The 57,671-nt window shown below is 42.4% G+C and carries 46 protein-coding genes, 10 tRNA genes, 6 rRNA genes and 1 other annotated feature (1 of these 63 cut by a window edge); all 62 genes read left to right on the top strand.

The features are described from left to right. Window positions 1-282, top strand: the 3' portion of a protein-coding gene (gene pth / locus AC3ANL_RS26410) for an aminoacyl-tRNA hydrolase (protein WP_488329844.1). It extends 279 nt beyond the left edge of the window; the window shows 282 of its 561 coding nt (coding positions 280-561); its start codon lies off the left edge, out of view; the stop codon is at window positions 280-282. A 149-nt stretch (window positions 283-431) separates the two neighbouring features. Further along, window positions 432-662 (top strand): anti-sigma-F factor Fin, encoded by a 231-nt coding sequence (gene fin / locus AC3ANL_RS26405; RefSeq protein WP_488327207.1) that lies wholly within the window; start codon window positions 432-434, stop codon window positions 660-662. Window positions 663-827: 165 nt separating this feature from the next. Next, window positions 828-4,364: a transcription-repair coupling factor gene (gene mfd / locus AC3ANL_RS26400; protein WP_488327206.1), complete on the top strand. Its 3,537-nt coding sequence runs from the start codon at window positions 828-830 to the stop codon at window positions 4,362-4,364. A 185-nt stretch (window positions 4,365-4,549) separates the two neighbouring features. Beyond that, entirely contained in the window at window positions 4,550-5,086 is a 537-nt protein-coding gene (spoVT, locus tag AC3ANL_RS26395; RefSeq protein ID WP_007084190.1) for a stage V sporulation protein T, read from the top strand. 155 nt (window positions 5,087-5,241) lie between these two features. Then, on the top strand, window positions 5,242-6,867 hold the full coding sequence (locus tag AC3ANL_RS26390) for a putative polysaccharide biosynthesis protein (RefSeq protein ID WP_488327205.1): 1,626 nt from the start codon (window positions 5,242-5,244) through the stop codon (window positions 6,865-6,867). 4 nt (window positions 6,868-6,871) lie between these two features. Further along, entirely contained in the window at window positions 6,872-8,344 is a 1,473-nt protein-coding gene (yabN, locus tag AC3ANL_RS26385) for a bifunctional methyltransferase/pyrophosphohydrolase YabN (protein WP_488327204.1), read from the top strand. Between the two features lie 18 nt (window positions 8,345-8,362). Beyond that, on the top strand, window positions 8,363-8,635 hold the full coding sequence (locus AC3ANL_RS26380) for an RNA-binding S4 domain-containing protein (protein WP_488327203.1): 273 nt from the start codon (window positions 8,363-8,365) through the stop codon (window positions 8,633-8,635). A gap of 78 nt (window positions 8,636-8,713) precedes the next feature. Continuing rightward, window positions 8,714-9,016 carry a sporulation protein YabP gene (gene yabP, locus AC3ANL_RS26375; protein WP_488327202.1) on the top strand — a complete coding sequence of 101 codons (303 nt, stop codon included), beginning with the start codon at window positions 8,714-8,716 and terminating at the stop codon, window positions 9,014-9,016. Then, window positions 9,013-9,645: a spore cortex biosynthesis protein YabQ gene (gene yabQ / locus AC3ANL_RS26370; RefSeq protein ID WP_488327201.1), complete on the top strand. Its 633-nt coding sequence runs from the start codon at window positions 9,013-9,015 to the stop codon at window positions 9,643-9,645. Before yabP ends, yabQ begins: the two co-directional genes overlap by 4 nt. Window positions 9,646-9,659: 14 nt before the next feature. Then, window positions 9,660-10,043 carry an FtsB family cell division protein gene (locus AC3ANL_RS26365; protein WP_488327200.1) on the top strand — a complete coding sequence of 128 codons (384 nt, stop codon included), beginning with the start codon at window positions 9,660-9,662 and terminating at the stop codon, window positions 10,041-10,043. Between the two features lie 95 nt (window positions 10,044-10,138). After that, entirely contained in the window at window positions 10,139-10,582 is a 444-nt protein-coding gene (locus AC3ANL_RS26360; protein WP_488327199.1) for a S1 domain-containing RNA-binding protein, read from the top strand. 305 nt (window positions 10,583-10,887) lie between these two features. Beyond that, window positions 10,888-13,362: a stage II sporulation protein E gene (spoIIE, locus tag AC3ANL_RS26355; RefSeq protein WP_488327198.1), complete on the top strand. Its 2,475-nt coding sequence runs from the start codon at window positions 10,888-10,890 to the stop codon at window positions 13,360-13,362. A 93-nt stretch (window positions 13,363-13,455) separates the two neighbouring features. Continuing rightward, entirely contained in the window at window positions 13,456-14,193 is a 738-nt protein-coding gene (locus AC3ANL_RS26350; RefSeq protein ID WP_488327197.1) for a VWA domain-containing protein, read from the top strand. Next, window positions 14,162-15,178 carry a protein kinase domain-containing protein gene (locus tag AC3ANL_RS26345; RefSeq protein ID WP_488329843.1) on the top strand — a complete coding sequence of 339 codons (1,017 nt, stop codon included), beginning with the start codon at window positions 14,162-14,164 and terminating at the stop codon, window positions 15,176-15,178. The genes AC3ANL_RS26350 and AC3ANL_RS26345 overlap by 32 nt, the downstream gene beginning before the upstream one ends. Window positions 15,179-15,377: 199 nt before the next feature. Then, complete coding sequence (gene tilS / locus AC3ANL_RS26340) at window positions 15,378-16,763, top strand: tRNA lysidine(34) synthetase TilS (protein WP_488327196.1); 1,386 nt, start codon at window positions 15,378-15,380, stop codon at window positions 16,761-16,763. A gap of 26 nt (window positions 16,764-16,789) precedes the next feature. Then, window positions 16,790-17,329 carry a hypoxanthine phosphoribosyltransferase gene (gene hpt / locus AC3ANL_RS26335; protein WP_488329842.1) on the top strand — a complete coding sequence of 180 codons (540 nt, stop codon included), beginning with the start codon at window positions 16,790-16,792 and terminating at the stop codon, window positions 17,327-17,329. A 144-nt stretch (window positions 17,330-17,473) separates the two neighbouring features. After that, window positions 17,474-19,435, top strand: a complete 1,962-nt coding sequence (ftsH, locus tag AC3ANL_RS26330; RefSeq protein WP_488327195.1) for an ATP-dependent zinc metalloprotease FtsH — start codon at window positions 17,474-17,476, stop codon at window positions 19,433-19,435. Window positions 19,436-19,612: 177 nt separating this feature from the next. Beyond that, window positions 19,613-20,380, top strand: a complete 768-nt coding sequence (locus tag AC3ANL_RS26325; protein WP_488327194.1) for a type III pantothenate kinase — start codon at window positions 19,613-19,615, stop codon at window positions 20,378-20,380. A gap of 33 nt (window positions 20,381-20,413) precedes the next feature. Further along, window positions 20,414-21,292 carry an Hsp33 family molecular chaperone HslO gene (gene hslO / locus AC3ANL_RS26320; protein ID WP_488327193.1) on the top strand — a complete coding sequence of 293 codons (879 nt, stop codon included), beginning with the start codon at window positions 20,414-20,416 and terminating at the stop codon, window positions 21,290-21,292. Between the two features lie 107 nt (window positions 21,293-21,399). Then, the gene (locus AC3ANL_RS26315) at window positions 21,400-22,296 is read left to right on the top strand and encodes a peptidyl-prolyl cis-trans isomerase (RefSeq protein WP_488327192.1); all 897 of its coding nucleotides are present in this window, start codon (window positions 21,400-21,402) and stop codon (window positions 22,294-22,296) included. Window positions 22,297-22,478: 182 nt separating this feature from the next. After that, on the top strand, window positions 22,479-23,408 hold the full coding sequence (gene cysK, locus AC3ANL_RS26310; protein ID WP_488327191.1) for a cysteine synthase A: 930 nt from the start codon (window positions 22,479-22,481) through the stop codon (window positions 23,406-23,408). Between the two features lie 125 nt (window positions 23,409-23,533). Further along, window positions 23,534-24,376, top strand: coding sequence for a dihydropteroate synthase (gene folP / locus AC3ANL_RS26305; RefSeq protein WP_488327190.1), 843 nt, complete (start codon window positions 23,534-23,536; stop codon window positions 24,374-24,376). Further along, window positions 24,369-24,728, top strand: coding sequence for a dihydroneopterin aldolase (folB, locus tag AC3ANL_RS26300; RefSeq protein ID WP_488327189.1), 360 nt, complete (start codon window positions 24,369-24,371; stop codon window positions 24,726-24,728). Before folP ends, folB begins: the two co-directional genes overlap by 8 nt. 2 nt (window positions 24,729-24,730) lie before the next feature. After that, window positions 24,731-25,258 (top strand): 2-amino-4-hydroxy-6-hydroxymethyldihydropteridine diphosphokinase, encoded by a 528-nt coding sequence (folK, locus tag AC3ANL_RS26295; protein ID WP_488327188.1) that lies wholly within the window; start codon window positions 24,731-24,733, stop codon window positions 25,256-25,258. Next, window positions 25,210-25,416, top strand: coding sequence for a helix-turn-helix domain-containing protein (locus tag AC3ANL_RS26290; protein ID WP_488327187.1), 207 nt, complete (start codon window positions 25,210-25,212; stop codon window positions 25,414-25,416). Before folK ends, AC3ANL_RS26290 begins: the two co-directional genes overlap by 49 nt. Before the next feature lie 91 nt (window positions 25,417-25,507). After that, a complete protein-coding gene (dusB, locus tag AC3ANL_RS26285; RefSeq protein WP_488327186.1) occupies window positions 25,508-26,509 on the top strand; it encodes a tRNA dihydrouridine synthase DusB in 1,002 nt (333 codons plus the stop codon). A 196-nt stretch (window positions 26,510-26,705) separates the two neighbouring features. Then, on the top strand, window positions 26,706-28,190 hold the full coding sequence (gene lysS / locus AC3ANL_RS26280; protein ID WP_488327185.1) for a lysine--tRNA ligase: 1,485 nt from the start codon (window positions 26,706-26,708) through the stop codon (window positions 28,188-28,190). A gap of 349 nt (window positions 28,191-28,539) precedes the next feature. Further along, window positions 28,540-30,089 (top strand): 16S ribosomal RNA (locus AC3ANL_RS26275). Between the two features lie 197 nt (window positions 30,090-30,286). Further along, window positions 30,287-33,222, top strand: a 23S ribosomal RNA gene (locus tag AC3ANL_RS26270). A gap of 77 nt (window positions 33,223-33,299) precedes the next feature. Then, window positions 33,300-33,416, top strand: a 5S ribosomal RNA gene (rrf, locus tag AC3ANL_RS26265). 10 nt (window positions 33,417-33,426) lie between these two features. Then, window positions 33,427-33,502: transfer RNA gene (locus tag AC3ANL_RS26260), tRNA-Val, on the top strand. Between the two features lie 20 nt (window positions 33,503-33,522). Next, a tRNA-Thr gene (locus AC3ANL_RS26255) sits at window positions 33,523-33,598 on the top strand. A gap of 48 nt (window positions 33,599-33,646) precedes the next feature. Continuing rightward, a tRNA-Lys gene (locus AC3ANL_RS26250) sits at window positions 33,647-33,719 on the top strand. A gap of 180 nt (window positions 33,720-33,899) precedes the next feature. Continuing rightward, a tRNA-Lys gene (locus tag AC3ANL_RS26245) sits at window positions 33,900-33,975 on the top strand. A gap of 12 nt (window positions 33,976-33,987) precedes the next feature. Then, window positions 33,988-34,072, top strand: a tRNA-Leu gene (locus AC3ANL_RS26240). Window positions 34,073-34,106: 34 nt separating this feature from the next. Continuing rightward, a tRNA-Gly gene (locus AC3ANL_RS26235) sits at window positions 34,107-34,178 on the top strand. A 10-nt stretch (window positions 34,179-34,188) separates the two neighbouring features. Beyond that, window positions 34,189-34,277: transfer RNA gene (locus AC3ANL_RS26230), tRNA-Leu, on the top strand. 17 nt (window positions 34,278-34,294) lie between these two features. After that, a tRNA-Arg gene (locus AC3ANL_RS26225) sits at window positions 34,295-34,368 on the top strand. Window positions 34,369-34,373: 5 nt separating this feature from the next. Beyond that, window positions 34,374-34,450 (top strand) — tRNA-Pro (locus AC3ANL_RS26220). 18 nt (window positions 34,451-34,468) lie between these two features. After that, a tRNA-Ala gene (locus AC3ANL_RS26215) sits at window positions 34,469-34,544 on the top strand. Between the two features lie 162 nt (window positions 34,545-34,706). Further along, a 16S ribosomal RNA gene (locus AC3ANL_RS26210) occupies window positions 34,707-36,256 on the top strand. 197 nt (window positions 36,257-36,453) lie between these two features. After that, window positions 36,454-39,389: ribosomal RNA gene (locus AC3ANL_RS26205) — 23S ribosomal RNA — on the top strand. A gap of 76 nt (window positions 39,390-39,465) precedes the next feature. After that, a 5S ribosomal RNA gene (rrf, locus tag AC3ANL_RS26200) occupies window positions 39,466-39,582 on the top strand. The 16S, 23S and 5S rRNA genes sit together here with 10 tRNA genes alongside, the layout of an rRNA operon. Window positions 39,583-39,965: 383 nt before the next feature. Further along, window positions 39,966-40,427 carry a CtsR family transcriptional regulator gene (locus tag AC3ANL_RS26195; RefSeq protein ID WP_488327184.1) on the top strand — a complete coding sequence of 154 codons (462 nt, stop codon included), beginning with the start codon at window positions 39,966-39,968 and terminating at the stop codon, window positions 40,425-40,427. Between the two features lie 25 nt (window positions 40,428-40,452). Beyond that, the gene (gene mcsA / locus AC3ANL_RS26190; protein ID WP_488327183.1) at window positions 40,453-41,001 is read left to right on the top strand and encodes a protein-arginine kinase activator protein McsA; all 549 of its coding nucleotides are present in this window, start codon (window positions 40,453-40,455) and stop codon (window positions 40,999-41,001) included. A 1-nt stretch (window position 41,002) separates the two neighbouring features. Next, window positions 41,003-42,073 carry a protein-arginine kinase McsB gene (gene mcsB, locus AC3ANL_RS26185; protein WP_488327182.1) on the top strand — a complete coding sequence of 357 codons (1,071 nt, stop codon included), beginning with the start codon at window positions 41,003-41,005 and terminating at the stop codon, window positions 42,071-42,073. A 17-nt stretch (window positions 42,074-42,090) separates the two neighbouring features. Then, complete coding sequence (gene clpC / locus AC3ANL_RS26180) at window positions 42,091-44,538, top strand: ATP-dependent protease ATP-binding subunit ClpC (RefSeq protein WP_488327181.1); 2,448 nt, start codon at window positions 42,091-42,093, stop codon at window positions 44,536-44,538. Between the two features lie 114 nt (window positions 44,539-44,652). Then, window positions 44,653-46,035, top strand: a complete 1,383-nt coding sequence (gene radA, locus AC3ANL_RS26175; RefSeq protein WP_488327180.1) for a DNA repair protein RadA — start codon at window positions 44,653-44,655, stop codon at window positions 46,033-46,035. Between the two features lie 3 nt (window positions 46,036-46,038). After that, complete coding sequence (gene disA / locus AC3ANL_RS26170; RefSeq protein ID WP_488327179.1) at window positions 46,039-47,112, top strand: DNA integrity scanning diadenylate cyclase DisA; 1,074 nt, start codon at window positions 46,039-46,041, stop codon at window positions 47,110-47,112. 204 nt (window positions 47,113-47,316) lie between these two features. Then, window positions 47,317-48,405 (top strand): PIN/TRAM domain-containing protein, encoded by a 1,089-nt coding sequence (locus tag AC3ANL_RS26165; protein ID WP_488327178.1) that lies wholly within the window; start codon window positions 47,317-47,319, stop codon window positions 48,403-48,405. A 95-nt stretch (window positions 48,406-48,500) separates the two neighbouring features. Beyond that, on the top strand, window positions 48,501-49,193 hold the full coding sequence (gene ispD / locus AC3ANL_RS26160) for a 2-C-methyl-D-erythritol 4-phosphate cytidylyltransferase (RefSeq protein ID WP_488327177.1): 693 nt from the start codon (window positions 48,501-48,503) through the stop codon (window positions 49,191-49,193). Beyond that, window positions 49,193-49,669 (top strand): 2-C-methyl-D-erythritol 2,4-cyclodiphosphate synthase, encoded by a 477-nt coding sequence (gene ispF / locus AC3ANL_RS26155; RefSeq protein ID WP_488327176.1) that lies wholly within the window; start codon window positions 49,193-49,195, stop codon window positions 49,667-49,669. Before ispD ends, ispF begins: the two co-directional genes overlap by 1 nt. A gap of 250 nt (window positions 49,670-49,919) precedes the next feature. Beyond that, a complete protein-coding gene (gltX, locus tag AC3ANL_RS26150; RefSeq protein WP_488327175.1) occupies window positions 49,920-51,395 on the top strand; it encodes a glutamate--tRNA ligase in 1,476 nt (491 codons plus the stop codon). Window positions 51,396-51,483: 88 nt separating this feature from the next. Next, window positions 51,484-51,747: a binding site (T-box leader), on the top strand. Window positions 51,748-51,848: 101 nt separating this feature from the next. Then, window positions 51,849-52,523 carry a serine O-acetyltransferase gene (gene cysE / locus AC3ANL_RS26145; RefSeq protein WP_488327174.1) on the top strand — a complete coding sequence of 225 codons (675 nt, stop codon included), beginning with the start codon at window positions 51,849-51,851 and terminating at the stop codon, window positions 52,521-52,523. Then, on the top strand, window positions 52,504-53,901 hold the full coding sequence (gene cysS, locus AC3ANL_RS26140; RefSeq protein ID WP_488327173.1) for a cysteine--tRNA ligase: 1,398 nt from the start codon (window positions 52,504-52,506) through the stop codon (window positions 53,899-53,901). Before cysE ends, cysS begins: the two co-directional genes overlap by 20 nt. Before the next feature lie 3 nt (window positions 53,902-53,904). Continuing rightward, window positions 53,905-54,330 carry a Mini-ribonuclease 3 gene (locus AC3ANL_RS26135; protein WP_488327172.1) on the top strand — a complete coding sequence of 142 codons (426 nt, stop codon included), beginning with the start codon at window positions 53,905-53,907 and terminating at the stop codon, window positions 54,328-54,330. Continuing rightward, window positions 54,327-55,070 carry a 23S rRNA (guanosine(2251)-2'-O)-methyltransferase RlmB gene (gene rlmB, locus AC3ANL_RS26130; RefSeq protein WP_488327171.1) on the top strand — a complete coding sequence of 248 codons (744 nt, stop codon included), beginning with the start codon at window positions 54,327-54,329 and terminating at the stop codon, window positions 55,068-55,070. Before AC3ANL_RS26135 ends, rlmB begins: the two co-directional genes overlap by 4 nt. A gap of 3 nt (window positions 55,071-55,073) precedes the next feature. Next, window positions 55,074-55,583 carry an NYN domain-containing protein gene (locus AC3ANL_RS26125; RefSeq protein ID WP_488327170.1) on the top strand — a complete coding sequence of 170 codons (510 nt, stop codon included), beginning with the start codon at window positions 55,074-55,076 and terminating at the stop codon, window positions 55,581-55,583. Window positions 55,584-55,653: 70 nt separating this feature from the next. Next, window positions 55,654-56,304: an RNA polymerase sporulation sigma factor SigH gene (gene sigH, locus AC3ANL_RS26120; protein WP_488327169.1), complete on the top strand. Its 651-nt coding sequence runs from the start codon at window positions 55,654-55,656 to the stop codon at window positions 56,302-56,304. A 118-nt stretch (window positions 56,305-56,422) separates the two neighbouring features. Beyond that, complete coding sequence (gene rpmG / locus AC3ANL_RS26115) at window positions 56,423-56,569, top strand: 50S ribosomal protein L33 (RefSeq protein WP_488327168.1); 147 nt, start codon at window positions 56,423-56,425, stop codon at window positions 56,567-56,569. Window positions 56,570-56,620: 51 nt separating this feature from the next. Next, a complete protein-coding gene (gene secE / locus AC3ANL_RS26110; protein ID WP_488327167.1) occupies window positions 56,621-56,803 on the top strand; it encodes a preprotein translocase subunit SecE in 183 nt (60 codons plus the stop codon). A 118-nt stretch (window positions 56,804-56,921) separates the two neighbouring features. Then, window positions 56,922-57,455 (top strand): transcription termination/antitermination protein NusG, encoded by a 534-nt coding sequence (gene nusG / locus AC3ANL_RS26105; protein ID WP_488327166.1) that lies wholly within the window; start codon window positions 56,922-56,924, stop codon window positions 57,453-57,455. The last annotated feature ends 216 nt before the right edge of the window (window positions 57,456-57,671 follow it).

The raw sequence follows: 57,671 nt of genomic DNA, 5'->3' as shown, positions 1-57,671 counted from the left end.
GATTTGCCCGTAGGTAAAATAAGGCTTCGTCAAAAAGGGAGCCCCGGAGGCCATAATGGCATTAAGTCGACAGTCGCCCATCTGGGGACGCAGCAGTTTAACCGGATTCGAATCGGTATTGATCGTCCAACACCAGGGATGAGCGTACCTGATTATGTCCTTGGCCGGTTTCGTCCGGAGGAAAGGCCGCTTACCGAGGAGGCTGTTAAGAAAAGTGCTGATGCTTGCGCTACTTGGCTAACCAAGCCTTTCCTGCAGGTGATGAATGAATATAATCAGTAATTGTTCATGATACACGCACGGCTTTCATACAATAGAGCAATACCGAAAAAAGGTAGATTGAGTGATGACAAAACAGATGGAGCTAATTGAATAAGTTCCTCCTATCAGGTTAATACTACTAATGAATCCTAGATTAGGGAGGGACAGACATGGCCATCCATTACCATTGTCGTCATTGTGGTACAAACCTTGGTTCAATTAATAGTACATCGATACACTCAGAGACCCTTGGCCTTCATAAATTAACTGATCACGAAAGACAGGAAATGGTTGCGTACGATTCAACCGGTGATATTCATATCACAGCCATTTGTGAAGATTGTCAGGAGGCATTAGAGCGGAACCCAGATTACCATCAATATGATTTTCTTATTCACTAACCGGCTTTGGACTGAAACTCCAAAGCGTTTTTCTATTTATAATTTTCTTTTTTACCCAGAGGGCTCCATTTTCGCAAGCACGGTCGCCAATAAACTGAATTGCCTACCCAATGGGCTATACTATAAAAATGCTATTCATTTTAATATAGGAAGGGAGGAGAAACCTTGAATGGTTTAAAGTCATTATTCCTAAAACAGGAAGATGTGCACTCCATTATTGCAGGGGTGGAAGAAGGATTGAAGGAACAGTTGATTGCAGGCTTGTCAGGATCGTCTCGGACTGTAGTAACTGCGTCCATTTATGAACAGATGAAAAGACCGATCATGCTTATTACCTCCAATCTATTACAAGCACAAAAACTCTATGATGATATTGTCAATCTATTAAGTGAGAAGGAAGTTTTTCTTTTTCCAGCAAATGAGTTAATTGCTGCAGAGCTAGGGGTTGCCAGCCCAGAATTAAAGGCACAACGAATCGAGGCCTTAAATCACTGGAGTAAGCATAGTCAAGGGATCTTAATTGTTCCAATTGCGGGGTTAAAGAAAATCGTCCCACCTAAGTCGCTATGGAAACAATATCAGCTTTCGTTAAAATTAGGGGAAGATATCAATATAGATCAGCTGTTAACCACCTTTGTCAAGATGGGCTATGTTCGCGCTGAAATGGTTACAACTCCAGGGGAATTTAGTGTAAGAGGCGGGATCATTGATATTTATCCGCTTACAGAGGCCGATCCACTTAGAATTGAATTATTTGACACAGAAATTGACTCTATTCGCTATTTCTCTCTTGATGATCAACGTTCTAAGGAAAAGATTAAGAAGATATTAATTGGACCGGCAACGGAAATTCTGCTTGAAGATGAAGATTATAGCAGGATGGCAGAGAAGCTGGAACAAGGATTAGCAAGCAGTCTAAGAAAATTAAAAGATGACAAAGCCAAAATGCAGCTCAGTCAAAACATTAGCCATGAGCTAGAACAATTGAAGAATGGTCATAAACCAGACCAAATATATAAGTACTTATCGTTAGCTTACGACAGGCCTCATAGTTTACTAGACTATCTTCCGAGTGATGGCCTTGTATTTATTGATGAAATTAGCAGGGTGCAAGAAATGAATGACTCCCTCATGAAAGAAGAAGCAGAATGGTATACAAGTTTACTGGGTGAAGGGCAAATTATCCATGATTTACATATCTCCCATGACTTTCAGGTCCTGTTGCAAAAAAAATCATTTCCACTTCTGTATATGTCTCTATTTTTACGCCATGTAGCGAATACGAGTCCGCAAAATATCATCAATGTTGCCTGTAAGCAGATGCAAAATTTCCATGGACAGATGCACCTGTTAAAGGCAGAGATTGATCGCTGGAAAAAAGGGAATTATTCCATTTTATTTTTAGGTCCGGATGAAGAGCGAGTAAAGAAATTAGAACGTGTGCTGGAAGACTATGAAATTGATGGCAGTATCGTAAAGGGTGATCAGCAGCTTTTACCAGGAAAGGTTCAAATTATGAAGGGAAACCTTCATGCCGGTTTTGAACTTTCCATTCAAAAAATTGCTGTCATCACCGAGGAAGAATTATTTAATAAGCGTGTTAAAAAATCGACAAGCCGGCAAAAATTATCCAATGCAGAACGAATCAAAAGTTACTCCGAGCTTAAGATTGGTGATTATGTTGTTCATGTTAATCACGGGATTGGAAAGTATTTAGGCATAGAGACACTGGTTATTAATGGCATTCATAAAGATTATCTGCACATTCGTTATCAAGGGACAGATAAATTGTATGTCCCAGTGGAACAAATCGATCTTGTCATGAAATATGTCGGGTCTGAAGGAAAAGAGCCTAAGATCTACAAACTCGGCGGCACCGATTGGAAGAAAGTAAAGAAAAAGGTCGAATCCTCGGTTCAGGATATTGCCGACGATTTAATCAAGTTATATGCAGAACGAGAGGCCGCTGTGGGTTATGCCTTTTCGCCGGATGGGGATATGCAAAGGGAATTTGAAACCTCCTTTGCTTACCAAGAAACCGATGATCAGCTTCGCTCCATCCATGAAATTAAAAAGGATATGGAAAGAGCACGACCAATGGACCGCCTGCTATGTGGTGATGTAGGGTATGGAAAGACAGAGGTTGCGATTCGAGCTGCCTTCAAGGCAATTGCAGATGGAAAACAGGTTGCTTTTCTTGTGCCAACCACCATTTTGGCGCAACAGCATTTTGAAACATTAAGGGAGCGTTTTCAGGACTATCCTATTAATATTGGCTTGTTAAGCCGGTTCCGATCCAAAAAACAGCAAACCGAGACCATTAAAGGCTTAAAAGCTGGGTCAGTTGATATTGTTGTCGGAACTCATCGGTTACTATCGAAGGATATCGTCTATCGTGATCTAGGATTGTTGATCGTGGATGAAGAGCAAAGATTTGGTGTAACCCATAAAGAGAAGATCAAGAAGTTGAAAACAAATGTGGACGTGTTAACATTGACGGCGACACCGATCCCAAGAACCTTGCATATGTCGATGTTGGGTGTTCGCGATTTATCGGTTATTGAAACACCGCCGGAAAATCGCTTCCCTGTGCAAACCTATGTCATGGAGTACAACGGTTCATTGGTGCGTGAGGCAATTGAGCGCGAGCTTGCCCGCGACGGACAAGTCTACTTTTTATATAACAGAGTGGAAGATATTGAGCGCAAAGCCGAAGAAATATCGATGCTTGTTCCAGATGCCCGGGTCACCTATGCCCATGGACAAATGACTGAAAATGAGTTGGAGTCGGTCATGATCAGTTTCCTGGCTGGAGAGTTTGATGTCCTTGTCAGTACCACCATTATTGAAACAGGTGTCGATATCCCAAATGTGAACACGTTAATAGTGTTTGATGCGGATAGAATGGGCCTCTCCCAGCTTTATCAGCTGCGTGGCCGCGTGGGCAGATCGAATCGGGTTGCCTATGCCTATTTCACGTACCGAAAGGATAAGGTGCTGACAGAGGTCGCAGAAAAACGGCTCCAAGCCATTAAGGAATTTACGGAATTAGGATCTGGCTTTAAAATCGCGATGCGTGACTTAACGATTCGAGGCGCCGGAAATTTATTAGGTGCCCAGCAGCATGGGTTCATTGACTCCGTAGGGTTTGATCTCTATTCGCAAATGCTGAAAGAGGCAATTGAAGAGCGGAAGGGCGACCTTGGAGCAGAAATAAAGAAAACCGTTGAAATTGACCTTGAAATTGATGCCTATATCCCGGATACCTATATTAAGGATGGCCATCAAAAGATAGAGATGTATAAGCGGTTTAGAGGAGCAGAGAACCTCGAGGATATTGAAGAACTTAAAGCAGAAATGATCGATCGCTTTGGTGAATATCCAGAAGAGGTTGATTATCTTTTCCAAATTGCTGAAATGAAGGTATATGCTCTTTTAAATGGGGTTGAGCAAATTAAGCAAGTCAAGCAGGAGGTCACTATTTTAATTAATGAGCCAGTTACGAATACCCTTGACGGAAGTAAGATTTTTCAGATCGGTAATAAGTTTGGCCGCAATGTAAACCCTGGCATGGAGGGGTCAAAACTTAAGATTGTCATTAAGATAAAAGAGTATGGAACCGCCCAATGGCTTCAAGTGGTTGGGGAAATGGTTAGAGGAATTCCTTTAGCCAAACGAGCCAAGGGAAAAGCTGTTAAATAGCATGTTGGGGTCACGGTTGCTTAAATATTTTTCAACCATAATTGGGACATTCACCCTAAATGTGAAAAATTAATGTCCAATATGAATAGAACTTTCCAGATGAAAGATACTAATTTCAAAGCTGGTGATGATTAACATCATTACCATGTTAGTAAAATCATCAGATGAAAGTGAGGCAACATTGGATGAAAGCAACTGGAATAGTTCGTCGAATCGATGATTTGGGTCGTGTTGTTATCCCTAAAGAAATACGCAGAACTTTGCGGATCCGCGAAGGGGATCCTTTAGAGATTTTTGTGGATCGTGACGGGGAAGTCATTTTAAAAAAATATTCACCAATCAGCGAATTAAGCGATTTTGCCAAAGAATATGCAGAAGCCCTATTTGATAGCCTCGGTAACCCTGTTTTAATTTGTGATCGAGATACGTATATCGCCCTCGCTGGCGGGTCTAAAAAAGATTATTTAAATAAAAATATTAGTGATTTAGTGGAAAAAACGATGGAAGAACGTAACTCAGTTCTACATACTCAGCAAGGTGACATTGCTTTAGCTGATGGAAATGATGAAACCGTCTCTTCTTATACGATTGGACCCATTATTGCTAATGGTGATCCAATTGGAGCCGTCATTATCTTCTCGAGAGAAGGTACACTGGGAGAAGTCGAACAGAAGGCGGTTGAAACTGCAGCCGGGTTCCTGGCTAGACAGATGGAGTCATAGTAAGACTTTTGCGTATTATTAAAAAAGACAGCCCACGCTGTCTTTTTTATTTGCTAAAAGGGGGGAAGCACTGCAAAAATGTAGCTTTCTCACCACTTTAGTATGCTATAATACCTTGATGTTTTTCTTTATTTAGGCAGGTGAAAAGTGAAAAAATGCAAAAGTCCATGAATCAATCAAAAGTATTGTTTAAAGGCGCCTTTATCTTAACCATTGCGGCCATTTTAACAAAAATATTAAGTGCCTTTTATCGAATCCCCTTTCAAAATATTGTGGGTGATATTGGCTTTTACATATATCAGCAAATCTATCCGTTTTACGGTATGGCAATGGTCCTTTCTACGACAGGCTTTCCCGTTGTGATTTCAAAGCTTTATGCGGAACAGAAGGAGAAGGGTGAAGACGAAAAATCCCGCTTACTTCTGTTCGTTGCGTTTCTTTTTTTACAGATATTTGGCATTATTTGTTTTCTTATTCTATATGTTGGTGCAGAAGGCATAGCCAATTGGATGGATGATCCACATTTAGCTGTGTTATTAAGGGTGGTTTCGATTGTTTTTTTAACCTTTCCGATTGGTTCCTTGTTAAGAGGGTATTTTCAAGGTATTGGCGATATGGTTCCTACTGCTATTTCACAAGTGGGAGAACAAACGATCCGAGTGATAACAATTCTTTTTTTGTCCTATCTTTTTATGCAAAAGGGCTATTCTCTTTATCTTGTCGGTAGCGGGGCAATGTTCGGCTCCATTACGGGAAGTATAGTTTCCGGCATTATTTTGTTTATGTTCTTATGGATTCGTAAAGAATGGAAAGGAATCATGCTCATTCGCGGCATGTTTCATAGCTACAGAGTGGAAATTGGAGTTATCTGGAAGGCACTCTTGCTTCAAGGATTAATGATTTGTTTAAGCGGGATGCTGATGATCTTTATTCAATTAGCCGATTCCCTGAATTTATATTCTCTACTGGTAGCTGCCGGTATGGAGCATGATAGCGCTAAAAGTGTAAAAGGAATTTTTGACCGAGGTCAGCCATTAATTCAGTTAGGGACAGTCGCGGCAACATCCATGTCGTTAACCCTTGTCCCGCTCATTAGCCGAGTACGCTTAGCGGATAAACCTGCTGAGCTTCGTGATAAAATTCAATTAGCCCTAAAGGTTAGTCTTGTGATCGGTTTGGGTGCGTCAGCAGGTCTATGGGCCATTATCGAGCCAACCAATACGATGTTGTTTGAGAATGGATTGGGTTCCTCTGTTTTGGGTGTTCTTAGTTTTGTCATTCTCTTTACTTCGATTATTTCAACAATTATCGCGATTATGCAGGGAATGGGCAGCGTCCTGTATCCCGCGATTGCCGTTTTGCTTGCTTTCCCGCTTAAATATATGTTCAATGTTATGCTTATTCCGGTATTTGGCATCATGGGGGCCGCACTTTCTTCCCTGCTTTCCTTAGTTCTCGTAACAGGTGTCCTATGGATTCGATTTAGAAAAATGACGGCAGGGTCGCTTGTCACGTTCGGATTTTTAAAAACCGTTTTAACAGCAACAGGTGCGATGGTGCTTTTTTTAAAAGGCTATGTATACATAAGTACGTTTTTGATCGATTTACTTGGACTGGGACGACTAGGTGCCGCATTGCAATCTTTAAGTGCTGTTATTCTTGGGGGCTTGCTGTTTTTACTGATTATTATTCGCGGAAGAGTGTTCCTTCAAGAAGAATTGGCCCTATTTCCGTTTGGAAGTAAACTAATTTATCTTTTAGCAAAAAAGGATAGGAGTTGACGAAATGGTAAAGGAAATTGAAATTGTTGGATTAGGGGCAGGAGATTTAGAACAGCTGCCGGTTGGGGTATATAAGAAATTACTGCAAGGCAAAGGAAGCCTATTTTTGCGAACAAAGGAACATCCAGTTGTGGCCGATTTAGAAACAGAGGGACTAACCTATGTCTCCTTTGATTCCGTATACGAAAAACATGATCAATTTGATGCGGTATATGATGAGATTGCCCAGACATTATTACAAAAAGCGCAAACAGATTCGGTTATTTATGCAGTTCCAGGCCATCCGCTTGTAGCGGAACGTACGGTTCAGCTGCTTTTAGAATATGGACCAAAGGAAGAGGTGGCCATTACGATTGGCGGCGGGCAAAGTTTTATTGATGCTTTATTTGCGTCCTTAAAAATTGATCCCATTGAAGGGTTTCAGCTGCTTGATGGCAATGCACTCCAGTCAAGCCAGCTCCAATTGGAGCAGCATATGATTATTGGTCAGGTTTACGATCAATTTATTGCCTCAAATGTAAAGCTAACCTTAATGGAAAAGTTACCTGATGATTATGAGGTTTACATTGTGACGGCAGCCGGAAGCAGCCAGGAAGTCATTGAAAAGCTGCCATTATACGAATTGGATCGACATGTCTCCATTAACAATTTGACGTCTGTCTATGTTCCTCCGGTACAGGATGAACAGATTCTGTTGAAAAATTTTGCCAAACTTCGTGATATCATTGCTGTATTAAGAGGTCCCAATGGATGCCCATGGGATAAGGAACAGACCCATGAATCATTAAAAAGATACTTGATTGAAGAAACATATGAAGTGATTGAGGCCATTAATGATAATGATATTGATCATTTAGTCGAAGAACTAGGCGATGTGCTCTTGCAGGTAATGCTCCATGCTCAAATAGGCGAGGATGATGGGTATTTTTCGGTTGATGATATTATTGAGGGCCTGTCTGCAAAAATGATCCGCAGGCATCCACATGTTTTCGGTACCGGGGAGGCTGCAAATGCGGATGAGGTTGTCCAAAATTGGCAGGAAATAAAGAAGCAGGAGAAGGGTGAAACGACACCTGAGCCACTCCTTGCCGGTGTTTCAAAGGCACAGCCCAACTTACTAAGGGCATATGAACTGCAAAAGAAAGCGGCTAAGGTTGGCTTTGATTGGCAGGAAATTACCCCTGCCTTGGAGAAAGTGAAAGAAGAGCTCGAAGAATTCGTGAATGAGTTGGACGGAACAGAAGCGGGCCTTAACTTGGCGAAAAAGGAATTTGGCGACTTGTTATTTGCGTTTGTAAATGTTGCGCGATTTTTAAAGGTTCATCCTGAGGAAGCATTGTTTGAAACAAACGAAAAGTTTATCCGCCGGTTTCACTATGTTGAAGAAAAGGTCAAAGAGAGCGGCAGAGCTTTTGAAGAGCACACACTTGAACAGCTCGACCGGTACTGGGATGAGGCAAAGAGTAGAGGATTATAACAGAGGAGGAATTCACTAATGCGGTTAGATAAATTTTTAAAAGTATCCCGATTAATAAAAAGAAGGACTTTGGCAAAGGAAGTATCTGATCAGGGTAGAATCGAAATTAATGGAAAAGAGGCAAAGGCCAGTTCAACGGTAAAAGTAGGGGATGAATTAACCATCCGTCTCGGGCAGCGGAGAGTGACCGCGAGAATTGATCGGATTCAAGAAACAACACGCAAGGACGAAGCAGCAGAGATGTATACCATTTTAAAAGAAGAAAGATTGGGCTCAACCGATAGCCTGTAAGATTAGAATGTTCTAATTCTTATCTTCCTCACATAAGAATGTACAAAGGGGTTGTACAAATGATTGTGAGGGATGATAATGAGCCAATATTATGAAAGCAATCCAACAAAGAGTAGTGTTCCAGACCATGATGTAATTATGAGAGGGAGAAAACTGCTTGATATTACCGGTGTTAAACAGGTTGAAAGCTTTGATAATGAGGAATTTTTATTAGAAACATCAATGGGATTTTTAGCAATCAAAGGTCAAAATCTGCAAATGAAAAATCTTGATGTTGAAAAAGGGATTGTTTCGATTAAAGGGAAGATATTTGATTTAGTTTATCTGGATGAACAGCATGGGGAGAAAGCTAAAGGATTCTTTAGCAAGTTATTCCGATGACCCTTTCAACGCAATTTCTTACCATGCTCTCCATGATTGGCATGGGGGCGTTGTTCGGCGCCATGTTTGATACGTATCAACGCTTTTTAAAACGCCCCAAACAAAAAGCTTGGATTGTGTTCATTAATGATTTATTATTTTGGATTATTCAAGCTTTGCTTATTTTTTATACACTGTTCATAGTGAATAATGGTGAATTAAGGTTTTATATTTTTATCGCGCTTGTCTGTGGCTTTGCTGCCTATCAGAGCTTGCTCAAAGGAAGTTATCTGCGTTTATTAGAGATGGTGATTCAGTCCATCATTGCCATCTGCAATTTTTTGAAGAAAACCTTTCAGCTCCTCATTTATAAACCTGTCGTTGGTCTTATCCAGCTTATTATTACCATTATTCTTGCACTTGGCAGGGGCCTGTTTACCCTTGTCCAATTTGTTTTTAAGGTTTTATTATTCATTTTGAAAATTATTTTAGTTCCATTTCAAAAAATATTGTTCTTATTTTGGAAACTTTTGCCGAAAGGTCTTAAAAAAACCGTCGAGAAGTTATATAATAAAACGGCAGGAAATTTTAAGGAAATAAGGAATAATATTAACAAGTGGATTAATAAGTGGAAAAAAAGAAAAGAGTAAGGAGGGGAAGGGAAATGACCGCGGAACCCAAAAGAAGCGTATCAACGATTCAGACAACCTATTCGGAACAGCAAGAATACGCAGAAATTGCCTCAGCTAGAAAAAGAAAATTGTTAATCAGACGATTATCATTATTTTTTATGTTTGCTAGCTTACTATCGTATCTGATGATCTCAAGTAACATTTCCCAAACCACTAAGCTCGAAGCAAAAGTTGCCCAAAAAAAAGAGCTTGATCAACAGCTAACTGAACTGAAGAAGCAGCAAGCAATTCTTAAGGAAAATATTGTAAAACTAAATGATGATGATTATATTGGCAAGTTGGCACGAAAAGAGTATTTTTTCTCGGAAAAGAATGAAGTGATTTTTAATATTCCAGATGAAAAAAAGGAAAATTAAACCGATATTGCAAGTTATTGACACTAAATTTTTACTTTCTGTATAATATAGAATAAGCTTGATTTTTTATTTTTATAAGGAGGAACATTCTGTTTATGTCAATTGAAGTAGGCAGCAAGTTACAAGGAAAGGTAACAGGGATTACTAATTTCGGAGCGTTTGTGGAGCTGCCGGATGGTTCAACAGGACTCGTACACATCAGTGAGGTTGCAGATAATTATGTAAAAGATATTAACGACCATTTAAAGGTTGGCGACCAAATCGAGGTAAAAGTCCTTAATGTTGAAAAGGATGGGAAAATTGGCTTATCGATTAAAAAGGCAAAGGATCGGCCAGAGCCAGAAAAAAAACAATATTCACACTCACACTCACATTCGCAACGCCCTCGTCAAGGCAGACCCAACGATCGTAATAACGCTAGACCAGAAAACTTTGAAACCAAAATGGCCAAATTTTTAAAGGATAGTGAGGATCGTTTATCTTCCTTAAAGCGGAACACAGAATCCAAACGTGGAGGAAGAGGCGCTAGACGTGGTTAACTTGCTGCACACTTGCAATTGGATATAGCTGGTTTCACTTCATAACATATAGCAAAGACAAGTCGACGGCGGCTTGTCTTTTTTTGTGCTTTTAATATTGTCTTGAAAAGGTGTCAGGCGCCATGTGAAATTTTTCACATGGTGCCTGACACCTTTTCTCCCTTATACGACATACTTATATTATTTGATTGAATATAGTGAAAACCGTCGAACGATTATTAGATCTTGTTCACTATTTTGACAAACTTTTAAGTCTATTAAATTTATAATAGTGGGCAACGATGAAAGAATAGGGAGTGTGATTTATGGAAAAGGCAAACGTGAGTTTTATAGAACCGATCGGAGAAGTCAACCTTCATTCACCTAAATGGGATTTGGGGAGAGGACTAAGGAGAATCCAGCTAATGCTTGAGTCCTTTTTTATAAAAAAGGGCTATCTCTTATTATTTGTAGGATTTTTGCTTGGACGAGCTTTAATATTGGCAAAACTAACCCCTTTTTGTCTTCCATTTTTTGCGACTGTCTATTTAATAAAAAGAGATCGGGCCCCCCTTGCCTTGATTGGGCTGATTGTTGGGGCAGCGACAATATCATTGGGCAATGCCGCCTTTACCTTTATTGTGACTATTTTATTTTTAGTCATCTTCCGGATCAGTCAAACATGGCTGAAAAATGAAATGCGATCCTTGCCTTTCTTTGTCGGGATTATTCTTGGAGTTGGCAAATTAGCGGAAGCATTCATCCTATCTATGCAATTAACCCTTTATGATTTAATGATGGTGGGTGTCCAGGCATGTCTTGCCTTTATATTGACTCTCATCTTTTTACAAAGTATTCCATTGCTAACATTGAACAAACGCCGGCAATTGTTAAAAACTGAAGAAATTGTCTGCTTAATTATCCTGCTTGCTTCGATCATGTCTGGAACGATCGGCTGGAAGGTTTATGATCTGTCGGTTGAACATATTATGTCGAGATATTTAGTTTTAGTGTTTTCCTTCATTGCTGGGGCCACCGTTGGCTCGACCGTCGGGGTAGTAACAGGGTTGATTTTTAGCCTTGCAAGTGTTTCAAGCTTCTATCATATGAGTCTATTGGCCTTCTCTGGCGTTCTCGGCGGTCTATTGAAGGAAGGGAAAAAAATTGGCGTTTCTATTGGTTTATTTATCGCCACCCTGCTGATTGGTATGTATGGTGAAGGTGGAGGCTCCATCCTACAAACGGTACTGGAGACATCTGCTGCGATTCTCTTATTCCTCTTAACACCGCAGGTTTTTACTTCTAGATTAGCAAAATATATTCCTGGAACACCAGAATACACGGCAGAACAGCAAAAGTATATGCGGAAAATGCGAGATGTGACGGCACAGCGGGTTTCTCAATTTTCCGGTGTATTTCATGCCCTCTCCAAGAGCTTTTCCCAAATGGAAATTAGTCCGGATGAAGATGAACAGGATCGAGAAATGGATTACTTTATGAGCAATGTAACAGAGAGGACCTGTCAAACGTGCTTTAAAAAGGAACAATGCTGGGCAAAGAATTTTAATACAACCTATGCTGTTATGACGGAAGTTATTCATGAAATGGACCAAAATGATGGCAATGTATCACCAAAACTATCGAGGGAATGGGAAAAATTGTGTACCCGTTCGAAAAAGGTATATGACACAATTGGCCAGGAGCTAACCTTTTTCCAAGCGAATCAAAAATTAAAGAAACAGGTTAGGGAAAGCCGAAAACTGGTGGCAGAACAATTATTAGGTGTTTCCGAAGTAATGGATAATTTTGCGAAAGAAATACAGCGGGAAAGGGAAAATCATCATAAACAGGAGGAGCAAATTATGGAGGCCATTCAGGAGTTTGGTATCCATATTGAGCAAGTAGAAATCTACAGCCTTGAACAAGGAAATGTTGATATTGAAATGACTGTGCCATTTTGTAATGGCCATGGGGAGTGTGAAAAATTAATCGCACCGATGTTATCCGATATTCTCGGGGAAACGATTATTGTTAACAAAGAGGAATGTGCCACTATTCCGCATGGATTTTGTCATGTCACGTTCAGATCGTCCAAGGCCTTTACTGTCGAAACAGGTGTGGCCCATGCGGCCAAGGATGGCGGCCTCATTTCAGGGGATAGTTACTCCACCATTGAGCTCGGCTTAGGGAAATATGCCATTGCGATTAGTGATGGAATGGGTAACGGAGAAAGAGCTCATTATGAGAGTAAAGAGACACTGCAGCTTTTGCAAAAAATACTACAATCAGGTATTGAAGAAAGGGTAGCAATTAAATCTATTAACTCTATCCTGTCACTTCGAACAACTGATGAAATTTTTTCTACATTAGATTTGGCCATGATTGACTTAAAAAATGCCTCTGCGAAATTTCTTAAAATCGGCTCCACTCCAAGTTTTATTAAAAGGGGAAATAAGATTATTAAAATTCAGGCAAGTAATTTACCAATGGGGATTCTCCAAGAATTTGAAGTGGATGTCGTCAGTGAGCAATTAAAGGCTGGGGATTTACTAATTATGATGAGTGATGGGGTGTTTGAAGGACCAAGGCATGTAGAAAATTATGATTTATGGATGAAACGAAAAGTCCAAGAGTTAGAGACTGATGACCCGCAGGAGGTTGCTGATTTAATCATGGAGGAAGTCATCCGATCTAGATCTGGATTAATTGAGGATGATATGACCGTTACAGTTGCAAAAATAAAGCACAACACACCGAAGTGGGCAACCATTCCGATCCACAAATTAAAACGGCAGGCTTAACAGATTATTTTATCCTGTCACCGCGGAAATATGTATAAATTACCTTGATCCCGTCGAAAATGGTACCAATACGTTTAGTGGAGGGAGAAGGTTATGTATACAGGGAAAATCCGCCAAATTTTGTTGATAACTGATGGATGCTCGAACCAAGGAGACGACCCGATTGCCATGGCTGCACTGGCAAAGGAGCAAGGAATTACTGTAAATGTGATCGGTGTCATGGAACAGGACGTTATTGATGAAAAAGGAATCACTGAAATTAATGGTATCGCGATGTCAGGCGGCGGCGTTTGTCAAATTGTTTATGCAGAACGGCTATCGCAAACTGTGCAAATGGTTACCCGTAAAGCTATGAATCAAACGATCCAAGGTGTGGTAAACAGCCAATTGCAGCAAATCTTAGGACGTTCCAAAACGATGGAAGATCTGCCTCCAGAAAAACGGGGAGAAGTCATGGAGGTTGTCGATGAATTAGGTGAAACTGTCGAATTAGAGGTGTTGATTCTTGTCGATACGAGTGCATCAATGAAACATAAGCTTCCAACCGTAAAAGAGGCATTACTTGACTTGTCTCTAAGTTTAAACGCTCGTACAGGAGAGAATCAATTTTCTGTGTATGTATTTCCCGGGAAAAAGAATGATGTCGAAAAATTGCTGGATTGGACACCAAAACTGCAAACTTTGACAAGTGTCTTTTCTCAGTTGTCAACCGGCGGGATTACTCCGACAGGTCCGGCTATCCGGACGGCCTTATCCGCGTTTAATCAAAAACAATCGCTAAGGAGTCTGCTTTCACGTGATGATGAATCATACTTTGAAGAATCAATATAAGGTCAGCCCCGGGACAATTATTACTGGAAAGTGGCATTCGCAAAGCTATACGATTATAAAGGAGCTAGGATTTGGCGCAAATGGCGTGGTCTACCTTGCGAAACATAAACACAATCACGTTGCTTTGAAAATGAGTGATAACGGTATGTCAATTACTTCTGAGGTTAATGTGTTGAAATCCTTTGCAAAGGTCCAAGGACACTCCCTTGGGCCTTCTTTGCTTGATGTCGATGATTGGCAAAGCAATGGAGGGCGTATCTCTTTTTACGTCATGGAATATATTCAAGGCCCTGATTTCCTTTCCTTTATACAAGTGAAAGGGACATCATGGACAAGCGTATTATTTTTGCAACTGCTAAATGACTTAGAAATGCTTCATCAAACGGGATGGGTATTCGGTGATTTAAAACCAGAAAATTTAATTGTAACGGGACCTCCTCCAAAAATAAGATGCATAGATGTGGGCGGCACCACGATTAAGGGACGAGCAATTAAAGAATTTACAGAGTTCTATGATCGAGGCTATTGGGGCTTAGGCTCTCGAAAAGCAGAACCTTCCTATGATTTATTTGCTGTGGCAATGATTATGATTAACACGGCCTATCCAAAACGATTTACAAAAACAACCGGAGGAATAGCGCAGCTAAGAGAAGCTATTCGGCAAAAACCAGAATTAAAGAAGTTTGAAAAGGTAATCGTTCAAGCACTTCAGGGACATTACACCAATGCCAAGCAGATGCGGGCTGATTTACTAGATATGATGGTTGAGAAAAAGAACACTGCCCCTCCAACACAACCGACAGGAGCAAAAAGTGTTACATCTGGTCAGACGCAGAAAAACAACATGAAAAGTAGTCAGACCGTCGCCGTTACGAGGCGGACGTATAAACGGAAGAAAAAAAAGAGCAGTTGGAAGGAATTTTTTTTTATAACGGTCGTTCTAGGGGTATTATATGCTTGGTATACTTTTAATAATTTACCGTAATAAATTGAAACTATTTGATGGTTCAATCGTATTACTAGAAAGTCTAATCGATTTTGTGAAATTAGACTGCAAAGAACATGGAAAAAATTCTACTGAATTTGTCATACCTATATTTTGATAGTTCATTCTTAAAAGTGGTAAGCTATTGGTATTCAAATTTCAATTAGCAATCATGTTGCTTTAGAAAGAGTGCAAAAAAATGTTGGAATCAAAGGTTGAGTCATTTCTTAATCACCACTCATTCAATCTTGAAAACAAAAAAATTATCGTAGGTGTATCAGGGGGACCTGATTCGTTAGCCCTTCTTCATTACTTGCATAAAGTAAAGGAGAAAAAAAACTTGTCAATTGTTGCCGCAAATGTGGATCATATGTTCCGCGGCGAGGAATCCTACCTTGATTCGATGTTTGTCAAGGATTTCTGTGAGCAGCACCATATTCCCTTTGAAATGGTTCAAGTCAATGTAACAGAAATCATGGCTGCTACAGGAAAAAGCTCGCAAATCGCAGGAAGAGAAGTACGATATGACTTTTATCATAAAATGATGAAGAAGTACGAGTCTTCTTATTTAGCATTGGGTCACCATGGTGATGATCAAATTGAAACAATGTTGATGCGACTGACAAGAGGAAGCAGTGGAAAAGCAAGAGCTGGTATCCCATTTTCGCGGCCGTTTTATGAGGGCATCATTTTCCGCCCGTTCTTGTGTTTGACGAAGGATGAGATTTGGCATTATTGCAAAAAGCACAAGCTCACACCAAGGTTAGACCCAAGTAACGAAAAAGGTATTTATAGCAGGAATCGATTTCGTAAACAGGTGCTCCCTTTTCTCAAAACAGAAAACAGACATGTACATGAACATTTTCAACGGTTTAGTGAAGAACTGCAAAGCGATGAATCATTTTTACAGGAATTAACGACGGAACGGTTGAAGACAGTATGTACAAAAAGAGAAGAGGACAAAATTACTATTGATATTAAACGATTTCTTGAAATACCTTTACCTTTACAAAGGAGAGGTATTCAACTAATATTAAACTATCTTTATAAGGAAAAGCCTGCTTCACTTTCTGCTATACATATCGATCAAGTTTTTTTCTTAATGAAGCATCACGAGCCATCAGGTAAACTTGATTTTCCCAATGGTCTAAAAGTTATTCGCTCTTATACGCATTTATCGTTCCAATTTCAGCAAGTGACAGTTGAACCCTATCACTTTGAAATCTATGAGCCAGGAACGCTTGCACTGCCTAATGGCGGGAGTTTGAGAATCGACTATGTAGATGAGGGAATTCCTGTTACCAAGGGTCATACAGCCTTTTTTAATATGAACCTTATTAATTGGCCTATTATCATTCGAACAAGAAAAAAAGGCGATCGAATGTCATTAAAAGGTATAGAGGGATCGAAAAAATTAAAGGATATTTTTATTGATCAAAAGGTTCCAGTTCAAGATCGGGACAGTTGGCCGGTTATCACCGATAAAGATGGTTTAATTATTTGGCTTCCAGATTTAAAAAGATCTTCATTTGAAGGCATAGATTCAACAGCAAAACAATATATACAGCTCACATATAATAAGTAATGATCTTCTAGGGGGCACATTCTATGATGAAACAGGATATTGAAAAGGTGTTAGTATCAGAAGAAGAGATACAAGAAAAGATTAAAGTATTAGCGGCTGAGTTAACAGAAGAATATAAAGACCGCTTTCCGCTTGCCATTGGTGTTCTAAAGGGTGCAATGCCTTTTATGGCGGACTTATTAAAACGAGTGGATTGTTATCTTGAAATGGATTTTATGGATGTTTCAAGCTACGGTAATGCTCTTGTTTCTTCAGGTGAGGTAAAAATCCTAAAGGATTTAGACACTTCTGTTGAAGGAAGGGACATATTAATTATCGAAGATATTATTGACAGTGGTTTAACACTCAGTTATTTAGTTGATTTATTCCATTATCGCAAAGCAAAATCCATAAAAATTGTCACGCTGCTTGATAAGCCAACGGGCAGAAAGAGTGACATTAAAGCAGATTATGTAGGATTTGAAGTGCCAGATGAGTTTGTTGTCGGTTATGGACTAGATTATATTGAAAAATATCGCAACCTTCCATATATTGGCGTATTAAAACCGGAAGTATATAGCAAATAATCAGTAAATAATAGCATAGCAAAGTGTTTTTTTTCTTCAAAAATTCGGAAATTAGCCTCCTCACATTGAGAGTAATTTCTTGAATTTGTAAGATTTTCTATGATACTATTTAATTTAGTTTTTACCCGTGGGAGGAGGTAAGAGATGAATCGGATTTTCCGTAATACCATCTTTTATTTATTGATATTTTTAGTCATTATCGGTGTGGTTAGTTTCTTTAATGGGAGCAATGAACCAACAGATCAAATTTCCTATGATAAGTTCGTTACACAATTAGAAAATGGTGAAGTTAAATCATTTTCAATGCAGCCTGAACGAGGGGTTTATGAAGTTCGCGGCGAACTCGAAGCGAATAGTAAAAAGTTTATAACCTATATTCCTAACAGCGAGAAGATTCTTGATCGGATTGATAAAGCCGATTCAAAAGTGAATGTCATGCCTGCTAAGGAAACAAGCGGCTGGGTTACCTTCTTTACTTCAATTATTCCGTTCGTGATTATTTTTATTTTATTTTTCTTCTTATTAAACCAAGCTCAAGGCGGCGGCAGTCGCGTTATGAATTTTGGTAAATCAAAGGCTAAACTTTACAACGATGATAAGAAAAAAGTTCGTTTTAGAGATGTAGCTGGTGCTGATGAAGAAAAAGCAGAATTAGTTGAGGTTGTTGAGTTCTTAAAAGATCCTCGCAAGTATGCTGAACTTGGAGCTCGAATTCCAAAAGGCGTCTTGCTTGTAGGACCTCCAGGAACAGGTAAAACCTTGCTTGCACGAGCTACAGCCGGTGAAGCAGGCGTACCTTTCTTCTCCATCAGTGGTTCTGATTTCGTTGAAATGTTTGTCGGGGTCGGTGCCTCCCGTGTTCGTGATTTGTTTGAAAATGCGAAGAAAAACGCTCCGTGTATTATTTTTATCGATGAGATTGACGCAGTTGGACGCCAACGTGGTGCAGGCCTAGGCGGTGGTCATGATGAGCGTGAACAAACCTTGAATCAATTGTTAGTTGAGATGGATGGATTCGGTGCAAACGAAGGAATTATCATTATTGCAGCAACCAACCGAGCAGATATTCTTGACCCTGCGTTATTACGTCCAGGCCGTTTTGACCGCCAAATTACGGTTGACCGTCCAGATGTAGTGGGACGTGAGGCGGTTCTAAAAGTTCATGCACGCAATAAGCCGTTAGATGAATCTGTCAATTTAAAAAATATTGCCATGCGTACACCTGGTTTCTCAGGTGCCGATCTAGAAAACTTACTGAATGAAGCAGCACTAGTAGCTGCAAGAAGCAGTAAGAAGAAAATCGATATGGAAGATATTGATGAAGCAACAGACCGAGTGATTGCTGGTCCAGCGAAGAAGAGCAGGGTTATTTCTGAAAAAGAACGTAAAATCGTTGCTTTCCATGAAGGTGGACATACGGTCATTGGTTTAGTGCTTGATGAAGCAGACATGGTCCATAAAGTTACCATCGTACCACGTGGGCAAGCCGGCGGTTATGCTGTTATGCTTCCTAGGGAAGACCGTTACTTTATGACAAAACCGGAATTGCTTGATAAGATTGTTGGTTTATTAGGCGGACGTGTGGCTGAAGAAATCGTATTTGGTGAAGTTAGTACTGGTGCACATAATGACTTCCAACGTGCCACAGGCATTGCTCGGAAAATGGTAACGGAGTATGGGATGAGTGATAAACTGGGACCGTTACAGTTCGGTCAGCAATCAGGCGGTCAGGTCTTCTTGGGCCGTGACATCCATAACGAACAAAATTATTCTGATGCCATTGCATATGAAATCGACCTTGAAATTCAAAGTATTATTAAAGAATGTTATGAACGCGCAAGACAAATTCTTACTGAAAACCGTGATAAGCTTAATCTTATTGCAACGACACTTCTTGAGGTTGAAACCCTTGTTGCGGAACAGATTAAATACTTGGTTGAAAATGGTCATATGCCAGAGCCTAATGTTCACTTAGAATCAGTCAAGATTGGACCTAAAAAACCAGATGATGTAAAGGTAAACATTAATACCAAGAAAGAAGAGGATGGTAAAGAGGAAAAATCCTTTTTAGATTCTCCTTCTGATGATATTGATTATAATAAGTAATTTTTTAAAAGAGTGCTTCATTGAAGCACTCTTTTTTTTCCCTGATATCCTATTTATGATATGATGTTTGCATGTAAAGGAAACGCGCTGACGGGCGAGCTTCTTAAGGCGGAGCTAGATGCGTAGTTGCCGTTATGCCTGATAAAAATAGAAAATATGATAAAGCGAGTGATAGATTTGATTTTCGTATTTGATGTGGGAAATACCAATATTGTTTTAGGAGTTTATCAACGTGATGAACTTAAATATCATTGGCGGGTCGAAACGAATCGCAACCGGACAGAAGATGAGTTTGGCATGAACATAAAAGCCTTGTTTGACCATTCTGGTCTGTCGTTTACCGATATTGACGGTATCATTATTTCTTCAGTGGTGCCGCCAATTATGTTTGCCTTAGAAAGAATGTGCCAAAAGTATTTTCACATTAAGCCACTTGTTGTTGGACCAGGGATTAAGACAGGGCTAAATATAAAATACGAAAATCCAAGAGAAGTGGGGGCGGACCGGATTGTAAACGCTGTTGCGGCAATTCATGAGTACGGAAGCCCGCTGATTATAGTTGATTTTGGAACAGCGACCACCTATTGTTATGTAAATGAAGAGCGTCAATATATGGGCGGTGCAATTGCCCCTGGAATCGGTATTTCAACCGAAGCGCTGTATTCGAGGGCAGCCAAATTGCCGCGAATTGAAATTGCTCGGCCTGAAGGAGTTATTGGAAAAAATACAGTGTCTGCCATGCAAGCGGGTATTGTGTATGGGTATGTAGGTCAAGTTGAGGGTATCGTTAAACGGATGATGGAGCAAAGCGGGAAGAAACCAACCGTTATTGCGACTGGAGGGCTTGCAAATTTAATTGCCCAAGAATCAACGATTATTGATGTAGTTGATCCATTTTTAACTTTAAAGGGCCTGCAGCTTATCTATAAACGAAACATGGGATAACCTAAAGTGATACAACTAGAAGGGAGTTATACAATGAAGGATTATCTAGTAAAGGCACTAGCCTATAATGGAACGATTCGTGCCTATGCAGTGAGGACAACAGAAACGGTTAGTGAAGCACAACGGCGTCATCAAACATGGCGGACAGCATCAGCGGCATTGGGCCGCACATTGACTGCAGGGGTCATGATGGGTGCAATGCTCAAGGGTGAGGATAAGCTTACCATTAAAATAAACGGCGGGGGCCCATTAGGCCCGATTGTTGTGGACAGTAATGCCAAAGGGGAAGTCCGCGGGTATGTGACGAATCCTGAGGTTGATTTTGAGTCGAACGAACATGGTAAACTCGATGTCCGCCGCGCGGTTGGGACAGATGGTCTGTTAGCAGTTGTGAAGGATATCGGTTTGCGTGACTTTTTTTCCGGACAAGTCCCTCTTGTATCAGGAGAATTAGGAGAGGACTTTACCTATTACTTTGCAACATCTGAACAAGTCCCATCATCCGTAGGTGTGGGTGTTTTGGTAAATCCAGATGATACGATTTTGGCTGCGGGCGGGTTTATTTTTCAGCTAATGCCTGGTACGCCAGATTCAGTTATTTCAAAACTCGAAGAACGCTTAAAAACGATTGAGCCCATCTCAAAATTAATTGAACGAGGTCTAACACCTGAGCAAATCCTTGAAGTACTGTTTGGGAAAGAGCATGTAAATGTATTAGAAACCATGCCTGTAAGCTTTCAATGTAATTGTTCCAAAGATCGTTTTGCCAATGCTATTGTTGGTTTAGGTGCAGCAGAAATAACAGCAATGATTGAAGAAGATGGTCAAGCGGAGGCCCATTGTCATTTCTGTAATGAAAAATACTTATTTACCAAGGAAGAACTAGAAGAGCTAAAAAAGGATGCCAAATAACATATCGAGAGAGACGATAAGTAAAATTCAAAGTACCTAGTTCGAGTGCCAGGCCAAGTATAAGTCGCTATACGGGTGCTGGCACTTTTCATGTGGAGGAGAAAAGGTTGGGAAAGAAGCAGCTTTGGATGGTTATTGCCGCCCTCATTATGTTAAATTGCTTAACAGTTGCCTTTTTCTTGTCGAGGGCAAATGTAGCTGGTGGTGTGGCCAGTAATGATGAGGTCGTTGCAACAATAGGAAAGACAGAAATTCTAAGACAAGCTTGGTTGAATGAATTAGAAACAAGATACGGGAAAGATGTTTTAAAGGAAATGATTGATCAAAAGGTTATTGAGGAAATGGCGGGAAAATATAAAATTACCGTTTCTGACCAAGATGTTGAGCGTGAATTTAGGATGCTGCAGACCACTTATAATTCCTTTAGCCAAAACAACAGCAAGGATGAACAAAAGTGGAAAGAGCAGATTCGCAGCAGTCTCCTGTTAGAAGAACTTTTGACAAAAGATGTGTTAGTTTCGAAGACGGAATTAAAAAGCTATTATAATCAAAATAAAAATCTTTTCAATGTACCTACTGCGTATCATTTATCCCATATCATTGTGAAGACAAAAAAAGAAGCAGAAAAGGCAGCAAAGGAATTAGCTGATGGGTCAAGTTTCTCCACGCTAGCAATGGAACGCTCAATCGAAGAGTTTTCAGCCAATGAAGGCGGGGATATCGGATATCTTAGTGAAGATGATGAGCGTTTTCCTGGCCAATATATCGAAACAGCCCAAAAATTAAAGACTGGATCCTATAGTAAGCCAATAAAGGTAAAACAGGGATATGCGCTTATTAAGCTCGAAGGGAAACTAAAAGGGAAAAGTTACTCGTATGATGAGGTGAAAGAGCAGATACGCCGGCAGATTGCCCTTGAACAAATGAACACACCAGCTTCGGCAGCAACGTTTTGGGATGATGCCAAAGTAGAGTGGTTTTATGGCAGCAAGGAGACAAACTAAGCACAGGAGAGATTCTGTGTTTTTTGTATAGAAAAGGAGCGGTACACCACAAAGGTTTTTATTTAAAAAGTTTTCACTTTATTCACAATATTTTAAGCTAAATCAATTGACAAAACATGTATAAAACTGTTAAATTCATTATATATAAAACCAATAAAAATACTCGGAATAGAGGTGCCCTAATGGCTCGTATTGCAAATTCAGTTGCCGATTTAGTCGGCCAAACACCAATTGTTAAATTAAACAGAGCAGTAGATGAAAATAGTGCAGAGGTTTATTTGAAACTCGAATATTTCAACCCTGGCAGCAGTGTTAAAGACCGTATCGCTCTTGCGATGATTGAAGCTGCAGAAGAACAAGGATTGATCAAACCAGGTGAAGATACGATCATTGAACCTACAAGCGGAAATACAGGAATTGGACTAGCGATGATTGCCGCAGCAAAAGGATACAAGGCCATTCTAGTTATGCCTGAAACGATGAGCTTAGAAAGACGTAACCTGCTGCGTGCCTATGGTGCAGAGCTAGTGTTAACTCCAGGTCCAGATGGTATGAAGGGCGCTATTGCGAAAGCAGAAGAGCTTGTTAAGAAACACGGTTATTTCCTGCCACAACAATTTGAAAACGAAGCTAACCCTGAAATTCACCGCAAAACAACCGGAAAAGAAATTGTTGAACAAATGGATCAATTGGATGCATTTGTAGCGGGTATTGGTACGGGCGGAACAATTACTGGTGCTGGTGAGGTCCTTCGTGAGAAATTTCCAGAAATCAAAATTTATGCTGTTGAACCTACGGATTCCCCTGTATTATCAGGTGGGAAGCCGGGTCCACACAAAATTCAAGGTATTGGGGCTGGATTTGTACCAGGAGTTCTAAATACTGAAATTTATGAAGACATTATTAAGGTCGGTACGGAGGAGGCATTTTCAGCATCCCGCCGCGTGGCAAGGGAAGAAGGAATCCTTGGTGGAATTTCTTCAGGTGCAGCCATTTATGCTGCTTTAGAAGTTGCGAAAAAGCTTGGAAAAGGCAAAAAAGTTCTTGCTATTATCCCAGATAACGGCGAACGTTATTTAAGCACAACGCTTTATCAATATGATGCAGAGTAATTAACTATAAACCATTAAAGCTAGAGGCTTCGGCAATTTGCCGAGGCTTCTTTTTTTGGAGAAGAATAAATTTTTCATGTATGATGGAATAAGTAAAACAAGCACTATATTAGGAGGAATAAGGGATGAAAGCAGCGCCAGAACAAATACAGTGTGGCCCGTATACCTTGGATTTTTCAAAAAAAACGTTTGTAATGGGAATTTTAAATGTCACACCAGACTCTTTTTCAGATGGCGGGAAATATAACACAATTGATCAGGCGATTGAACACGCGAAAGAAATGGTGGCAAATGGAGCGGATATGATCGATATTGGCGGTGAATCTACTCGCCCTGGTTATGAGGTAATCTCCGATGAAGAGGAAATAAATAGGGTCGTTCCGGTGATCCAGGCCCTAACACAACATGTACAAGTCCCTCTTTCTATTGATACATATAAGTCTGAAGTGGCGAAAGCAGCGATTCAAGCTGGAGCCCACATCATCAATGATATCTGGGGAGCCAAAGCCGATAACCAAATGGCAGCTGCAGCAGCCGAACTGGGTGTGCCAATTATCTTGATGCATAATCGTAAAGAACCTCACTATACACATTTCGTTCGCGATATGTTAAATGATATTTATGAAAGCATTGCCCTTGTGAAACAGGCTGGTGTTAAGGATGAGAACATTATCTTAGATCCGGGGATTGGTTTTGCGAAGGATTATCAGGAAAATCTTCTAATGATGCAAAATCTCGACAAGCTGGTTATGCTTGGGTATCCTGTTCTTTTAGCTACTTCTCGAAAAAGAATGATCGGAGAGGCACTAAATCTTCCGGTTAATGAAAGAATGGAAGGGACAGGAGCCACCATATGTTATGGAATTCAAAAGGGCTGTCAAATGGTTCGTGTGCATGATGTCAAGGAGATGAGCCGGATGGCTAAAATGATGGATGCGATGATGGGAAAGGGTGTTGTAGTTGGATAAAATTTATGTCAATCAGATGCGGTTCTACGGATACCACGGTGTTTTCCCGGAGGAGAACCGACTGGGTCAGCGGTTTATCGTTGATTTAGCTGTTTCAGTCGATTTAAAACAGGCTGGAGAAACGGATGACCTAGCGCATTCTATCAATTATGGCGAGTTATATCAGGTCTGTAAAGCAATTGTGGAGGGTGAGCCAACTAAGTTGGTCGAGACTGTCGCAGAAAAAATTGCAGGGAGTGTTCTGAGTCAATTCCCGCTTGTCATAGATGTTACAGTAAAAGTGATTAAACCAGATCCGCCCATTCCGGGTCATTATGAGTCTGTAGCAGTAGAAATTACAAGGAGAAGATAAAAGTGGAAAATACAGCATTTATTGCCCTTGGTTCGAATATGGGAAACCGTTATGATAAGATAACGAGTGCCATAAAAAAATTAACCAGCTTTCCGGAAATTATTTTGGTAAATTACTCCTCCATTTATGAAACAGATCCGGTCGGGTATGAGGACCAGGATTTATTTTTAAATATGGTAATAGAGATTCAGACGGATTTGAATGCCATGGAGTTATTGGATTTATGCTTACAAATAGAGTTGGAGCTTGGGAGAAAAAGGGAAATAAAGTGGGGACCAAGGACAGTTGACCTTGACATTTTGACCTTTAACCAAGAAAATATTATATCAGAGAAGCTAATCGTTCCACACCCACGAATGTTAGAGCGGGCGTTTGTCATGATTCCACTATTAGAAATGAATGATGACATAAGGATACCTGAGGTGGAAAGACCTCTTAACTTAGTGTTAAATGAATTACCTGATAAAGAAGGGGTCAGAATATGGAAGCGGAAAAATGGGGAAGACGTATTCGAGCCTATCGAAAGCTAAAGGGTTACACACAGGAGAGCTTTTCGAGGGAACTTGGCGTATCGGTATCAATATTAGGTGAGATTGAACGAGGGAATCGTTTGCCAGCGAGTGAATTACTGGAGAGAATCGCCCATTCGTTGAAAATAACTATAGATGATTTAGCACCAAAGGAATAGAAAAGAAGAGGCCCTGTTTAGCTGGGTGCCGATGCTGGGGAATTTTTGACGTTTTAATAATATAAACATCGTGAAAAAGGAGGTTCATTACTTGTTAAAGATTGGCGGTATTGAAATAAAGAATCCGGTCGTTTTAGCACCAATGGCTGGTGTTTGTAATTCTGCATTCCGTCTAACGGTAAAAGAATTTGGTGCTGGTTTAGTATGTGCTGAAATGGTAAGTGATAAGGGTATCGTTTTTAAGAATGAAAAAACATTGAATATGCTATATATCGATGAGCGCGAAAAACCGTTAAGTTTGCAAATATTTGGCGGTGAAAAAGAAACACTCGTTGAAGCAGCTAAATTCGTTGATCAAAATACGAATGCTGATATTATCGATATTAATATGGGCTGCCCGGTACCGAAAATCACGAAATGTGATGCAGGCGCAAAATGGTTGCTAGACCCAAATAAGATTTATGAAATGGTCTCAGCAGTAGTGGCTGAAGTGGAAAAACCGGTAACCGTAAAAATGCGGATGGGCTGGGATGATGAACATATTTTTGCTGTTAGAAATGCCCAAGCGGTAGAACGTGCGGGAGGAAAGGCGGTAGCTCTTCATGGCCGCACACGTGTACAAATGTACGAAGGAAAAGCAAATTGGGATATCATCCGTGAGGTAAAACAGTCTGTAGGTATCCCGGTGATTGGGAATGGCGATGTTCAAACGCCTCAGGATGCCAAAAGAATGCTCGATGAAACGGGTGTGGATGGTGTCATGATTGGAAGAGCCGCTCTAGGGAACCCTTGGATGATTTACCGTACTGTTCAATATTTGGAAACCGGTAAGTTAATGGCAGAACCATCTGTTCGTGAGAAAATTGACGTATGTATTCTCCATTTAGACCGATTGATTGCGTTGAAAAACGAGTATATTGCTGTAAGAGAGATGCGCAAGCATACGGCGTGGTATTTAAAAGGTGTTCGTGGAAATGCACTAGTGCGTAATGCTATTAATGAGTGCGATACCAGAGAACACTTAGTAACCTTATTAAACGACTTAGTGATTGAGGCAGAAGAAAAAGAACAAAGTCAATTAATAGTGGGCTAATTTGACAAGCAAAGTCCGTTTATCTATAATAGTACTGTTTACCGATTGGAACTGCCAGTAGAAGCACTGGCAGTTTTTATTCTTTTTTGATGTCTGAATGGTCGAGTTTGTGTAAAATAATATAGTATGTAAAAAACATCGGCGAGTATTCTTTTGGTTTTACATAAATTAAGAAAGTAATGGAGTTGAATTAGTCATGAGTCAGGAAGAATTAAATGACCAATTGTTGGTCAGACGAGAAAAAATGAACAACATGCGTGAAAATGGACTAGATCCATTTGGCAAACGTTTTGATCGTACACATTCCACAAAGGAATTAATTGACCAATATGGGAATATGGAAAATGAAGAACTTGAGGAAAAAAACATTTCCGTTACGATTGCTGGTCGAATTATGACCAAGCGTGGTAAAGGAAAAGCAGGTTTTGCTCACATCCAAGACCTAACAGGCCAAATTCAGGTTTATGTAAGACAAGATGCAGTGGGAGAAGAACAATATGCTATTTTTAATACCGCAGACTTAGGTGACATTGTGGGAATTGAAGGTACTCTCTTTAGAACAAAAATGGGAGAGTTCTCGATAAAAGTAGGTAATTTTGTCTTTTTAACAAAGGCACTCCGTCCGCTGCCTGATAAATTCCATGGTCTAAAAGATGTCGAACAGCGCTACCGCCAACGCTATCTAGATTTAATTATGAGTCAGGAAAGTAAGGATACCTTTATTACTAGAAGCCGTATTATCCAATCGATGCGTCGTTATCTAGATAACCACGGTTATTTAGAGGTTGAAACACCAATGATGCATGCTATTGCCGGTGGAGCGTCAGCACGTCCATTTATCACGCATCATAATGCTCTTGATATGCCTTTGTTTATGAGGATTGCAATTGAGCTGCATTTGAAACGTTTAATCGTGGGTGGACTTGAAAAAGTATATGAAATCGGTCGTGTGTTCAGAAACGAGGGTGTATCTACCCGTCACAACCCTGAATTTACGATGATTGAACTTTATGAAGCCTATGCGGATTATCGTGACATTATGAGTCTTACAGAAAACTTAATTGCCCATATCGCACAAGAAGTATTAGGTACAACAACTGTACAATATGGTGAATATGAAGTAGACCTTAAACCAGAGTGGAAGAGACTCCATATGGTAGACGCGATTAAAGAATATACGGGCGTCGATTTTTGGAAAGAGATGAGTGTGGAAGAGGCTCGTCAGCTTGCCAAAGAGAACGGGGTAGAAATCAACGATAATATGCTTTATGGTCATATCGTTAATGAATTCTTTGAGCAAAAGGTAGAAGAGAAACTAATTCAACCTACATTCATCTTTGGCCATCCAGTGGAGATATCTCCGCTTGCAAAGAAAAATGAAGAGGATCCACGATTCACGGATCGTTTTGAGCTGTTTATCGTCGCTCGTGAGCATGCTAACGCCTTTACTGAACTTAATGATCCAATTGATCAAAGAGAACGTTTTGAGGCACAACTGAAGGAACGTGAGCAAGGTAATGACGAAGCTCATATGATGGATGAGGATTTCGTTGAAGCTTTAGAATACGGTATGCCTCCTACAGGTGGACTCGGAATTGGAATTGACCGCTTAGTGATGCTATTAACCAATTCTCCTTCAATCCGTGATGTGCTATTATTTCCATTAATGCGTCATCGTTAATAACTTAAAGGTGCCGAAACTGTTCGGCACCTTTTCTCTTTAAAAGTATGATTAAAGTATTCGAATATTTTTATTTTGAGTAATCTGTGAAAAGGATTAAAAAACTATTGCACTATACTTAAAATGGTGGTATATTAATATCTGTTGCTGCGAGACAGTAACGTTAAAGAAAAAAGAATTAAAAAAAGTTATTGACTTTAAGTTAATAACTTGGTATGATTATTAAGTCGCTTTTAGGCGGCTAAGAAATTTGTTCTTTGAAAACTAAACAAACAAAAGCGTCAACAAACAATAAATTATTAGTTTCTTACGAAACTAAGCCAACGTAACATTTATGAGCTAATCAACTTTCTTGGAGAGTTTGATCCTGGCTCAGGACGAACGCTGGCGGCGTGCCTAATACATGCAAGTCGAGCGAATCAATAGGAGCTTGCTCCTGTTGATTAGCGGCGGACGGGTGAGTAACACGTGGGCAACCTGCCTGTAAGACTGGGATAACACCGGGAAACCGGTGCTAATACCGGATAATCTTTTTCTTCACATGAAGAAAAACTGAAAGACGGTTTCGGCTGTCACTTACAGATGGGCCCGCGGCGCATTAGCTAGTTGGTGAGGTAACGGCTCACCAAGGCGACGATGCGTAGCCGACCTGAGAGGGTGATCGGCCACACTGGGACTGAGACACGGCCCAGACTCCTACGGGAGGCAGCAGTAGGGAATCTTCCACAATGGACGAAAGTCTGATGGAGCAACGCCGCGTGAACGATGAAGGCCTTCGGGTCGTAAAGCTCTGTTGTTAGGGAAGAACAAGTATCGGAGTAACTGCCGGTACCTTGACGGTACCTAACCAGAAAGCCACGGCTAACTACGTGCCAGCAGCCGCGGTAATACGTAGGTGGCAAGCGTTGTCCGGAATTATTGGGCGTAAAGCGCGCGCAGGCGGTCCTTTAAGTCTGATGTGAAAGCCCACGGCTCAACCGTGGAGGGTCATTGGAAACTGGGGGACTTGAGTGCAGAAGAGGAAAGCGGAATTCCACGTGTAGCGGTGAAATGCGTAGAGATGTGGAGGAACACCAGTGGCGAAGGCGGCTTTCTGGTCTGTAACTGACGCTGAGGCGCGAAAGCGTGGGGAGCAAACAGGATTAGATACCCTGGTAGTCCACGCCGTAAACGATGAGTGCTAAGTGTTAGGGGGTTTCCGCCCCTTAGTGCTGCAGCTAACGCATTAAGCACTCCGCCTGGGGAGTACGGCCGCAAGGCTGAAACTCAAAGGAATTGACGGGGGCCCGCACAAGCGGTGGAGCATGTGGTTTAATTCGAAGCAACGCGAAGAACCTTACCAGGTCTTGACATCCTCTGACACTCCTAGAGATAGGACGTTCCCCTTCGGGGGACAGAGTGACAGGTGGTGCATGGTTGTCGTCAGCTCGTGTCGTGAGATGTTGGGTTAAGTCCCGCAACGAGCGCAACCCTTGTTCTTAGTTGCCAGCATTCAGTTGGGCACTCTAAGGAGACTGCCGGTGACAAACCGGAGGAAGGTGGGGATGACGTCAAATCATCATGCCCCTTATGACCTGGGCTACACACGTGCTACAATGGATGGTACAAAGGGCAGCAAAGCCGCGAGGCCTAGCCAATCCCATAAAACCATTCTCAGTTCGGATTGTAGGCTGCAACTCGCCTACATGAAGCCGGAATCGCTAGTAATCGCGGATCAGCATGCCGCGGTGAATACGTTCCCGGGCCTTGTACACACCGCCCGTCACACCACGAGAGTTTGTAACACCCGAAGTCGGTGGGGTAACCGTAAGGAGCCAGCCGCCTAAGGTGGGACAGATGATTGGGGTGAAGTCGTAACAAGGTAGCCGTATCGGAAGGTGCGGCTGGATCACCTCCTTTCTAAGGATAATGCAGTCCTTTCGGACTGATAAGAAGTTGACCGCTTTTTGTTTGTTTAGTTTTGAGGGAGCAATTCTCTCAAAGCTTTTTTTAATCGTTCTTTGAAAACTAGATAATCGTAAGAAGAAGCAAGTAAAACATCGAGTAATCGCCATTTTAGTTTTCTCTCTTATTTAATAAGAGAAACAAACCTTTTAGGTTAAGTTAGAAAGGGCGCACGGTGAATGCCTTGGCACTAGGAGCCGATGAAGGACGGGACTAACACCGATATGCTTCGGGGAGCTGTAAGTAAGCTTTGATCCGGAGATTTCCGAATGGGGAAACCCACTGCTCGTAATGGAGTAGTATCTTTACCTGAATACATAGGGTATGGATGGCATACCCGGGGAACTGAAACATCTAAGTACCCGGAGGAAGAGAAAGCAAACGCGATTCCCTGAGTAGCGGCGAGCGAAACGGGACATAGCCCAAACCAAGAGGCTTGCCTCTTGGGGTTGTAGGACACTCAACATGGAGTTACAAAGGAACGGGGTAGATGAAGCGATCTGGAAAGGTCCGTCATAGAAGGTAAAAACCCTGTAGTTGAAACTTCGTTCCCTCCTGAGTGGATCCTGAGTACGGCCGGACACGAGAAATCCGGTCGGAAGCAGGGAGGACCATCTCCCAAGGCTAAATACTCCCTAGTGACCGATAGTGAACCAGTACCGTGAGGGAAAGGTGAAAAGCACCCCGGAAGGGGAGTGAAATAGTTCCTGAAACCGTGTGCCTACAAGTAGTCAGAGCCCGTTAATGGGTGATGGCGTGCCTTTTGTAGAATGAACCGGCGAGTTACGATCCCATGCAAGGTTAAGTTGAAGAGACGGAGCCGCAGCGAAAGCGAGTCTGAATAGGGCGAATGAGTATGTGGTCGTAGACCCGAAACCAGGTGATCTACCCATGTCCAGGGTGAAGTCCAGGTAACACTGGATGGAGGCCCGAACCCACGCACGTTGAAAAGTGCGGGGATGAGGTGTGGGTAGCGGAGAAATTCCAATCGAACTTGGAGATAGCTGGTTCTCTCCGAAATAGCTTTAGGGCTAGCCTCACGTAGTAAGAGTCTTGGAGGTAGAGCACTGTTTGGACTAGGGGCCCTCATCGGGTTACCGAATTCAGACAAACTCCGAATGCCAAAGACTTATCCGTGGGAGTCAGACTGCGAGTGATAAGATCCGTAGTCAAAAGGGAAACAGCCCAGACCACCAGCTAAGGTCCCAAAGTATACGTTAAGTGGAAAAGGATGTGGAGTTGCTTAGACAACCAGGATGTTGGCTTAGAAGCAGCCACCATTTAAAGAGTGCGTAATAGCTCACTGGTCGAGTGACTCTGCGCCGAAAATGTACCGGGGCTAAACGTATCACCGAAGCTGTGGATTGACATCAACGATGTCAGTGGTAGGAGAGCGTTCTAAGGGCGTTGAAGCTAGACCGTAAGGACTGGTGGAGCGCTTAGAAGTGAGAATGCCGGTATGAGTAGCGAAAGATGAGTGAGAATCTCATCCACCGAATGCCTAAGGTTTCCTGAGGAAGGCTCGTCCGCTCAGGGTTAGTCGGGACCTAAGCCGAGGCCGAAAGGCGTAGGCGATGGACAACAGGTTGATATTCCTGTACCACCTCTTTATCGTTTGAGTGATGGGGGGACGCAGGAGGATAGGGTAAGCGCGCTGTTGGATATGCGCGTCTAAGCAGTTAGGCTGGTAAGTAGGAAAATCCGCTTACCGTGAAGGCTGAGCTGTGACAGCGAGGGAAATTTAGTACCGAAGTTCCTGATTCCACACTGCCAAGAAAAGCCTCTAGCGAGATAAAAGGTGCCCGTACCGCAAACCGACACAGGTAGGCGAGGAGAGAATCCTAAGGTGAGCGAGAGAACTCTCGTTAAGGAACTCGGCAAAATGACCCCGTAACTTCGGGAGAAGGGGTGCTCTTTGGGGTGAATAGCCTCGAAGAGCCGCAGTGAATAGGCCCAGGCGACTGTTTAGCAAAAACACAGGTCTCTGCGAAGCCGCAAGGCGAAGTATAGGGGCTGACGCCTGCCCGGTGCTGGAAGGTTAAGAGGAGGGGTTAGCACAAGCGAAGCTCTGAATCGAAGCCCCAGTAAACGGCGGCCGTAACTATAACGGTCCTAAGGTAGCGAAATTCCTTGTCGGGTAAGTTCCGACCCGCACGAAAGGCGTAACGATCTGGGCACTGTCTCAACGAGAGACTCGGTGAAATTATAGTACCTGTGAAGATGCAGGTTACCCGCGACAGGACGGAAAGACCCCGTGGAGCTTTACTGTAGCCTGATATTGAATTTTGGTACAGCTTGTACAGGATAGGTAGGAGCCTGAGAAGCCGGAGCGCTAGCTTCGGTAGAGGCGTCGGTGGGATACTACCCTGGCTGTATTGAAATTCTAACCCGCACCCCTGATCGGGGTGGGAGACAGTGTCAGGTGGGCAGTTTGACTGGGGCGGTCGCCTCCTAAAGAGTAACGGAGGCGCCCAAAGGTTCCCTCAGAATGGTTGGAAATCATTCGTAGAGTGTAAAGGCACAAGGGAGCTTGACTGCGAGACCTACAAGTCGAGCAGGGACGAAAGTCGGGCTTAGTGATCCGGTGGTTCCGCATGGAAGGGCCATCGCTCAACGGATAAAAGCTACCCCGGGGATAACAGGCTTATCTCCCCCAAGAGTCCACATCGACGGGGAGGTTTGGCACCTCGATGTCGGCTCATCGCATCCTGGGGCTGTAGTCGGTCCCAAGGGTTGGGCTGTTCGCCCATTAAAGCGGTACGCGAGCTGGGTTCAGAACGTCGTGAGACAGTTCGGTCCCTATCCGTCGTGGGCGCAGGAAATTTGAGAGGAGCTGTCCTTAGTACGAGAGGACCGGGATGGACGCACCGCTGGTGTACCAGTTGTCTTGCCAAAGGCATCGCTGGGTAGCTATGTGCGGACGGGATAAGTGCTGAAAGCATCTAAGCATGAAGCCCCCCTCAAGATGAGATTTCCCATAGCGTCAAGCTAGTAAGAACCCTGAAAGATGATCAGGTTGATAGGTCAGAGGTGGAAGCGTGGCGACATGTGGAGCTGACTGATACTAATCGTTCGAGGACTTAACCATTTTTAAGCGAACTTGAGTTTTACCTATACTTCTTCTGCATTATCTAGTTTTGAGAGAACGATCTCTCAAAAAAATAGTCTGGTAATTAAGGCGAGAAGGTCACACCCGTTCCCATACCGAACACGGAAGTTAAGCTTCTCAGCGCCGATGGTAGTTGGGACACGCGTCCCTGTGAGAGTAGGACGTTGCCAGGCTGTTATATATGGAGGATTAGCTCAGCTGGGAGAGCATCTGCCTTACAAGCAGAGGGTCGGCGGTTCGATCCCGTCATCCTCCACCATTATATTTTCTAAACTACATGCCGGGGTAGCTCAATTGGTAGAGCAACTGACTTGTAATCAGTAGGTTGGGGGTTCAAGTCCTCTCGCCGGCACCATTTATTTAATTACTCAGATAAGATGTTTTAGCGAGGTTCTATTATTACGGGCTATTAGCTCAGTTGGTAGAGCATCTGACTCTTAATCAGAGGGTCGAAGGTTCGAGCCCTTCATAGCCCACTATTAAATCTTATCTCCGTAATTTGATTTTTTTGTACGAGCCATTAGCTCAGTTGGTAGAGCACGATCGAATAAGCTTCTAAGAAACAGCTTCAGGGCACACGCCGAGCTGCTGCTTGAATAAGCTTACCGAGGTGTGGGCATCCGACGAAATATAAGATTAGTGAATCATTTTAGTACGAGCCATTAGCTCAGTTGGTAGAGCATCTGACTTTTAATCAGAGGGTCGAAGGTTCGAGTCCTTCATGGCTCACCATTTAATAAATATGCGGGTGTGGCGGAATTGGCAGACGCACCAGACTTAGGATCTGGCGCCGCAAGGCGTGGGGGTTCGACTCCCTTCACCCGCACCAAATTTTTTTGTGACAGCAAAATAACGTATCATATGCGGAAGTAGTTCAGTGGTAGAACATCACCTTGCCAAGGTGGGGGTCGCGGGTTCGAATCCCGTCTTCCGCTCTCTTTTTATGCCGGGGTGGCGGAACTGGCAGACGCACAGGACTTAAAATCCTGCGGTAGGTGACTACCGTACCGGTTCGATTCCGGTCCTCGGCACCATTACAATAAATTTATATGCGCCCTTAGCTCAGCTGGATAGAGTGTTTGACTACGAATCAAAAGGTCGGGAGTTCGAATCTCTCAGGGCGCATTTTACGGGAAGTAGCTCAGCTTGGTAGAGCACTTGGTTTGGGACCAAGGGGTCGCAGGTTCGAATCCTGTCTTCCCGACCATTCATCTTATCCTGTTTCGGGGTCTTAGCTCAGCTGGGAGAGCGCCTGCTTTGCACGCAGGAGGTCAGGGGTTCGATCCCCCTAGACTCCACCAAATAAATTTTATGTCTTGACAAAGTGATAATGTTTTGTTATCATGTAAAAGTCGCATAAATCATTGTTCTTTGAAAACTAAACAAACAAAAGCGTCAACAAACAATTAATTATTAGTTTCTTACGAAACTAAGCCAACGTAACATTTATGAGCTAATCAACTTTCTTGGAGAGTTTGATCCTGGCTCAGGACGAACGCTGGCGGCGTGCCTAATACATGCAAGTCGAGCGAATCAATAGGAGCTTGCTCCTGTTGATTAGCGGCGGACGGGTGAGTAACACGTGGGCAACCTGCCTGTAAGACTGGGATAACACCGGGAAACCGGTGCTAATACCGGATAATCTTTTTCTTCACATGAAGAAAAACTGAAAGACGGTTTCGGCTGTCACTTACAGATGGGCCCGCGGCGCATTAGCTAGTTGGTGAGGTAACGGCTCACCAAGGCGACGATGCGTAGCCGACCTGAGAGGGTGATCGGCCACACTGGGACTGAGACACGGCCCAGACTCCTACGGGAGGCAGCAGTAGGGAATCTTCCACAATGGACGAAAGTCTGATGGAGCAACGCCGCGTGAGCGATGAAGGCCTTCGGGTCGTAAAGCTCTGTTGTTAGGGAAGAACAAGTATCGGAGTAACTGCCGGTACCTTGACGGTACCTAACCAGAAAGCCACGGCTAACTACGTGCCAGCAGCCGCGGTAATACGTAGGTGGCAAGCGTTGTCCGGAATTATTGGGCGTAAAGCGCGCGCAGGCGGTCCTTTAAGTCTGATGTGAAAGCCCACGGCTCAACCGTGGAGGGTCATTGGAAACTGGGGGACTTGAGTGCAGAAGAGGAAAGCGGAATTCCACGTGTAGCGGTGAAATGCGTAGAGATGTGGAGGAACACCAGTGGCGAAGGCGGCTTTCTGGTCTGTAACTGACGCTGAGGCGCGAAAGCGTGGGGAGCAAACAGGATTAGATACCCTGGTAGTCCACGCCGTAAACGATGAGTGCTAAGTGTTAGGGGGTTTCCGCCCCTTAGTGCTGCAGCTAACGCATTAAGCACTCCGCCTGGGGAGTACGGCCGCAAGGCTGAAACTCAAAGGAATTGACGGGGGCCCGCACAAGCGGTGGAGCATGTGGTTTAATTCGAAGCAACGCGAAGAACCTTACCAGGTCTTGACATCCTCTGACACTCCTAGAGATAGGACGTTCCCCTTCGGGGGACAGAGTGACAGGTGGTGCATGGTTGTCGTCAGCTCGTGTCGTGAGATGTTGGGTTAAGTCCCGCAACGAGCGCAACCCTTGTTCTTAGTTGCCAGCATTCAGTTGGGCACTCTAAGGAGACTGCCGGTGACAAACCGGAGGAAGGTGGGGATGACGTCAAATCATCATGCCCCTTATGACCTGGGCTACACACGTGCTACAATGGATGGTACAAAGGGCAGCAAAGCCGCGAGGCCTAGCCAATCCCATAAAACCATTCTCAGTTCGGATTGTAGGCTGCAACTCGCCTACATGAAGCCGGAATCGCTAGTAATCGCGGATCAGCATGCCGCGGTGAATACGTTCCCGGGCCTTGTACACACCGCCCGTCACACCACGAGAGTTTGTAACACCCGAAGTCGGTGGGGTAACCGTAAGGAGCCAGCCGCCTAAGGTGGGACAGATGATTGGGGTGAAGTCGTAACAAGGTAGCCGTATCGGAAGGTGCGGCTGGATCACCTCCTTTCTAAGGATAATGCAGTCCTTTCGGACTGATAAGAAGTTGACCGCTTTTTGTTTGTTTAGTTTTGAGGGAGCAATTCTCTCAAAGCTTTTTTTAATCGTTCTTTGAAAACTAGATAATCGTAAGAAGAAGCAAGTAAAACATCGAGTAATCGCCATTTTAGTTTTCTCTCTTATTTAATAAGAGAAACAAACCTTTTAGGTTAAGTTAGAAAGGGCGCACGGTGAATGCCTTGGCACTAGGAGCCGATGAAGGACGGGACTAACACCGATATGCTTCGGGGAGCTGTAAGTAAGCTTTGATCCGGAGATTTCCGAATGGGGAAACCCACTGCTCGTAATGGAGTAGTATCTTTACCTGAATACATAGGGTATGGATGGCATACCCGGGGAACTGAAACATCTAAGTACCCGGAGGAAGAGAAAGCAAACGCGATTCCCTGAGTAGCGGCGAGCGAAACGGGACATAGCCCAAACCAAGAGGCTTGCCTCTTGGGGTTGTAGGACACTCAACATGGAGTTACAAAGGAACGGGGTAAATGAAGCGATCTGGAAAGGTCCGTCATAGAAGGTAAAAACCCTGTAGTTGAAACTTCGTTCCCTCCTGAGTGGATCCTGAGTACGGCCGGACACGAGAAATCCGGTCGGAAGCAGGGAGGACCATCTCCCAAGGCTAAATACTCCCTAGTGACCGATAGTGAACCAGTACCGTGAGGGAAAGGTGAAAAGCACCCCGGAAGGGGAGTGAAATAGTTCCTGAAACCGTGTGCCTACAAGTAGTCAGAGCCCGTTAATGGGTGATGGCGTGCCTTTTGTAGAATGAACCGGCGAGTTACGATCCCATGCAAGGTTAAGTTGAAGAGACGGAGCCGCAGCGAAAGCGAGTCTGAATAGGGCGAATGAGTATGTGGTCGTAGACCCGAAACCAGGTGATCTACCCATGTCCAGGGTGAAGTCCAGGTAACACTGGATGGAGGCCCGAACCCACGCACGTTGAAAAGTGCGGGGATGAGGTGTGGGTAGCGGAGAAATTCCAATCGAACTTGGAGATAGCTGGTTCTCTCCGAAATAGCTTTAGGGCTAGCCTCACGTAGTAAGAGTCTTGGAGGTAGAGCACTGTTTGGACTAGGGGCCCTCATCGGGTTACCGAATTCAGACAAACTCCGAATGCCAAAGACTTATCCGTGGGAGTCAGACTGCGAGTGATAAGATCCGTAGTCAAAAGGGAAACAGCCCAGACCACCAGCTAAGGTCCCAAAGTATACGTTAAGTGGAAAAGGATGTGGAGTTGCTTAGACAACCAGGATGTTGGCTTAGAAGCAGCCACCATTTAAAGAGTGCGTAATAGCTCACTGGTCGAGTGACTCTGCGCCGAAAATGTACCGGGGCTAAACGTATCACCGAAGCTGTGGATTGACATCAACGATGTCAGTGGTAGGAGAGCGTTCTAAGGGCGTTGAAGCTAGACCGTAAGGACTGGTGGAGCGCTTAGAAGTGAGAATGCCGGTATGAGTAGCGAAAGATGAGTGAGAATCTCATCCACCGAATGCCTAAGGTTTCCTGAGGAAGGCTCGTCCGCTCAGGGTTAGTCGGGACCTAAGCCGAGGCCGAAAGGCGTAGGCGATGGACAACAGGTTGATATTCCTGTACCACCTCTTTATCGTTTGAGTGATGGGGGGACGCAGGAGGATAGGGTAAGCGCGCTGTTGGATATGCGCGTCTAAGCAGTTAGGCTGGTAAGTAGGAAAATCCGCTTACCGTGAAGGCTGAGCTGTGACAGCGAGGGAAATTTAGTACCGAAGTTCCTGATTCCACACTGCCAAGAAAAGCCTCTAGCGAGATAAAAGGTGCCCGTACCGCAAACCGACACAGGTAGGCGAGGAGAGAATCCTAAGGTGAGCGAGAGAACTCTCGTTAAGGAACTCGGCAAAATGACCCCGTAACTTCGGGAGAAGGGGTGCTCTTTGGGGTGAATAGCCTCGAAGAGCCGCAGTGAATAGGCCCAGGCGACTGTTTAGCAAAAACACAGGTCTCTGCGAAGCCGCAAGGCGAAGTATAGGGGCTGACGCCTGCCCGGTGCTGGAAGGTTAAGAGGAGGGGTTAGCGCAAGCGAAGCTCTGAATCGAAGCCCCAGTAAACGGCGGCCGTAACTATAACGGTCCTAAGGTAGCGAAATTCCTTGTCGGGTAAGTTCCGACCCGCACGAAAGGCGTAACGATCTGGGCACTGTCTCAACGAGAGACTCGGTGAAATTATAGTACCTGTGAAGATGCAGGTTACCCGCGACAGGACGGAAAGACCCCGTGGAGCTTTACTGTAGCCTGATATTGAATTTTGGTACAGCTTGTACAGGATAGGTAGGAGCCTGAGAAGCCGGAGCGCTAGCTTCGGTAGAGGCGTCGGTGGGATACTACCCTGGCTGTATTGAAATTCTAACCCGCACCCCTGATCGGGGTGGGAGACAGTGTCAGGTGGGCAGTTTGACTGGGGCGGTCGCCTCCTAAAGAGTAACGGAGGCGCCCAAAGGTTCCCTCAGAATGGTTGGAAATCATTCGTAGAGTGTAAAGGCACAAGGGAGCTTGACTGCGAGACCTACAAGTCGAGCAGGGACGAAAGTCGGGCTTAGTGATCCGGTGGTTCCGCATGGAAGGGCCATCGCTCAACGGATAAAAGCTACCCCGGGGATAACAGGCTTATCTCCCCCAAGAGTCCACATCGACGGGGAGGTTTGGCACCTCGATGTCGGCTCATCGCATCCTGGGGCTGTAGTCGGTCCCAAGGGTTGGGCTGTTCGCCCATTAAAGCGGTACGCGAGCTGGGTTCAGAACGTCGTGAGACAGTTCGGTCCCTATCCGTCGTGGGCGCAGGAAATTTGAGAGGAGCTGTCCTTAGTACGAGAGGACCGGGATGGACGCACCGCTGGTGTACCAGTTGTCTTGCCAAAGGCATCGCTGGGTAGCTATGTGCGGACGGGATAAGTGCTGAAAGCATCTAAGCATGAAGCCCCCCTCAAGATGAGATTTCCCATAGCGTCAAGCTAGTAAGAACCCTGAAAGATGATCAGGTTGATAGGTCAGAGGTGGAAGCGTGGCGACATGTGGAGCTGACTGATACTAATCGTTCGAGGACTTAACCAGTTTTAAAGCGAACTTGAGTTTTACCACTTCTTCTGTATTATCTAGTTTTGAGAGAACGATCTCTCTAATTTTATAGTCTGGTAATTAAGGCGAGAAGGTCACACCCGTTCCCATACCGAACACGGAAGTTAAGCTTCTCAGCGCCGATGGTAGTTGGGACACGCGTCCCTGTGAGAGTAGGACGTTGCCAGGCACGACAAAAAGACAACCTGTAATGGGTTGTCTTTTTTTGCCTAAAAGGCTGAAATTATGGCTGAGTGGAAAGTAAAAAGGGAAAAGCGGAAAGTAAATGGCCAAAAGCGGATAATAAACTATAAAACCATCCTATTACAATATAGAAAGTTATTTTTAACTCCAAAAAGAGGAAAATGAACCATTCTTGTCTAAATTAGAATGTACTTCTTTTCCATGAGTAAAAATAGTCGAATCGGTCTTTGACGTTTTTCTTATCCATAATAGGTTTCACAACCGTGAAATTTGGAGAAAATCAATAGTAGTGAATCGTTGCATCTCAAAAAAATTTTCAGTATAATTAAAGTCAAATATAGTCAAAGTCAGAAGTTGGGAGGTGGGAAGATGAGAAACATCTCCGATATAATTGAAAAATATCTAAAACAGGTTTTGGAAATGAGCGAGGAGGACCTTGTTGAAATTAAACGAAGTGAAATAGCGGATAAGTTCCAATGTGTTCCTTCACAAATTAATTATGTAATAAATACTCGTTTTACAATTGAAAGAGGATATATTGTTGAGAGTAAACGAGGCGGTGGTGGGTATATTCGAATTATGAAGGTTCAATCCCACGATTTAGCCCATTTAATTGATCAATTGCTATCACTTATTCAGAGCCGGATTAGTCAAACAAGTGCTGAGGATGTCATTGTTAGGCTTGTCCAAGAGGAGGTCATTACAAAACGAGAGGCCAAAATTATGTTAAGTGTGATTGATCGCTCTGTCTTATACATTGATCTCCCATACCGTGATGAATTAAGAGCTAGAATGTTAAAAGCAATGTTAACATCTTTGAAATATAAATAATTAGTGCAGCCGGAGAGGTGAAAAGATGATTTGTCAAGAATGTAATCAAAGGCCTGCGGCACTTCATTTTACAAAAATAATTAATGGTGAAAAAACAGAAGTTCATCTATGTGAAAAGTGTGCTCAGGAAAAAGGTGAAATGTTTATTTTTAATGGAGAATCTGGGTTCGCTTTTAATAATTTATTAGCAGGATTATTAAATATCGACCCTTCCTTTCAAAAGCCAAACCAAAATCCATTCCAGCAGGAGGAAGTCCTTCAATGTGAAAATTGTTCGATGACCTTTCAACAATTTTTAGAAGTAGGCCGTTTTGGCTGTACTCATTGTTATGAAACATTTAAAGACCAGCTTAAACCCGTGTTAAGGCGCCTTCATAGTGGGAACTGGACCCATAATGGTAAAATTCCGAAGAGAATCGGAGGCGGCATTCATCTTCGTAAACAGCTTGAAGAGTTAAAAAGTACGCTAAAGGATGCCATTTCGCAGGAAGAGTTTGAGAAAGCAGCCGATATTCGCGACGAAATACGAACTATAGAGAAACAATTAGCTGCAAGCGAAGAGGGAGGGGATTAACGTGTCGCTTGAACGTTTTTTCAATCAGGCTGTCAGCTCCTGGATGAGCGAAGAAGGACCAGATTCGGATATCGTCCTAAGTTCCCGGATCCGCTTGGCACGAAATTTTGGAGCCTATAAATTTCCAACTGTTTTTTCACACGAAGAAGCAAAAACGATTATTGTAAATATGGAAGAAATTTTAAATAAATCTGATCTTCAAGAGTTTGGGAAAATGGAATTGTTGAAAATGGATGAAATGCAGCCTCTTCAAAAAAGGGTATTAGTAGAAAAGCATTTAATTAGTCCGCAGCTTGCTGAAGACTCCCCATATGGTGCCGTTCTATTAACCGAAAATGAAGAAGTTAGTATTATGATAAATGAAGAGGACCACATTCGAATCCAATGTTTGTTTCCCGGATTGCAATTAGCGGAAGCGCTTCATGCCGCTAATGAAATAGATGATTGGCTGGAAAGCAATATTCATTACGCTTATGATGAAAAACACGGCTATTTAACAAGCTGTCCGACAAATGTTGGAACGGGTCTCCGTGCTTCTGTAATGATGCATTTACCGGGGTTAATTTTAACCCAGCAAATTAACCGAATTATTCCTGCTATTCATCAATTAGGTCTTGTTGTGAGAGGGATTTATGGTGAAGGAAGTGAGGCATTAGGTAATATTTTTCAAATTTCCAATCAAATTACTCTTGGAAAGTCTGAAGAAGATATTAGTCGTGATTTAAAAGGTGTTGTGAGTCAGCTAATTTCACAAGAAAGGTATGCTCGGGAAGCATTACGAAAGACTTCGAACATACAATTAGAAGACAGGGTATTCCGCTCCTTAGGAGTGTTATCTAATAGCCGGATTATTGAATCCAAAGAAGCAGCCCGCTGCTTATCCGATGTTAGACTCGGAATAGATATGGGGTATATAGATAATATGCCTAAGACCATTTTAAATGAATTAATGATTTTAACCCAGCCGGGTTTTCTGCAGCAATATGCTGGCGGTCCACTAAGGCCTCATGAAAGGGATATTAGAAGGGCCGCGTTAATTAGGGATCGAATAAAAATGGAGAATGAAAAATAGGTGAGGAGGAAGAGAATATGATGTTTGGACGTTTTACAGAAAGAGCACAAAAGGTTCTTGCTTTAGCCCAGGAGGAAGCCATCCGCCTTGGACATAACAACATTGGAACTGAGCACGTTTTATTAGGGTTAGTTCGCGAAGGAGAAGGCATTGCCGCCAAGGCACTATACGGTCTTGGATTAGGTTCTGAAAAAATCCAAAAAGAAGTAGAAAACTTAATTGGCAAAGGACAAGAGGCTTCTCAAACTATTCACTATACTCCTAGAGCAAAAAAGGTAATTGAATTATCAATGGATGAGGCACGCAAATTAGGTCACTCCTATGTGGGGACAGAGCATATTCTCCTTGGTTTAATCCGTGAAGGAGAAGGGGTTGCTGCCCGGGTGCTTAATAATCTGGGTGTTAGCTTAAATAAGGCACGACAGCAGGTGCTGCAATTATTAGGTAGTAATGAATCTGGTGGACATCAAGGTGGGGCTTCTGTTAGTGCTAATACGCCAACACTTGATAGTCTTGCTAGAGATTTAACCGCCATTGCCCGCGAAGGAACCTTAGACCCTGTTATTGGCCGTGGTAAAGAAATTCAACGTGTCATTGAGGTCTTGAGCCGCCGCACCAAAAATAATCCGGTGTTAATTGGCGAACCAGGTGTAGGGAAAACAGCCATTGCCGAAGGTCTTGCCCAACAAATTGTGAACAATGAAGTACCGGAGATTCTCCGCGATAAGCGGGTTATGACACTTGATATGGGGACCGTTGTTGCAGGGACTAAGTATCGTGGTGAATTTGAGGACCGTCTTAAAAAAGTAATGGATGAAATTCGCCAAGCGGGAAATATCATCCTATTCATTGACGAACTGCACACATTAATTGGTGCTGGCGGTGCGGAGGGTGCCATTGATGCCTCCAATATCTTAAAGCCATCACTTGCCCGTGGAGAGCTTCAATGTATTGGTGCCACTACGCTGGATGAATATCGTAAATACATTGAAAAAGATGCAGCGCTTGAACGACGCTTCCAGCCAATTCGGGTTGATGAACCAACAGCAGAAGAATCGATTCAAATCTTAGCGGGATTACGCGACCGTTATGAGGCCCATCACCGTGTATCTATTACCGATGAAGCCATTCAAGCGGCGGTTAAGCTTTCAGACCGATATATTTCAGATCGGTTTCTTCCGGATAAAGCCATTGACTTAATTGATGAAGCAGGCTCTAAAGTACGACTTCGTTCGTACACAACACCACCTAATTTAAAAGAATTAGAAGTGAAGCTTGAGGAAGTACGAAAAGAAAAGGATGCAGCTGTTCAAAGCCAGGAATTTGAAAAAGCAGCTTCTTTAAGAGATACGGAGCAGCGCCTTCGTGAACAATTAGAGGAAACGAAGAAAACTTGGAAAGAAAAACAAGGAAAAGAAAATAATGAAGTAACCGTAGAAGATATCGCGAGTGTTGTTTCAAGCTGGACGGGAGTACCAGTCTCCAAGCTTGCAGAAACAGAGACAGCGAAATTGCTTAATTTAGAAGAATTATTACACTCACGCGTCATTGGTCAGGATGAAGCAGTAAAAGCTGTTTCAAAAGCGGTTCGCCGGGCGCGAGCAGGATTAAAAGATCCGAAACGTCCAATTGGCTCCTTTGTCTTTTTAGGACCTACAGGGGTTGGTAAGACTGAATTAGCTCGTGCCCTTGCTGAAGCCATGTTTGGTGATGAGGATTCGATGATTCGAATCGATATGTCGGAGTATATGGAAAAGCATTCAACATCACGTCTTGTTGGTTCGCCTCCAGGCTATGTTGGTTACGAAGAAGGCGGACAATTAACCGAAAAAGTACGTAGAAAACCATACTCTGTCATTTTGCTTGATGAAATTGAAAAAGCACATCCAGATGTATTTAATATCTTGCTTCAAGTACTTGAGGATGGACGTTTAACGGATTCTAAGGGAAGAACGGTCGATTTCCGTAATACTGTTCTTATTATGACATCCAACGTTGGTGCAGAAGCACTTAAACGCAACAAATACGTTGGTTTCAATATTCAGGATGGGGAACAGGATTACAAAGATATGAAAGGTAAGGTCATGGAGGAACTCAAGAAGGTTTTCCGTCCAGAGTTTTTGAATCGTATCGATGAAATCATTGTCTTCCATGCTTTAGAGAAAAAGCATCTTGAAGAAATTGTTACCTTGTTGTCTGATCAACTTGTAAAACGATTAAAAGAGCAAGATATTTCTTTAGAATTAACGGATGCCGCAAAAGGGAAAATCTCTCAAGAAGGATACGACCCAGAATATGGGGCACGTCCACTTCGCCGTGCTATTCAAAAGCATATTGAAGACCGCCTCTCGGAAGAACTGCTAAAAGGAACATTATTACACGGTCAGCATGCTATAATAGATGTGGATAATGGTGAATTTATTGTTAAAATGGCAGAAAAAGAAAAAACAAGCTTAGCGAAATAAACGGATTTGCCAATAAATTTAGAGGCTTAACAAATGTAAGAGGTACACGTGAATAAAGTCAACCCGTGTACCTCTTTTTTCATTTATCGGTTCTTGTCAGAAAGGTTGAACACAATGGTAAAAAGAAAAACAAAGTTTATCTGTCAGGAGTGCGGGTATGAATCTCCAAAGTGGATGGGGAAATGTCCGGGCTGTGGACAATGGAATAAGATGGTTGAGGAAGTAGAGGTAACAGGAGCTAATCGAAGAGGGGCCTTTTCCCATTCTGATAGTAGCTCGGGGATTTTGGCAAAACCGATGCCGATTACTTCAATAGAAATGGAAAATGAGCCAAGGATTCTAACTGACCTAAACGAACTTAATCGTGTTTTAGGCGGTGGTGTGGTAAAAGGTTCATTAGTCTTAATTGGCGGTGACCCAGGGATTGGAAAATCTACTCTTCTTCTTCAGGTATCTTCACAGCTTGCTAATAAGGGTAACCAAGTATTATACATATCCGGTGAAGAGTCATTAAGGCAGACAAAGCTCCGTGCGGAACGCTTAGGAATTGCAACAGAACATCTGTTAGTCTATTCAGAAACGAATTTGGAGGAAATTAACCGGACTATCGAGAGTACCAATCCCAATTTTGTGATAATCGATTCCATTCAAACGGTTTTCCACCCAGATGTTACCTCAGCGCCTGGCAGTGTCTCACAGGTCCGTGAATGTACCTCTGAATTAATGCGGATTGGGAAAACAAAAGGGATTGCCATTTTTATAGTTGGCCATGTGACCAAAGAAGGTTCAATCGCGGGTCCAAGACTGTTAGAGCATATGGTTGATACGGTTCTTTATTTTGAAGGAGAAAGACATCACACTTATCGCATCTTACGTGCGGTGAAAAATCGCTTTGGCTCGACAAATGAGATGGGGATCTTTGAAATGAAGGAATTTGGTCTGGAGGAAGTAGAAAATCCTTCGGAAATCTTCTTGGAAGAACGCTCACGCGGGGCAGCGGGGTCCACCGTCGTAGCTTCAATGGAAGGCACTCGACCAGTGTTAGTGGAAATTCAAGCACTTATTTCCCCAACCAGCTTTGGAAATCCGCGGAGAATGGCAACCGGTATTGACCATAACCGTGTCCCATTGTTAATGGCGGTTTTGGAAAAGCGGGTCGGAATGCTGCTGGCGAACCAAGATGCCTATTTAAAGGTGGCTGGCGGGGTGAAATTGGATGAACCAGCCATTGATTTAGCGATTGCGGTAAGTATTGCCAGCAGTTTTAGGGATAAGCCGACAAGACCAACCGACTGCATTATAGGCGAAGTGGGCTTAACAGGAGAAGTAAGAAGAGTCTCGAGAATTGAGCAGCGTGTACAAGAGGCGGCAAAGCTTGGTTTTGAACGGGTCATTTTACCTGCTAATAATTTAAGCGGCTGGACAGGGCCTCAAGGAATCGAACTTATTGGTGTTTCCTCCGTTAGTGAGGCACTCAAAGCGGCATTAGGAGGGTAGCAGATGGAAAATAAAAAGCTTGGCGAACAATCTGTAAGTGATGTTTTGCAGTTTATTGCTCCTGGTACACCAATTCGGGAGGGAATTGATAATGTCCTTCGTGCCAAAACGGGAGGGCTCATTGTAGTTGGCTATAATGAAAAAGTGAAAAGCATCGTTGATGGGGGCTTTGAAATCAATTGTCCGTTTTCGTCAAGCTTTTTATATGAACTAGCCAAAATGGATGGAGCTATCATCCTAAATGAATTAGGGAACAAGATCCTGTTTGCCAATGCGCAGCTTGCGCCTAATTCTGATATCCCATCTACGGAAACAGGGATGCGGCATCGCACGGCTGAAAGAGTCGCTAAACAAACCAAATCACTTGTAATTGCTATTTCACAACGGAGAAATGTGATCACACTGTATCAAGGAAATTTCCGCTATGCGTTAAAGGACATTGGCGTTATTTTAACAAAAGCCAATCAAGCCATTCAAACGCTTGAGAAGTATAAAGTGGTGCTTGAACAAAGCATTACTAATTTGAGTATCTTAGAGTTTGAGGAATCCGTCACCTATAACGATTTCCTCCTTGTGCTCCACCGTTTTGAGATGGTCTTAAAGATTAAGAATGAACTATTAAACCTTTTGCATGAATTGGGGACAGAGGGCCGGCTTATCCGGCTGCAAATGAATGAAATCTTAATAGAACTAGAAGAAGAAATGATGCTTATTATTAAAGATTATGCCTTCGAGCGTGATATTCAGGCTCATGATGTTCTTCAAAGGATGCAGTCAATGGCAACCAGTGGAATCATGGAAGATATGGTTATATTAAAACTTATCGGTTATTTAGGTTATGTTCATCTTGATGAATATAAAAACCCGCGTGGCTATCGTATCCTTCATAAAATTCCGAGACTTCCCTCGATTATCATTGAAAACTTAATTAACCGCTTTGGTGAGTTGTCGAGGATTATTTCAGCAACAGTGGAAGAACTCGATGAGGTGGAGGGAATCGGCGAAGTTCGTGCCAAAAAAATTAAAGAAGGTTTTAAATTAATTAAAGAGCGTCTTTATACAGATCGGCATTTATAAAAAAATTATTGAAAAAACAATGGCTGTGTGCTAAAATGCCCGTTTCATTTGTTTAACCCAAAAATTTGCTATTGCTACCCAATGTAGAGTAAGATTTTAACATAACACGTTTATTTCAAGCCTTTTACATTTTAGAAAAATAATCGCGAAATCAAGGTTTCAATTTTGGGAATTTGTTTATAATGAATTAGAGGAGGTGAAGGAATGTTAAAACGAATTGTGCAGGCATGCTTCCTCATAATTGGAGGTACGCTTGGAATCCTGTTATTACCGGAATTGTTGAAAGTACTTAATATTAATGACATTCCACTAATCAATAATTCATATGTTACTGCTATTATAGGTGCTCTTATTTTTTATCTTATTACCTTTTGGGCAGTAGATTATGTCTTTAATTTTATTAAATGGGCTGAAGATTCTTTAGTGAAAATTCCGGTGACAGACGTACTATTTGGTAGTGTTGGCTTGATTTTTGGTTTGTTTGTAGCCTTTTTGGTTGGTTTTGCTCTTAATGCTGTTCAGGTGCCTATTCTAAATGCGGTAGCACCGATTTTATTGACCCTTTTGTTTGGGTATCTCGGATTTCAGGTTGGCTTTAAAAAACGGGATGAGCTGTTAGGGTTATTTGGAAACCGCGGTGGAAAGAAAAAGGCCGGGGATGAAGAGGCCGAAAAAGCAGCTGGTAAAGCGTTAAAAATATTAGATACAAGTGTTATCATTGATGGACGAGTAGCCGATATTTGTCAAACTGGATTTTTAGAAGGAACGATTGTAATCCCGCAGTTTGTCCTTGAGGAATTACAACATATCGCAGATTCTTCTGATGTTTTAAAACGAAATCGCGGCCGTAGAGGCTTGGATATATTAAATAGGATTCAAAAGGAACTCTCGATTAATGTAGAAATTTATGAGGGCGATTTTGAAGAGATTAGTGAAGTAGACTCGAAGCTCGTCAAACTAGCGAAAATAACCAATGGGATCCTCGTAACAAATGATTTTAACTTAAATAAAGTATGTGAATTTCAGAATGTCTCTGTATTAAATATCAATGATTTAGCTAACGCTGTGAAGCCGGTTGTTCTCCCAGGTGAGGAATTGACGGTTCAAGTGATTAAAGACGGTAAAGAATATCATCAAGGTGTCGCCTATTTAGATGACGGAACGATGATTGTGGTCGAAGAAGGAAGAGAATTTATTGGTAAAAGAATTGAAGTCCTTGTTACCAGTGTTCTTCAGACATCTGCAGGCCGGATGATTTTTGCAAAACCAAAATTATTGGAGAAAGCTTTGTAGATTTACAAAAAGTGAGTCCATTCATTTACAGGCACTGATGGGACATTAAAGCGCCTTGGTCAGGTACAGAAGATAGACAGATAGGGGTTTTTATAATGACTTACCAAGTCATTCTCCCGGCTGCTGGCCAGGGGAAAAGAATGCGAGCGGGGAAAAATAAGCTTTTATTAGAGGTTAACGGGATGCCTGTCCTGATTCATACATTAAGGTTATTTGAAGAAGATGAGGCGTGTAAAGGAATTATTTTAGCCATTTCTCCCCAAGATGAGAAGGAAATTTCAGGGCTGCTTGAAAAATATGCCGTGACGAAAGTATTAAAGTTAGTGCCAGGCGGGGAAGAACGCCAGCATAGCATTTATAATGCACTGAGAGCAGTTGACACGAATGGAATTATTCTTGTCCATGATGCAGCACGTCCGTTTATTCAAAAGGAACATATCCACCGTTTAACAAAAAAAGCAGAGGAAACAGGTGCCGCTATTATTGGTGTCCCAGCTAAAGACACCATGAAAAAGGTTAAAGATGGTGTGGTAGGGGAGACTGTCGACCGTTCAAGCTTGTGGGCTGTGCAAACCCCACAAGCTTTTCGCATTTCCTTATTGAAGGAAGCCTATGAAAAGGCAGACAAGGATCATTTTCTCGGTACGGATGACTCAAGTCTAGTTGAGCGCCTTAATCATCCTGTGTCCATCGTAGAAGGAGATTACGATAATATCAAACTTACTACACCTGAGGATATATACTTTGCCGAGGCCATTATAAAAAAGAGAGAGAAGGAGTTTTGCTGATGTTTCGAATTGGACAGGGCTTTGATGTTCACCAATTAACAGAGGGACGACCGCTTATCATAGGCGGCATTACGATCCCTTACGAAAAGGGACTACTAGGGCATTCAGATGCAGACGTTTTATTACATACGGTTTCAGATGCATGTCTTGGTGCGATTGGGGAGGGAGATATCGGCAAACATTTCCCTGATACAGATCCGAATTTTAAAGATGCCGACTCGGCAAAGCTGATGGAGCATGTCTGGCAATTAGTTAAAGATAAGGGGTACGAGCTTGTTAATGCTGACTGTACCATTATTGCTCAAAAACCGAAAATGGCCCCATATATTGAGCAAATTCGGACAAGGATTGCTGAATTACTAGAAGCCACAACAGACCAAATAAATGTAAAAGCAACCACGACGGAGAAACTCGGTTTCACCGGCAGAGGCGAAGGAATTGCCGCACAGGCTGTAGTATTATTAAAAAGGCTCTGATTGATAAACGACATTGTTAATGGAGGGAATCGGCGAGACTCCTGCGGGAGAACGAGCGAGGCAAGACCCCACAGGGAGGAACGACCGAGGAGGTTTGCCCGGTCGCCCGCGGAAAGGGAGCTGATTCCATCCATATTCAACAGAAAAATTATCAGACCATTAAAAAAGAAGAACATAAATCTTTAACAGTGAAAAATACAATGGTAAAATTATCAGTTGAAATCATTTAATTTATGGAGGCATTATTATTATGTCAAACGAAGTTCGTGTAAGGTATGCTCCAAGTCCAACGGGACATTTACATATTGGAAACGCCCGTACTGCCCTATTTAATTACTTATATGCTCGGAATAACCAAGGTAAATTTATTATCCGTATTGAAGATACAGATAAAAAACGGAATATTGCAGGCGGCGAGGAAAGCCAATTAAAATATTTAAAATGGCTTGGAATGGATTGGGATGAAAGTGTCGATGTCGGCGGGGAATATGGCCCGTACCGTCAATCGGAACGAAATGATATATATGAAACTTACTACAATCAATTAGTAGAAACGGGTCATGCCTATAAGTGCTATTGCACCGAAGAGGAAATAGAAGCAGAGCGTGAAGCTCAAACGGAGAGAGGCGAAACTCCTCATTATTCCGGAAAATGCCGTCACCTAACAGAAGAAGAACGTCGCCAATATGAACAAGAAGGCCGCCAGCCCAGCATTCGTATAGCGGTTCCGGCTGGGAAAACCTATACCTTTGATGATATGGTAAAGGGAGTCGTGTCGTTCGAATCTGAAGGAATAGGCGACTGGGTCATGGTGAAGAAGGATGGAACCCCTACCTATAACTTTGCTGTAGCAATTGATGACTATTTAATGAAGATCTCCCATGTCCTGCGTGGTGATGATCATATTTCTAACACCCCGAAACAATTAATGGTGTATGAAGCGTTAGGCTGGGAACCGCCGATATTTGGTCATATGACCTTAATTGTCAATGAAAGCCGCAAAAAATTAAGTAAGCGGGATGAATCTATCATTCAGTTCATTGAACAATATGAGGAATTGGGTTATCTTCCAGAAGCACTGTTTAACTTTATCACCCTTCTTGGCTGGTCACCGGCTGGTGAAGAGGAGCTATTTTCAAAAGAAGAATTCATTAAGATATTCGATGCCAATCGTCTTTCAAAATCACCGGCATTATTTGATAAACAAAAGCTTACATGGATGAACAACCAATACATGAAAAAAATTGAGGTTGACCGTGCATTAGAGCTTGCCCTTCCACACTTAATTAAAGCAGAACGTGTAAGTGAGAGCATGACAGATGAGCAGCATCAATGGGTTCGCAGCTTAGTCGCTCTTTTACAAGAAAAAATGAGCTTTGGTGCTGAAATTGTGGAATTATCGGATATGTTCTTCCAAGAGGATGCAGTCTATGAAGAAGAAGCGAAAGAAGTTGTAGCAGGAGAAACGGTTCCTGAAGTATTAAAGGCCTTTTCGCAAGAGCTTGACCAGCTTGATAGTTTCCAGGCGGATGGAATCAAAGCAGCCATGAAGGCTGTCCAAAAGTCTACGGGCCAAAAAGGTAAAAATCTGTTTATGCCAATTCGGGCAGCGGTAACAGGTCAAACCCATGGACCAGATCTGCCACAAACGATCGAATTATTAGGAAAAGAAAAGGTTCAAGCAAGAATTGATAAATTATTAGTTAACATTATAGAGAAAATGTAATATAGTATAAGCAATAAGAAAAGCGAAAGCGCTCGTTCGCTGGAGCTGAACTGTAATCGAAGTCCAATGTAAAAAAGTTAATATGAGTGATAAAGCGTTGAAGAGGAAAAGTAAAAATAGGATGCTTTAAAGAGAAAACCATCACCGGCTGAAAGTGGTTTAGGCCTCTCCTAATTTGAAATGCACCTCTGAGCCCCATTTCGAAAAGAGTCAACTTCGAGTAGATTTGGGCGGAACAATCCGTTAACAAGTAAGAGTGAGACTTTTTTAGCTCCCGCACGTATTCGTTAGGAACGGCTATGTGAAGCTAATTAGTCTAATCAGAGTGGAACCACGCACAAGCGTCTCTGTCAATTATGACAGAGGCGCTTTTTTATTATCAGGTCGTTCCATGGTAGAGGTGGCGTAAGATCGCCAAAGGGGTTATGGCTAAAAACTAAGGGGGGAATGGCAATGTTCAAAAAGATGAGAGAGGACGTCGAGGTTGTTTTTGAACAGGATCCTGCGGCAAGAAGCACATTTGAAGTGATCTTGACGTATTCCGGATTACATGCTATTTGGTCACATCGGATTGCTCATGCACTATTTAATCGTAAATTATTTTTTCTTGCCCGTGTCATCTCACAAGTGAGCCGCTTTTTTACGGGAATTGAAATTCATCCTGGGGCAAAAATAGGCAGTAGATTTTTTATTGATCACGGTATGGGAGTGGTCATTGGGGAAACATGTGAAATTGGGAATAATGTAACCATATACCAAGGGGTTACACTAGGGGGAACAGGTAAAGAAAAAGGAAAGCGGCACCCGACTATAAAGGATAATGTTCTTATCGCCACGGGTGCGAAGGTGTTAGGCTCGATTACAATTGGGGAAAATTCTAAAATAGGCGGCGGCTCTGTTGTCTTAAAAGAGGTACCTCCAAACTCAACAGTAGTGGGAATCCCTGGACGGGTTGTAATCCAGGATGGCATAAGGATTGATAAAGCCAAAGATCTAAACCACAGTGATCTTCCAGATCCAGTGGCCGACCGCTTAAAAGAAATGCAAAATGAAGTCAATCAGTTGAGACAAGAGCTGAAGGAATTAAAAGACGAAAGGATTAAAGTCGATGAGCATTCAAATTTATAATACACTTACACGTAAGAAGGAAGCATTCATACCCCTTGAAGAAGGAAAGGTAAAAATGTATGTCTGCGGTCCAACGGTTTATAATTATATTCATATAGGCAATGCCCGTCCAGCTATCGTGTTTGATACAGTCCGCCGCTACTTAGAATACCGTGGTTTTGCCGTACAGTATGTTTCCAACTTTACTGACGTCGATGATAAACTGATTCGGGCTGCACATCAATTGGGTGTGGATGTTCCAACCGTTGCGGATCGATTCATTAATGCGTACTTTGAAGATGTGACCGCATTAGGCTGCCAAAAGGCTGATATCCATCCACGTGTCATGGAAAATATGGATATCATTGTTGATTTTATTGATCAATTGGTTAAAAAAGGCTATGCCTATGAATCAGATGGAGATGTGTATTTCCGGACGAGAAAATTTGATGATTACGGAAAGTTATCCCATCAGTCGATTGATGACCTGCAGGTTGGGGCAAGGATTGAAGTGGGCGATAAAAAAGAAGATGACTTAGACTTTGCCTTATGGAAAGCGGCTAAGGAAGGGGAAATCTACTGGGAAAGTCCTTGGGGTCCTGGCCGCCCAGGCTGGCATATTGAGTGCTCAGCAATGGCGAAAAAGTATCTAGGTGAAACCATTGATATTCATGCAGGCGGACAGGATTTAACTTTTCCACACCACGAAAATGAGATTGCTCAATCCGAAGCATTGTCTGGAAAGCTATTTTCTAAATACTGGATGCATAATGGCTATATCAATATTGATAATGAAAAAATGTCTAAATCACTAGGGAACTTCGTTCTTGTCCATGACATTATTAAAAGACATAATCCGCAAGTTTTACGGTTTTTTATGCTATCTGTTCATTACCGTAATCCTATTAATTATAGTGAGGAGTTATTAGACAGTACAAAGGCTGCTTTTGAACGTCTAACCACTTCTTACCAAAATCTGAAACATCGCAAAGAAGCAAGTACAGATTTAACCAATAATAATCAAGAATGGCTTGATAAAATAAAAGTCCTACAGAATCAATTTATTGAGGCGATGGATGATGATTTTAATACAGCATTAGCCATTTCTATTTTATTTGATCTTTCCAAGCTGGCAAATTATTATCTTTTAGAACAAAATACAGCTGTGGAAGTAATTGATGCATTTACAAACCATTTTGATGAGTTATTCCGCGTGTTAGGCTTAACACTTGGAAGTGAAGAAATGCTAGATGAGGAAATTGATGCACTAATCGAAAAGCGGAACCAGGCACGGAAAGACCGTAACTTCCAGTTATCCGACCAAATTAGAGATCAATTGAAGGAAATGAATATCATTTTAGAAGACACTGCACAGGGTACAAGATGGAAAAGAGGCTAATACATGTTTGATTATGAAAATAACATCGATGCCAAACAATTGAATAGTCTCGCCCTTGCCTACATGGGAGATGCAGTCTTTGAGTCGTATGTAAGACGGCACCTTCTTTATAGTGGAAAGGTCCGACCGAATCAATTACATCGTTTAGCAACAGGCTACGTTTCAGCAAAGGCACAGTGCCAAGTTCTGTTTCAAATGATGGACGATCATTTGTTAACGGAAGAAGAGTTGGCTGTTGTTATGCGTGGCAGAAATGCAAAGTCAGGAACGGTTCCGAAAAATACAGATGTCCAAACCTATCGGTACAGTACGGCATTTGAAGCATTAATGGGGTATTTATTTTTAGAGGGTCAAAATGACCGTTTAGAAGAGCTAGTGATGAAGGCACTTCATTATGTTGATGAAAAGAAAGGAGGAATATCAATATGAATCAAGAATACATCGTTGGAAAAAATCCGGTTATTGAAGCACTGAAATCGGAACGAGATATTAATAAAATCTTAATTGCCGAAGGTTCCCAGCGAGGTCAAATGCAGCAGATTACGCAATTGGCCAAAGAAGCAAATGTGCTTGTTCAATTTGTACCAAAGAAAAAAATTGATCAAATCGCTGAGGAAAACCATCAGGGTGTTCTTGCCTATGTTGCAGCCTATCAATATGCAGAGATGGATGACTTATTTGCCGCAGCAGAAAAGAAGAATGAACCACCCTTCTTTTTGTTATTAGATGAAATTGAGGACCCTCATAACCTGGGTTCGATTATGAGAACGGCAGATGCAGTGGGGGCACATGGGATTATTATTCCAAAGCGAAGGGCTGTCGGCTTAACAGCAACAGTTGCCAAAGCATCAACAGGTGCGATTGAATATATCCCGGTTGTCCGCGTGACCAATATGGCACGTACCATCGATGAATTAAAAGAACGCGGTGTGTGGATTGCCGGAACAGATGCCAAGGGGAAACAAGATTACCGTCAAATAGATGGGACACTGCCGCTAGGCTTAGTTATAGGCAGCGAAGGAAAAGGAATGGGACGGCTAATTGGCGAAAAATGTGATTTTCTTATTCATTTACCGATGGTCGGAAAAGTGACCTCGTTAAATGCATCTGTGGCAGCATCTTTACTTATGTATGAGGTATATCGAAAACGACAGCCGCTTGAGAGGTAGCATATGGATATTCTGCTTGTCGACGGTTATAACATTATTGGTGCCTGGCCAGAGTTAAGAGTGTTAAAGGATCGTGATTTACCAGCTGCAAGAGATCGTCTCGTGGAAAGAATGGCAGAATACCAAGCTTTTTCTGGTTACCGTGTCATTGTTGTATTTGATGCCTATGAGGTGCAAGGAACAGAGAAAAAGTATAAAAACCATAAAGTCGAAGTCATTTTTACGAAAGAAAATGAAACTGCAGATGAGCGGATTGAGAAAATGGCCATCAGTCTAAGCAATCGAAAAACACAAGTCCATGTAGCCACGTCTGATTTTACAGAACAATGGGCAATTTTTGGACAAGGCGCTCTACGAAAATCTGCACGCGAGCTGCTAATTGAAATGGCAGAGATTGAAAAAGGCATTGAAAAAAATGTAAAGAAGATTCAAGAGAAAAAACCACCATCTAAAATACAGATTAGTGAAGAAATGGCTGAAATTTTTGAAAAATGGCGCAGAGGACAACAATGAGTACTCGACTTCAAAAAATTTCTAATGTATACTGAAGGTAGCTATGCATGTTCGGTGGAGGGGATCTACTTTGAGTACGGACTTCGGAACAAAGATGAACGAAGATTTTTTCACTATGGAAGATGAAGAAATAGTCGATTTGGTTCACCATGGTGATACTGAAGCACTTGATTATTTAATCCACAAGTATCGTAATTTTGTACGTGCAAAAGCAAGATCCTATTTTTTAATTGGTGCGGATAAGGAGGATATTGTCCAAGAGGGAATGATCGGCCTATATAAGGCGATTCGTGATTTTCGCGAGGACAAGCTTACTTCTTTTAAAGCGTTTGCCGAACTGTGCATTACCCGCCAAATTATCACGGCCATTAAAACTGCCACACGGCAAAAGCATATTCCGCTAAATTCGTATGTATCCTTGGACAAGCCTATTTATGACGAAGAATCCGACCGAACCTTGATGGATGTTTTATCAGGGGCGAAGATTCTTGATCCTGAGGAGTTAATTATTAATCAAGAGGAATATGATCATATCGAAGTTAAAATGACGGAATTATTAAGTGACTTGGAACGAAAAGTACTGGCCCTCTACTTAGATGGCCAATCCTACCAAGAAATTTCTGAAGAGCTTAACCGCCATGTTAAATCGATTGATAATGCCTTACAGCGTGTAAAAAGGAAACTGGAACGCTACTTAGAAATACGTGAATTTTCATTGTGAGTTTACTAGGACGGAAAGTTGTCCATTTCAGTAATCTAGTGAAGGGGTTATTGACATTAAATGGGGCTCATGTTACATTTTTAAAGATAAATGAGAAAATTGGTTGAAGGTGTCGAATATGAGCAAAAAGGTAATTCTGGCATGTGTTGATTGCGGCTCACGGAATTATTCGACCGTCAGCAAGCCAACACAAACGGATCGATTAGAACTGAAAAAATTTTGTAAGACTTGCGCAGCCCATACCATCCACAAGGAAACAAAATAAAGATAAATAGATACTAGCATTGCCTACTTAAGATAGTTGGGGGTTACGAAGATGCAACGCATTAAGAAATTCTTCAGTGATGTTATACGTGAAATGAGAAAGGTTAGCTGGCCAAAACGGAAAGAACTTACTCGTTCTACTGTTACGGTTTTGTCGACAGTTGTCTTTTTCGCAGCATTCTTTGCGGTTCTAGATTTAGGGATATCAAAATTGATTCGCTTAATTCTTGAATAATAAACCATCATTCATGGTATAATGAAAGTTAATAAAGGAAATTTCACCTAAAAGCCCGTACCTACGGGTTTTTTTGATTGAAAAAATTGCAGGGAGGGACGGACACTAGTCCTCTTAAATGGAAAAGAATTGGTATGTAGTTCATACTTACTCAGGCTATGAAAATAAAGTAAAAGCCAACTTAGAAAAACGTGTGGAATCTATGGGTATGTCAGATAAGATTTTCCGTGTTGTTGTGCCTGAAGAAGAAGAAACAGAAATTAAAAATGGTAAGAAAAAGGTCGTAAAACGAAAAGTATTCCCTGGCTATGTGCTAGTTGAAATTGTAATGACCGATGATTCTTGGTATGTTGTCCGGAATACACCGGGTGTAACAGGATTTGTGGGCTCTGCTGGTTCAGGCTCTAAGCCGACACCATTGCTGCCAGAAGAAGTAAGCAATTTACTGAAGCGCATGGGCGTGGAAGAAAAACGTGTCGATGTCGATTACGAAATCGGCGAAACCGTACGGGTCAAGGAAGGTCCATTTGCAAACTTTACTGGGTCCATTGAAGAGATGGACAAAGATCGCTCAAAACTCAAAGTTCTTGTCAATATGTTCGGACGGGACACTCCGGTTGAACTTGATTTTACGCAAATCGATAAGCTTTAAAAAAGTGTAAATATGAGAAATAGAAGAAAAATAATCTGATATTGTAAAAAAACTTGAAATCATATTTAAAAAGTGTTAATATTTCATAGGTCAGTATGTCTCCAAGTGAGACAAGACTTTTGTGAAGTTCTTTATGATTATGATATAAAGACAGATGCCTGAGTGGGAGGGGTCCCAAGGGTTCCCTATTACCACATCACGGACTTTAAGGAGGTG

It is taken from the genome of Neobacillus sp. DHD-1R (assembly GCF_057747995.1).
Note: the sequence above shows the minus strand (reverse complement) of the source record. Positions and strands in the feature narration are given on the sequence as shown.

Coding starts and splice junctions, on each gene's coding strand:
- tilS (WP_488327196.1), top strand. CDS start 15,378: ATGTTGGAATCAAAGGTTGAGTCATTTCTTAATCACCACTCATTCAAT.
- AC3ANL_RS26360 (WP_488327199.1), top strand. CDS start 10,139: ATGTCAATTGAAGTAGGCAGCAAGTTACAAGGAAAGGTAACAGGGATT.
- spoVT (WP_007084190.1), top strand. CDS start 4,550: ATGAAAGCAACTGGAATAGTTCGTCGAATCGATGATTTGGGTCGTGTT.
- AC3ANL_RS26345 (WP_488329843.1), top strand. CDS start 14,162: ATGATGAATCATACTTTGAAGAATCAATATAAGGTCAGCCCCGGGACA.
- lysS (WP_488327185.1), top strand. CDS start 26,706: ATGAGTCAGGAAGAATTAAATGACCAATTGTTGGTCAGACGAGAAAAA.
- disA (WP_488327179.1), top strand. CDS start 46,039: ATGGAAAATAAAAAGCTTGGCGAACAATCTGTAAGTGATGTTTTGCAG.
- AC3ANL_RS26390 (WP_488327205.1), top strand. CDS start 5,242: ATGCAAAAGTCCATGAATCAATCAAAAGTATTGTTTAAAGGCGCCTTT.
- AC3ANL_RS26195 (WP_488327184.1), top strand. CDS start 39,966: ATGAGAAACATCTCCGATATAATTGAAAAATATCTAAAACAGGTTTTG.
- gltX (WP_488327175.1), top strand. CDS start 49,920: ATGTCAAACGAAGTTCGTGTAAGGTATGCTCCAAGTCCAACGGGACAT.
- clpC (WP_488327181.1), top strand. CDS start 42,091: ATGATGTTTGGACGTTTTACAGAAAGAGCACAAAAGGTTCTTGCTTTA.
- fin (WP_488327207.1), top strand. CDS start 432: ATGGCCATCCATTACCATTGTCGTCATTGTGGTACAAACCTTGGTTCA.
- rlmB (WP_488327171.1), top strand. CDS start 54,327: ATGAATCAAGAATACATCGTTGGAAAAAATCCGGTTATTGAAGCACTG.
- spoIIE (WP_488327198.1), top strand. CDS start 10,888: ATGGAAAAGGCAAACGTGAGTTTTATAGAACCGATCGGAGAAGTCAAC.
- cysE (WP_488327174.1), top strand. CDS start 51,849: ATGTTCAAAAAGATGAGAGAGGACGTCGAGGTTGTTTTTGAACAGGAT.
- AC3ANL_RS26350 (WP_488327197.1), top strand. CDS start 13,456: ATGTATACAGGGAAAATCCGCCAAATTTTGTTGATAACTGATGGATGC.
- hslO (WP_488327193.1), top strand. CDS start 20,414: ATGAAGGATTATCTAGTAAAGGCACTAGCCTATAATGGAACGATTCGT.
- ftsH (WP_488327195.1), top strand. CDS start 17,474: ATGAATCGGATTTTCCGTAATACCATCTTTTATTTATTGATATTTTTA.
- rpmG (WP_488327168.1), top strand. CDS start 56,423: ATGAGCAAAAAGGTAATTCTGGCATGTGTTGATTGCGGCTCACGGAAT.
- AC3ANL_RS26290 (WP_488327187.1), top strand. CDS start 25,210: ATGGAAGCGGAAAAATGGGGAAGACGTATTCGAGCCTATCGAAAGCTA.
- yabQ (WP_488327201.1), top strand. CDS start 9,013: ATGACCCTTTCAACGCAATTTCTTACCATGCTCTCCATGATTGGCATG.
- AC3ANL_RS26380 (WP_488327203.1), top strand. CDS start 8,363: ATGCGGTTAGATAAATTTTTAAAAGTATCCCGATTAATAAAAAGAAGG.
- secE (WP_488327167.1), top strand. CDS start 56,621: ATGCAACGCATTAAGAAATTCTTCAGTGATGTTATACGTGAAATGAGA.
- yabP (WP_488327202.1), top strand. CDS start 8,714: ATGAGCCAATATTATGAAAGCAATCCAACAAAGAGTAGTGTTCCAGAC.
- AC3ANL_RS26365 (WP_488327200.1), top strand. CDS start 9,660: ATGACCGCGGAACCCAAAAGAAGCGTATCAACGATTCAGACAACCTAT.
- yabN (WP_488327204.1), top strand. CDS start 6,872: ATGGTAAAGGAAATTGAAATTGTTGGATTAGGGGCAGGAGATTTAGAA.
- ispD (WP_488327177.1), top strand. CDS start 48,501: ATGACTTACCAAGTCATTCTCCCGGCTGCTGGCCAGGGGAAAAGAATG.
- radA (WP_488327180.1), top strand. CDS start 44,653: ATGGTAAAAAGAAAAACAAAGTTTATCTGTCAGGAGTGCGGGTATGAA.
- AC3ANL_RS26165 (WP_488327178.1), top strand. CDS start 47,317: ATGTTAAAACGAATTGTGCAGGCATGCTTCCTCATAATTGGAGGTACG.
- ispF (WP_488327176.1), top strand. CDS start 49,193: ATGTTTCGAATTGGACAGGGCTTTGATGTTCACCAATTAACAGAGGGA.
- AC3ANL_RS26125 (WP_488327170.1), top strand. CDS start 55,074: ATGGATATTCTGCTTGTCGACGGTTATAACATTATTGGTGCCTGGCCA.
- nusG (WP_488327166.1), top strand. CDS start 56,922: ATGGAAAAGAATTGGTATGTAGTTCATACTTACTCAGGCTATGAAAAT.
- mcsA (WP_488327183.1), top strand. CDS start 40,453: ATGATTTGTCAAGAATGTAATCAAAGGCCTGCGGCACTTCATTTTACA.
- cysS (WP_488327173.1), top strand. CDS start 52,504: ATGAGCATTCAAATTTATAATACACTTACACGTAAGAAGGAAGCATTC.
- cysK (WP_488327191.1), top strand. CDS start 22,479: ATGGCTCGTATTGCAAATTCAGTTGCCGATTTAGTCGGCCAAACACCA.
- AC3ANL_RS26135 (WP_488327172.1), top strand. CDS start 53,905: ATGTTTGATTATGAAAATAACATCGATGCCAAACAATTGAATAGTCTC.
- hpt (WP_488329842.1), top strand. CDS start 16,790: ATGAAACAGGATATTGAAAAGGTGTTAGTATCAGAAGAAGAGATACAA.
- folP (WP_488327190.1), top strand. CDS start 23,534: ATGAAAGCAGCGCCAGAACAAATACAGTGTGGCCCGTATACCTTGGAT.